Below are 57,671 nucleotides of genomic sequence, written 5' to 3'. Positions count from 1 at the left end.
TCTTCAAGGCTCTGGGTGCCGTCAACGATGGTGCCGCAATTGATGTCCATGTCTTCGCTCATATGATCGTACATGGGCGTGTTTGTCGCCAGTTTCAGGGATGGCACCGGCTTGTTACCGTAAACCGATCCCCTGCCGGTGGTGAAGGCGACAAGATTGCAGCCCGAGGCAACTTCGCCGGTGATCGACGCCGGGTCATAGCCGGGGCTGTCCATAAAGGCGAAACCTTTGGTGGTTATGGGTTCGGCGTATTTATAGACACCGACAAGATTGGTCGAACCACCCTTGGCGACGGCCCCTAAGGATTTCTCAAGAATCGTCGTCAGCCCCCCGGCCTTGTTGCCCGGTGTCGGGTTGTTATTCATGTTGCCGCCATTTTTGGCGGCATAGTCTTCCCACCAGTGGATGCGTTCGATCAGTTTTTCGCCGACGTCGCGGGAACTGGCGCGCCGGGTTAGCAGATGTTCTGCACCGTAAATTTCAGGCGTTTCGGCAAGTACTCCCGAGCCCCCATGGCGGACAAGATGATCGATGGCGATGCCCAGCGCCGGGTTCGCGGTGATACCCGAATATCCGTCCGATCCACCACATTGAAGGGCCACGGTCAGTTCCGAAGCGGGCACGCTCTCACGGCGCGCAGCGTTGGCGCGCGGCAGAATGCTTTGAAACCAGCTGACCGCTTCCTCGACAGTCTTTCGGGTTCCGCCTTCCTGCTGGATGGTGGTGTAGTGAAAGGTTTCCTCCGCTGGTTTGCCCATTACATCCAGCATCAGGGGAATTTGATTGGCTTCGCAACCCAGGCCGAGCATTAACACCGAAGAAAAGTTGGCATGTCTGGCGTGCCCCCAAATGGTCCGTTGCAACATGTTAAAGCCTTCATCATCGGTAGCGGTACAGCAACCAGCGCCATGGACAATGGGGACAATGCCATCAACATTGGGATAGTCATCCAGAATGCCGCATTTTTCGATCTCGCGAGCGATGTGTTTGGCAACGGTGGCGGAGCAATTGACCGAGGTGACGATGCCAATATAGTTTCGGGTGCCGACTTTACCGTCTTCGCGGCGGTAGCCTTCAAAGGTGGCGCGCTCGGCCCCGGGAACCATTTCGCTATCAACGGCGGCTTCGCCGTAAGCATAATCACGCTCGAAATCCCCCATGGAAACGTTATGCACATGGACATGTTCACCCGCTGCAATGGGAACCGAGGCAAAACCGATAATCTGACCGTATTTAAGGACCGCCTGTCCCTGCTCTATTGCCTCCAACGCCAACTTGTGACCACGCGGAATCAGTTGGCAGGCGATAATTCCCGCCGGTTCAATATACTCATCCTTGGCGACTTCGACGGGCACCACAGCGACGTTGTCTTTTTCGCTTAGCTGGATTGATGTTTTGGCGGTCATGGGTTCTTCCCTGTACGATCATTTGTCATGGTCTTTTTCGGGATACGATCATACGCCGGACAAGCGGAAGATTCCTTATAGTAAATTTTTTAAGGCTTCTTAGATGGCGACCTGTCTTGTCTCGATCACGGAGCGGATCGTGCTCAGGAGTTCATCGTTGGATGTTTGAGATTTAACCAGGGCTGCACTGATGCTTTGGGCTGTTTTGCGCGAAACATCCCCCGCTGAAAAAACAATCACCGGGACCGATGCCCGGCCAGGTTTGTTTAACAGGGGAAGAAGCTCGCCACCATCACCATCGGGCAGGGCGAGATCAAGGATGACAAGGTCAAAGATTTCTTTTTCCAGCCGATCCCTGGCCTCTTTGATGGTCATCGCAGCCACCACATCCCCTGTGTCATCGATAAGGGAAGAGATGATCTTAATGATGCTCTCGTCGTCTTCCACATGCAAAATTCGGGGCCTGATCCCTGAAGAATGCTGAAGTGCCTCGCCCACCCGCTTGACAAGAAGCGGCATATCAATGGGTTTTTGTATCCAGTCGATGAGCCCTACCGCGTCACCGTTTAATTCCCGTTTCCCTTCGCCCGCTGTTGCCGAGACGACGATGATAGGCAGGTTTTGTGTTTTCGGCTCGTTTCTTAATTCCTGAATCAAGGAAATGCCGTCCTGATCGGGGAGATTGAGATCAAGGGTCATTGCATTGAAATTTTCCTGTTCAAGCATCTGTCTTGCCTGGGCTGCTGTTCTGGCGGTATGGGTTCTGTATCCCGCCTTTTCCAGCATCATTTCAAGCAATGTCGCGATGTCGCTCTCGTCTTCACAGATCAGAATACGACATTGTCCAACGCCATTAGTTTCTGTTTGCACACCGGGCCCTTCAAGCTCGGGAAGATCGATGTAAAAAGTTGTTCCTTTGCCGGTTTCGGTGTCGAAATAAATCACTCCTTCATGACGTTCAACAATCGCCTTGGTGATACTGAGACCCAACCCGGTTCCACCTTTCTGTCGGGTGTCAGAGGAGTCTGCCTGGGAAAATTTATCGAAGATTGCATCCCTGAATTCTTCGGGAATACCCTGGCCGGTATCCTTCACGGCGATACGAATGGTCTTGTCCTGACGCTTTATTGATAGTTCTACTTGCTCGCCGCTTATCGAAAATTTGGCGGCATTTGACATAATGTTGGAAAGGGCCTGCATCAAGCGGTCCTTGTCACCTTGCACCAGCATGTTCTGATCACAATCCTGGCAGGTGAATGTGACGCCGTGTTCGTCACCGTATCCCTTGTTGGCATCCATCGCTTCTTCAACCAAGGAAACAATATCGGTTGGTTGCATGTGGAAGTCCATTTTGCCAGCCTTGATTTTTTCCATATCAAGGATGTCGTTGATGAGCAACACCAGCCGGTCAGAATTGTTGTAGGCGATGTGCAACATCGATTGCATCTTTTCAGGCAACTCGCCAATGGTGCCGGACTTGATCAAGCCAAGCGATCCTTTGATTGACGTCAATGGTGTGCGCAGTTCGTGACTGACCGTCGAGATAAACTCGTTCTTGGCCTTATCAAGCAAGGTCCGTTCGGTAATATCGTGAACAATACCAAGCATCCGCACGGGGGCACCTTCATCATCGCGGTAAACCCGGCCCTTTTCGTGAACAAAGCGGGTGCTTCCGTCGGGATGCACGACCCGGTGTTCGATATCATAAGGTGTATCTTTTTCAACGGCTTGAGCGACGGCGGATGCTACAAGACCGCGGTCATCGGGATGGATGCATTCAAGGAAATTCTCGTAAGTCGCCTCAAAGCCAGAGCGCATACGTCCGACAATATTGTAGATTTCGTCGGTCCAGGAAAGCTCACCACCTGTGATGTCCCAATCCCACGAACCGACATGCGCGATCTGTTGCGAGCTTAACAGGCGGTCGGTTGTTTCATAAAGGGTATCCTCCGCCTTTTTGCGTTCGGTAATGTCAGTGCGGATGGCCACATACTGGAAGGGTTTGCCCCGTTCGTCGAGGAAGGGAACGATGGTCGCCTTGATCCAGTAATATCCACCGCCTTTCTTAAGGTTCTTTAATTCGCCGTGCCAGATTTTCCCTTTGGTTATGGATTGCCATAGGTCGTTATAAAATTCCGGCGAATGTTCATCGGATTTGATGATGCGGTGGTTTTTCCCCAACAGCTCCGCACGTGTAAAGCCACTGATTTCGCAAAATGCATCATTGGCATAAGTAATGTTGCCCTTCACATCGGTGATGCTGACGATGGCGTGTTCATCGAGCGCCAGTTTTTGAAAATCCAGCTCGCGGGTGCTTTCCTTTACCAGATTTTCGGCGAACTCCCTGCGGCGCACAATCAGTTGAACGTAGAAGCTGATCAGGACCAGGATAAGAAAGATCACGGACGCAGCAAGCCAAGGTATCCAGGGTTGCTCGATAGCTATTTGGCCGGATTTCGGGGCTATGACCAGTCGCCACTGCCGGCCGCCAAAATCGTGGGTTTTCTCGAAATACTGTGCGGCGACCAGATCCGCCATTTCCGGCCAGGGCGCGTTACTTTCGACACCGACCAGATGAAGGGGCTGAAGATTTTTCGTATCCGAGACATCATAAAGGGCGATAATGAGTTCACTTTGCCGTGCGGTTTTTGAAATCGAAGCATCCAGAAGATCGCCAATACGAAATACGCCAAGGGCGAAACCACTAACGGTACTGCGTCTGTCCTTGATGCTCAGGGGTGGGTTACCAGTGCCATACATGGGCGCGAAGACAAGGACCCCGGCCTGCTTGGCGGTTTCCTGAACCAGTGCAATTCGGGCGCTGGAGACCGTCATGCCTGTGTCGCGGGCTTTTTCCAGCGCTGCTTTGCGAACGGGATTGGATGCAAGATCAAAACCCAACGCCTTCTGATTGCCGATAAATGGCTCAACGTAAAAGACCGGATAATATTCGGCTCGTCTTGTCGCCGTGACCATGCCGCCATCACCTATTTGGCGAAATGAGAAATTTTCCAATCCGTTTTGTCGAGCCGCCCGCTCGTAGGTATTCCGGGCCATGCTTGATACCCGCGGTATCCACTCAAGCGCCTGAATGCCAACGTAATCCGACATGGCCCTGGAGACGAAGGTACGAAACTGGGCGCGTTTTACATTGTTGGACCCGGCGAAGAAGGCAACGATTGATGTCAAGGCGTCTTCACTACGCCTGAATTGCCTTTCAAGAGATACTGCAACTTGTTGGCTCAGGTCTTCAAAATTTTTCTGGGCATGTTGCTGCTGCTCTTTAGCCGACCAGTTAAAGACAAGCAGGGCGCCGATCAATCCAGTCAGGACGAGAAGGATCGTTGAAAAATTGGTGGAAAAATATGTTTTTTTGGGATGTTGAGCTTCAGACAAATCGGTCGACTTTCCAGGTATTTTTTCCCGTCAGACTGTATGTCTTTCAGGCGGCGAACTTCACCCTCTCTCCCCTTTCTGTTCGTATTAAATTGGAGTTGATAGGCACCGGATCAAGTGTTTGTTTGCGCATATTGAAAGACAGTTCTTAGAACGGATAATCAACTGATATCATCGGGCCAACGGTTGTGAAGCCAAAGCCATTGGGCGGGGTTCTCGCGGATCCAGTTTTCCAGCGTCCGGTTGACCTGCGTCGTGATAGCCAGAACGTCGGCTGTCTTGTCACTTCCGGGCTTGATTTCGAGCGGTGGATAACAAGTGACGCGGAAACTCAAGCCCTGCAAACGCTCAACTTTAATGGGAATGACCGGGCAATCAAATTTGAGCGCCAATTGAGCCAGGGCGGGGGCGGTCATGGCGTCGTGGCCGAACAAGGGGACAGGGATACCATCATTCATTTTCTGGTCGATTAGCATGCCAAGGTGGCCACCCGCTAACAGGGCCTTCAGGGCCATTTTGGCGCCTTTCGATCCCTTCTGTATCAGGGTGCTGTCTTTGAGGTGGCGTCTTTGAAATAATTTCTCGACGTAAGGATTGTTCGGCGAGCGGTAAATAAGATGTGGAGTCAGGCCCAGCTTGGCCACACAAATGGCAGGAATTTCCCAATTCGCAAGATGGCCCGAAAAGAAAAGACCGGGTTTGTCGTCTTCCCTTAGCAAATCCAGGTATTGGGCTCCGATCAGTTCGACATGGGCCTGTTTTCCCTCGACACGAATACGATTCAGTAACGGGTATTCCATCACCGTACGGCCCAGGTTATCCCACATGTCGAGGACCAGATTTTCGGTTTCCTCGGGCGTGATATCGGGAAAGGCGATGGCGAAGTTTCGTCGCGCCCGCTTCGAGATGCTTAAGGCGGGACCGATGGTTCTTCCCAGAAAGCCACCACAAGCCGATGCCCATTTGATCGGCAGCAATTGAACCAGCGCGAAAAAAATCTGTGCGGCCAGGCCCTGTAAGGGATGGGACAGATAGCGCTTAAGCATTACAGATTCCATCCAGCAAGGCTTCCAGCGCCCCCTCATCCGTCCATTCAAGAGAGACGGTGACAACGCTCACTTCATCCATAAATGAAGCAGGTAGTCGCTGTTCATCTTTTTGGGTGGTTATCAACCCTGCTCCTGCCTTCGTCGCAATATTTCGCAAGGTTGCGATATCGGCGTTGTTATAAGGGTGATGGTCAGGAAACGGAATGACCGAAGCGATGTTATGGCCCATTTGGGAAACAGTTTCAAAAAATTTATCCGGCCGACCAATGCCGGCGAAGGCGACAACCGGTCCCGTCAGTTCGCTTTTGCTTTGCGTATCTGCGGCAAATCTGGCCCTGAGTGGAGATAATCCGCAGTCTGAAATTGAATGCAGTGCGCCCGATGTATCTTCTCCGATCACAACGCAAGCATTGGCGCGGGCCAAACCATCGGCAATGCTTTCGCGTAGGGGGCCTGCCGGAATCATTTTGGCGTTGCCGAAGCCATAACCACCATCAACAACAATGGTGGAAAAATCTTTATGGATATATGGATTTTGAAATCCGTCATCCATGATGATCAGATCAGCCCCTGCCTGTGCCGCAGCCATGCATCCGGATTTTCGGGACCCGGAAACCCAGGTTGGGGCAAGAGCCGCTAGTAACAGCGGTTCATCGCCGACCCTGAAATGGTCATGGATTTCCGGATCGACCAGTAGTGGGCCTTTTTCATTGCCCCCATAGCCGCGCGACAGGAAATGTACGGTCTTGCCTTTTGATATCAGGCGTTTGCCCAAATCAAGTGCGACCGGGGTTTTCCCGGCTCCACCCGCTGTTAGATTGCCAACACAAAGGACAGGGATGGGGGATTTCCAGGGCTTGGTCGTCGCCATTTTGGTTTTTGTCGCAAATCCATAAGCCCAGCCTAGCGGAGCAAGTAATTGCGCCAGAAAACCACCTTTCCCTGATTGCCAAAAGCCGGGGGCTTGCATGTCAATTGCCCCCCTTCAGATAGGGAATGAGCTCTCCCATTACCGCGTCAAGCACGTCAGCTTCGTTATCGGCGACCCGGGCTGCTGCTTGCCCCAGTTTCAGGCATTCATCAGGATGAGAAAGCAAATGATCGATGGTATCTCTCATTCCTGCTTCATCGGCGATTTCCAGCCCGGCCTGATTTTGCATAAAGGTATCGGTGATTTCAGCAAAGTTGGACATGTGCGGGCCAAAAATGATGGCGCAGCCAAGGCGGGCCGCTTCCAGGGGATTTTGTCCACCGGAGGCAATTAGCGATTTGCCGATGAAAACAATAGGCGATAGACGATAAAACAACCCCAATTCACCCATGGTGTCAGCAATATATATATCCGTGTCGGCAGTGATTTTTTCACCGGCAGAACGAAGTGCTGTGTTCAGTCCCATGGATTGCAAACCTGCTGAGACTTCAATCCCGCGTCCGGGATGGCGCGGCACAATGATGCTCAGCAAAGCGGGGTGTTTTTCTTTCAGGGAAAGCTGGACCCTGCCGACGATTTCCTCCTCCCCTTTGTGGGTGCTTGATGCCAACCAGCAGGGGCGTCCGTCGATTTGGGCGGTAAATATATCAATAGCTAGCGCGTCTGCTGGCAGGGGCGGGGCGGCAAATTTCAGGTTGCCAACAGATTTGGCGTTTGTTGCGCCAAGATCACTAAGCCGGGCGGCATCAATATTTGATTGTCCAAGACACAGTGAAAAAGCGCCAAGGAGTTTTCTTATCAAACCCGGAAAACGCCGCCAACCGGAGTAGGATTTATTGGATATCCTGCCGTTCAACAGAATCATCGGCAGGTCTTTTGCCGCAGCTCTACAGATCAGGTTGGGCCAGAATTCAGATTCCGCCCACAACGCGAGGTCTGGCCGCCAGTGGTTCAGGAACCGCTCGCCGTAGGCGGCTCGATCAACCGGTACATACTGGTGAATGGTCCCCTCTGGCAGCCGTTCCGCCATCAATGCCGCTGATGTCACGGTGCCAGTGGTCAGCAAAATATTCCAGTCAGCATAATCAGTCCGTAAGCGCTCTATCAAGGGTAACAGGGACAATGACTCGCCGACGCTGGCGGCGTGAATCCAGACCAGCTTTCCATCAGGTCGTGGTTTTCCCGCCACACCCAGACGTTCGCCAAACCGGGTTTTGTCTTCCTTGCCTTTGGCCAGTCGTCTTGAAAGATGAAAACGGATCAACGGTTGGCCCAGGGTGGTAACGATCCGGTAGATAGACAATATCATGGCGCCGTCTCCCCTGCCGGTGGGGCTGGCTCAATGACGCGAAGGCCGCACAGACGATCAGCCTCGGCGGAAATCGCATTAAGACTGTCTTCGATTTCCTGGCGGGATTTTTCCAGCTCTGTTTTGTCCGCGGTGTGGGGAACGTGGATGGGTTCACCCCAAACAAAGACTCCGCGGCCAAAGGGCAGGGCGGCAACAAAGTGATCCCAGGAACCTAAAATTTTGGAATTGCTTGAGGCGTAGCTGATCGGAATAACCGGAATGTTGGCCAGTCTGGCTATCGTGACAACACCTTCCTGGGCGCGCATACGCGGGCCGCGAGGACCATCCGGGGTCAGGCCGACGTATTCACCAGCTTTGACCGTTTTAACCATGGTACGCAGCGCCGCAGCGCCGCCCCTGGATGTGGAGCCAACAATGGTTTTGATTCCCAACTTGGCGACGGTATCTGAAAGGATACGCCCGTCCCGGTGCATGGAAATCATCATATGGATGGTTTTGGACATATCCCAGCAGTGCGGCATCATCATCAGGCGTCCATGCCAGAAGCAGAGCAGGAACATCTTGTCTTCATCCCAGAACCGCTTGGGAATATCGCCGCCGACAACGCTCCAACGGCTTGTCAGATAAACAAAACGAATATAGGCGGCGGCCAGAAAACACAGGCAGTTTTGCACCACCTGCGAGCGCAGGATTCTTTTATCCAGCCTCACGGGACTGCCGTACCTTGGCTTGCAAATTGCAAAGCGTATAGTTTGGCATAGGGGCCGCCCTCATCGAGCAAGGCGGCATGGCTGCCTGATTGGCTAATGCAACCGTTCTCGATGACGTAGATGACATCGGCGTCAACAACGGTCGACAGTCTGTGTGCAATAACCAGGGTGGTGCGCTCGCTCATCAGTTGGTCGAGGGCCTCCTGAACCTGCCGTTCGGACTCCGTATCAAGCGCCGATGTGGCTTCATCGAGCAGCAGGATCGGCGCATTTTTCAACATTGCCCGGGCGATCGCCAGCCTTTGGCGCTGGCCACCAGATAGTTTCACACCCTGTTCTCCAACCTGCGTGTCGTAGCCACCTGGAAGATCGGTAATAAAATCGTGGGCGGCGGCATTGCGGGCGGCATCTTCTATTTCCTGGTCATTGGCACCGGCCCGTCCGTACGCAATATTGGCCCGCACCGTGTCATCAAAAAGGGTGATCTCCTGACTGACCAGGGCGATATTTTCGTGCAGCGAGCACATGGTCACGTCGCGCACATCAATGCCGTCGATGCTGACGGAGCCTTCATTGATGTCATAAAAACGTGGTATCAGGTTGAGAATCGTCGATTTTCCAGCCCCCGATGGTCCAACAAGGGCGACCCGCTTTCCGGCGGGAACATTTAGATTTACGCCGGAAAGTGCAGGGGTGTCCGATGTATAGGAAAAATGGACGTTCGTGAGGGCAATTTCCCCCTGAATGTCGCTTAAAGGGCGGGCATCCGGTTTATCGAGAATCACAGGTTCCGTATCAAGGACATCAAACAAGCGCTGGGCGCCGGCCAGACCCTCCTGCATGTTGGCGTTCAGATTGGCCAGTCGTTTCATGGGCTCGTAAGCCATCAGCAGGGCGGTGATGAACGAGAAGAAGGCGCCGGGGGAATTAACCCCGTCGATGACCTGCTGGCCGCCATAAATGATGACGATGGCAACGGCGACACCGCCGAGGGATTCCATGATCGGGCTGGCCAGAGCGCGAATACGGGCGGATTTAAAACTTAAAGAGAACAGTTTTGTGATCACTTCATCCATGCGGCCTTTTTCGTAGGCTTCCATCCCGTAAGCCTTGACCACGCGAATGCCCTGAAAGGTTTGCTCAAGCAGGGTCATGAACAAACCGACTTCAACCTGGGTATTGGCGGTGACCTTGCGTATGCGTTTGCCCAGTCTGGAAATTGGCAGGATGGCGATAGGAAAAATGAAAATTGCGATGCAGGCGAGTTGCCAGTTTTGGTAAAACATCACAGCTACAAGGGCGATCAGACTCATCAGATCCTTGCCCAGACTGGTCAGAACGTTGGAGACGATGGCCCGCATTTGCCCGATATCGGTGGTAAAGCGTGAAATAAGGGTTCCCGTCGGGTTGGAATGGAAGAAGCCCAGATCCATGCGTTCAAGGTGCGCGAACAAGCGACTTTGCGCATCGGCGATAATTTTCAGTCCGACCCGGCTCATTAAAGCCGCCTGGGCATAATTGGCGGCCCCTTTGACGGCGAACGTGACGAAAACCGCCAGACCAACAAGCCATAAAGTGTCTTTGTTTTTGGCGATGAAAACATCATCGACGATGGGTTCCATTAGCCACGCGGATATGCCGGTGGCTGCCGAAACGATGATCATGAAAAACACCGCCGATGAAATCCAGCCTATATAAGGCCGGATATACTCGCCAGCCAGCCTGCGCATCAGGCTGGAGGTTGATTGGTGTTGGTGTTCCTTCGTTAAGGACCGGTCATCCACGGCTGTAATTTCCCCGTTAAATACTGCCGGACATTAACATGCCAAGGCGCTGGTAGCTAGCGCCCGGCCACCGTCATGCCATCAACACGAACGCTTGGCGCATCAATGCCGTAGCGGAATTCAAGATCGTTGGCGGCGCTTAAATTTGCAAACATTTCGTTCAGGTTTCCTGCGATGGTGACTTCGCTGACCGGGAAGGCGATTTTGCCGTCTTCAATCCAGAAACCACTGGCCCCGCGTGAATAATCGCCGGTTACGCCATTGATGCCAAAACCGATCAGTTCGTTGACATAAAGTCCCTGCCCAATATCCGCCATCAGTTCTTCCGGGGTCATGGTGCCGGGCTCCAGATAAAGATTGCTGGCCGAAGGTGATGGTGGTGAGGAGGTTCCCCTTGAAGCGTGGCCCGTCGTTTCAAGCCCCAGTTGGCGGGCCGAACGCAGATCCATGAACCATGTTGTCAGTTCGCCGTCATTGATCAGATGCGAGCGTCTGGTGGCCACGCCTTCGCCGTCGAAGGGACGGGATTTCAGTCCGCGTTTACGATGCGGATCGTCGATGATATTGACGCCTTTGGCAAAAATCCGCTGTCCCATCTTGTCTTTCAAAAATGATGAGCCACGGGCAATCGACGAGCCGTTGACGGCTGCCGACAGATGCCCGATCAGGCTTTTTGATACCCGTGGGTCGTAAATGATCGGTACAGCAGCGGTTTCAACTTTTTTCGGGTGCAGGCGCTTGATGGCTTTTTCACCGGCACTCTTGCCGATGGCTTCCGGGCTTTCCATATCGGCAGCGTATACGGCGGCGGTATAGTCGTAATCGCGTTCCATTCCGGTGCCTTCACCGGCAATCACCGAGGCGCTGAGCGAATGGCTGGAATTGGCGTAGGCGTGAGAAAATCCGTTTGAGCCCGCCATGGCTACCGTGTAGGCACCCCAGCCCGCCGAACCACCTTCCGAATTGGTAACACCGGAAACCGCCAATGCCGCTTCTTCAGCACGGCTAGCGAGATCGCTTAAATGTTCGGCGTCAGGCTCGAAAGGGTCGCAGGATTGGAGATCGGGAATGTCTTTGGCTAATTGTCCCGCTTCGGCAAGTCCGCAATAGGGGTCTTCGGGTACGGCACGGGCCATGGCAACGGCGCGCATCGAAAGTTCCGCCAGTGCTTCGGGTGCGGTATCAGAGGATGACACGATAGCCTGGCGCTGGCCGATAAAGACCCTAAGGCCAATATCACGGCCTTCGGAGCGTTCCAGATGTTCAGGTTTTCCCAGTCGTATTGATTTCGACAGGGATACGCCTTTGATAAAGACCGCGTCACAGTCATCGGCGCCGGCTTTTTTGGCCTGTCCGATTAAATCTTCCAACAGGCCGAGCGCTTCAGCCTGATCATTGCTTTGAGAATCCGTCATTGCTGGAAAATGGCCTTTTAACCCGCGTCTTGCAAGTCCGACATGCAATGCATGATCCATTGGCGGGTTAGTTTCTCCTGCACGGCGTTTTGAAGCAGCCGTTGTTTGAGGGCCGGGAAGACAACATGATCAAGATTCTGATCCTGATTAAAGCATGAGAAGATGATCGTTTCCTCACCGGTTTCAGGGTCCCTGTGCAATTGCAGACACTGGGCGCAGATCTCCTTCATCATGCATTGCATGGGCGAGTTGATGGAGCCGATGGCGGTATGGGCCGGATCAAGGTGTTCTTTCAAAATACCGTGTCGGGCATCGGCGACGGCCTTCATCATGACGTCCGAACCAATGACAAGCATCCGTTCGGCGTCTTTCATGGAAATCGGGTTGTCGCCCAGGCCACCATTGGCGTAAGCGGTCATGGCCTCGACAACATTGCCGACAAAGGCTTTGTCGCCATCGCGTCCGGGTTCAAAGCCGGGCGCTTCGTCGCAACACCAGACGATGGTGTCGGCGGCGGCTTCGATGTTGTCAATGTGGTAACGGTCGCCGGTGCCTTTGTAGGCGGCGAAGTAGAGAACCTTTGATCCTGCCTGGCGAAACGCCTGACCGATGGAAAACAGCACGGCGTTGCCCAGCCCGCCGCCGACCAGAACAACGGTCTCGCCGCCGGGGGTTTCCGTCGGCGCGCCTGTCGGTCCCATCAGGATGACGTGCTCTCCCGGTTGCAATAGTTCACACAAGCTGGATGAGCCACCCATTTCAAGGACGATGGTGGCGACCAGTCCTTTTTCAACGTCGACCCAGGCCCCGGTCAGTGCCTGACCTTCCATGCCCAGAACCGTGCCGTCACAGCGTTTGGCGTTGGCCTCGAAGTTTTGCAGGCGGAAAAACTGCCCCGGCTTGAAAGCCCTGGCCGCCAGCGGCGCGTGCAAGACGACCTCGACGATGTTGGGGGTCAGGCGAATGACGTCGACAACACGAGCCCGAAGTCCATGATCAAGCTGCTCCACCAGATTGGACGCGCTGACGGGGCTCGGCGGATTTTTTACCAGTTGCCGGTTGATTACCGGATAGCCCCGCCTGGCGCTGGCCATGGCTTTTACCACATTACCGGCAAAGGATGGGTGGAGATCGCCAAAGAAGGTAATGGAATGACCGTTTTCGGTGACCTTCATGGTCACTTGCGCTTCTTCGGGCTTGGCCGACCATTCAGGTGAAACAATATTGCCGTCTTCGTCTTCGGCCTGGAAGTATTTGCCGTCAAGATCGGCAAAACCGGGATATTCGCGGGCGATCACCGTATTGGGTTGGGTTCCGGCAGCGATCAGGATTGATCGTGCAGGCAGGGAAATAACATGGCCTGTCGCATTGGGGCGGTTGTGTTCGTCCAGTTCCTGTACTTCAAGTTTGATTGCCTGGGCATGGCCGTGGTCATCCACGTCGATGGCGACGGGAGAGACCATCTCGGCGAAATTGATGCCCTGCTCAAAGGCTTTGGTGATTTCTTCGTGGTTCAGGGTGTAACTGGGCGCATCAATCAGGCGACGCCGGTAGGCAATGGTCGCCCCACCCCAGCTGTCGAGCAATGGCGCAAAATTGGGTAGACGGTCTTCCTTAGCGGCTGCTTGCCGCTCATCACGTATAGCCTTGCCGTGTTGCAGAAACTCTTCGGCGAAACCTTGTTCTTCCTTGCTCCAGTCCGCATCGACGCCGCCGTTGGCAGCCAGTTTCTCATGCCGGACAAGGAATTTCTCGACCTGTTTAACGTAATAGGCCAGCGCCTCGGTCGCCGTATCGATGGCAGTCAATCCGCCGCCAATGACGACAACCGGCAGGCGGATGTTGAGGTTGGCTACGGAGTCGGACTTCGCCGCCCCGGTCAACTGCAACGCCATCAGGAAATCCGATGCCTGACGAACACCGCGGGCCAGCGCGTTGGGAATGCCAAGCACGGTTGGTTTGCCAGCGCCGATGCAAAGGGCGATGTGATCGAAGCCCATCTCGAAGGCGTTGTCAGCGGTGATCGCACCACCGAAGCGAACCCCGCCATACAGGGTGTAGTGGGCACGGCGTTCGAGCATGATACGGATGGCTTTTAGAAAATTCTTGTTCCAGCGCACGGTGATCCCGTATTCGGCAACGCCGCCAAAACCGGCCATGGTTCGCTCGTCCAGCGGTTCTTCAATATCGGTAAAGCTATGGATCGGTTCGAAGGCAGTCCGCTCGCCACTTTGGCTGATGCCGCTTAAAGAAGCATCCAGCGGTTCGATTTTGGCCCCGTCAATGGCAACGACCGTGTGGCCTTCATTCATCAGGTAATGGGCAAGGGTGAAACCGGCCGGTCCCTGGCCGACGACCAATACTTTGTAGCCGCTGTCACTGGCCGGATGGGGGCGTTTGAAGTTCAAGGGGTTCCAGCGGGTTAGCAGGGAATAGATTTCAAATCCCCAGGGTAATTCAAGAACGTCTTTGAGCGTCCGTGTTTCGGCTTCGGGAATATTGACCGGTTCCTGTTTTTGGTAGATGCAGGCTTTCATGCAGTCATTGCAGATACGGTGACCGGTGGCTGCTGTCATCGGGTTATCGATGGCGATGATCGCCAGCGCCGCCACGGCATGACCGTCAGCCTTGGCTTTGTGCATTTCGGATATCTTTTCTTCCAACGGACAACCGGCCTGTGGAATGTTCAGCTCATTGCTGGCGAAAGCACCGCTTTGTTTATCGCGAATGCCACGCGAGCAGGTGTCCTTGCCCCGGTCATGGCAGATGACGCAATAGTTCGCCTGGTCAAGCGCGCCGACAAGATCGCATCCCTGATCGGTCAGGGCGAAGCCGTCGCGGGGATGTTGAGATTCGGGCGGCAGGTGCAGAATATCGGTGCCGTGGTCGTGAAAGGTTTCGGCCTCCACCAAATTCATGAAGTCGACTTTTTCAGGCCCCTTGAACAAAACATCGGCGCGATGGCGCTGCTTTCCTGCTTGTGTATGGAAAGCCCAGGCAGCGTAGCGCCTGGCCATATCAAGGGCGTCGGCATTGGTCTCTTCATCATCGAGCCAGTTCATCACGGTTTTGGCGAATGTCAGTTGATCAAAGGCGTCACCCATTTGCGCCGTCAGTTGTTGCTCCAGGCCTGAGCCGTCGATTGTCCCGGCTTCATCCGGCTTTATTTTTTTGGCCGCCTGGCGTTGAACGAATAACCTTTTACAGGCGAACAGGGGCGCCAGATCATGATGGCGTTCGGCTAGTTCGCGGATCTGTCGCTCAATACCAAACAAATGTCCGATAAAATCATCAACATGTGGGCCTAAATCCAAAATAAGATCGGACGTTGCTTTCTCGTCCAGAGCGTCAGGATCTTTACGGGCATCGATGAGACGCCTGGAAAGATCGCCATCGGCTTCTTGCATGTGTTCAAGGAAAGCCTTGTCGAGGCGGATCAATCCATCATTGTCGTACAGATCTTTGAATGATAAATGATGGGCGAGGGTAAGGTCTGTCATGCTATTCTTTCAGTCGTCGGATTAAATACGCATAGCTATGCGTATTTATTACAGTGGTCATATCCATTTGTGCGGTGATTGGCAAGAGAAACAAGGGTTTCTCCCATTATTTGAGGGGTTTTACGGTGAACGAAGGTGCATATGCCGGCGATATCGGGCCAAAACAGTCCTGGCAGGTGATGGCTGATAACACCAGGGCTGGGTTGCTAGATGTGCGTACACCGGCGGAATGGGCTTATGTCGGATTGCCGGATTTAAGTGCGCTGGCGCGTCAACCGTTGCTGGTGCCCTGGCTGGTCTTTCCGTCCATGCAAATTAATGCTGACTTCCTCACACAGGTGTCGGAGACCGGCGTTGATCCGACCCAGGATCTGGTGATTCTCTGTCGCTCCGGCCAGCGCTCGAAAGCTGCCGCCATCGCTTTGACCACGGCTGGTTTTTCGACCTGTTACAACATCGCCTATGGTTTTGAAGGCGACAAGGACCCCGCTGGCCACCGTGGCACAATTAACGGCTGGAAAGTTGATAGCCTGCCCTGGGTGCAGGGGTGACGATGACGGAAGCCTCCTTGAACGCGGATAAAGATGCGCCGTTGCGTGATGATATCCATCTGTTGGGCCGCCTGCTGGGAAACACGGTGCGCGAACAGAACGGTGATGACGCCTTCGAGATCGTCGAGATGATCCGCCAAACCTCGGTGCGTTACCATCGCGATGACGCTGAACCGGCAAAAAAAGAACTGGAAAAAATATTAAAACGGCTTGATCCGAAAGAGGCCGTTGACGTGATACGGGCCTTTAGCCTGTTCTCTCATTTGGCCAATATCGCCGAAGACCTGCACCATGTGCGCAGAACCCGCAGTCATGACAGGGCCGGTGATCCACCCCGGCGCGGCTCTATGAAAAATGTATTGGCGCGAGCGGCAGAAGCAGGGATCAGCACAGCGGAACTGAACGCCTTCTTTGCAGACGCCCACGTTCATCCTGTGTTGACGGCTCACCCAACCGAAGTCCGGCGCAAAAGCACAATGGGTCATGAACTGGCCATTGCGGCCCTTTTGGCGCGGCGCGGTCAGGTGGATTTAACCCCCGATGAAAGCAAGGAAATCGAAGTTCATATTCGCCGGGCAATTCTGGCGCTATGGCAAACCGGCATGTTGCGCAACAGCCGCCTGAATGTTCTCGACGAAGTTTCAAACGGGCTGACCTACTACGATTACACCTTCCTGGATCAGCTACCGAAAATTTACAGGGCGATTGAAGACCGGCTAGAGGAAATGTCGGGTGACAGTCCGGGCCAGCCGCTTGCGTCCTTTTTGCAGATCGGCAGCTGGATCGGTGGTGACCGGGACGGAAACCCGTTTGTTACCGCCGATGTTTTGAGCAAGACCGTACAGCGTCAGGGTGCCAAGGCGTTTTCCTTTTATTTTAAGGAGTTGCACCGTTTGGGGGCCGAGATGTCCATGTCTGCGGCGCTGGTCAATGTATCGGTTGGTTTGCAAAACCTCGATGAACAGTCGCCCGATACATCCCTCCACCGTGCCAACGAACCTTACCGGCGGGCCATATCCGGCGTTTATGCCCGCCTGGCGGCTACGGCAGAAAAACTCGATCTCGGAGAGCCCCCCCGTAAGCCGGTTGGTGCCGCCCCACCTTACCTGGGACCGGCCGATTTTGCCGATGATCTGGATATCATTCATCAGTCGCTGGAATCAAATGGCCTTGCCGACCTTGCCGACGGGCGTTTGCGGGACTTGCGACGGGCCGTCGATTGTTTCGGGTTCCACCTGACCAGCCTTGATATGCGGCAAAATTCATCGGTTCATGAACAGGTTATTACAGAACTGTTTAATGCGATTGATGCTGATATTGACTATTCCCGGTTATCCGAGGATCAACGGGTTGATTTGCTTGTCGCGGAACTGCGCTCGGGCCGGTCATTGCTTCGCAGCGGATGGGACTACACAGAAGATACCAAATCCGAACTGGATATCCTGCAAGCGGCAGCGGCTACTCGCCAGGCCTTGGGTGAAAAGGCGATCACCACGTCGATCATATCCAATACCAGGTCCGTATCGGACATACTGGAACTTGCGGTATTGCTCAAGCAGGTCAATCTGGTGACTGCGGAAGGCGGTTGCGCGTTGCATATCGTTCCGCTGTTTGAAACCATTGCCGATCTTCGCAATTGTCTGGATATCATGGACCGGGTGTTGTCGATCCCTGTGTACAGGCAATTGGTGGACAACCTTGATGGTGTCCAGGAAGTGATGCTCGGCTATTCCGACAGTAACAAAGACGGTGGCTTTGTCACCTCGGGCTGGGAACTTTACAAGGCGCAAACGGGGCTGATCGACCTTTTTGCCCGTCACGATATCAAACTGCGCCTGTTCCATGGACGTGGCGGCACGGTCGGGCGAGGCGGCGGCCCCAGCTACGATGCAATCCTGGCCCAACCCGCCGGGGCGGTGCAGGGCCAGTTGCGTATGACCGAGCAGGGTGAAATCATTTCGAGTAAATATTCCAACGCCGACCTGGGCCGCCGCAATCTTGAAATTCTTGCCGCTGCAACTTTGGATGCCACCCTTCTGCATGAAAACCAGACCCCGCCGCCCCTTGCGTACATGGCCGTGATGGACGAACTTTCAAGGGAAGCATTTAGCGCATACCGTGATCTGGTCTACGGAACGGAAGGTTTTGAGGATTATTTCTGGTCTTCAACGGTGATCAATGAAATCGCCACCATGAATATTGGTTCAAGGCCGCCATCGCGAAGCAAGACCCATAAGATTGAGGACTTGCGCGCCATTCCGTGGGTGTTTAGCTGGGCCCAATGCCGCTTGATGTTGCCGGGCTGGTACGGCTTTGGCTCGGCGGTGGAAAAGTGGCTGGAGGATAATCCGGATAAGGGCACTGCCTTCCTGCAGGAACTTTATCTCAAGTGGCCTTTTTTCCGTACCCAGCTTTCCAACATCGACATGGTGTTGTCAAAAAGCAGTATCGCCATCGCCCGACGTTATTCGGAACTGGTCGCCGATGAAGAACTGCGTAAAAGAATTTTTGATCGTATCCGTGCAGAGTGGCAACTCTCGATTGATGCGGTCTTGAAGATATCCGGCAATGAGAGACTTTTGCAGGCCAACCCGTTGCTGGAACGCTCCATGCACAACAGGTTCCCCTATCTTGATCCGCTCAATCATCTTCAGCTGGAGCTGATGAAAAAGTATCGCCGGGAATCAGAAAACCCAAAGGTTTTGCGTGGCATTCAGCTCACCATCAACGGCATATCAGCAGGCTTGCGCAACAGCGGCTGATTTTAGTTTTTGCGACACCAGAAAACATACATGCCTTTGAACGTATCGGGGTGGCTGTCCTCAAAATCATGCCAGCTTTCAAGATCAAGAATTGCATCGCTGCCCGGATAGCCATCGACGATATCGAGGGGAATCTCGAAGCCATGGAAAGTCAGCTCGCTTGTCGTCATGAAGGTGGCGATTTCAGGGATCGTCACATGTTGTTCACTGACGTGAAACATCAGATCGCGAAAATTGCTGAGACTGAAAAAATCTGCTGATTGCAACAGGAACGCGCCTTCCCCATCCGCACCCTGATTGATAATGCTCTGGCGGTAATCGCGAATTGTTTGCTCGTCATCGCCCGTTTCGCGGGCTTCAATTTCCTTCCTGAGGGAGGCAATGGTACGCCGGGCGGCGCTGCTGTAGAGGCCGATTTTCATCAATCCACCGGGGCGAAGTTTTTCAACAAGCGTCTTCCAGCCCAGCCACGGATCATCCATATGGTGGAGGACGCCGATGCTCTCGATGACGTCAAATTCTCCCTCAAGCAAACCGGTATTCAAAATGTCGCATTGCATAAAGCGCAGATTGTCGACCTGGAACAGTTCAGCCATTCGCTTGGCGTAGCCAAGGCTGGCGAGGCTAAGATCAATTGCCGTGAGGGCGGCATTGGGACCATACCCCAAGGCGGCATCGACGGCCTGCTGACCGGTTCCCGCACCCGCGATCAATACCGTGCAGGGGGCCTCCATGAAGGCCAATTCCTTATCTGTAAAATAACCCGCCAATAAATTGCGGCGACTTTTGACACTCGGGGTATGCAAGCTCAACCACCGTGGATAAGGATTTTCCTCATAAAGGCGGGCAACGTTTTGTGAAATTTCATCACCGATGTCACCAAGGCATTCGATTCCTTGCGCGGCTTCGGCGACTTTATTTCTTTCGCCAATATGTGCGCTGATCATGTCACCCCACTTTTTGGGTGTGACTTTCCATTCATCACAATTCTTGCCGTCCTCACCCAGAAGCCGCCAAAGGGGTGCATAAAGCGCCTTTAGCAATAGACTTTCCGCCGCCGCCCGTGATCCTTTGGCAACGCCCTGCGGATTAATGAAGATGTTCTCAAGCTGTTGTTGCTCTTCATTGGATACGGCAAAGACATACTCATTGATTTCCAACAGCCTGATCAGCACGTAGATAAATTCCAGAATATGAGCTTTGCGAAAAGTTTTATCCGGCGCGCTCATCAACAGAACTTTGCGTAATGCCGTCAGTAACAGTTCGATATCCAGATCCGTGTTGGCGGCGGCGCCTAATGTCGTAAGCAATAGGGGATCACGTAAAACCGTGCGGCCTTTCGATGACAACAGCCATTGAGCGCCTGCTGACCAGCCTTGCGCCTGGCACACCATCAGGGCATCACATAAAGGCGTGCATTGCTTAAGGTAAGCCAGGGCCGGGGTGGCGAGAACCTGATGGTCGACGTTGATGAAATTGAATGCCGCAGCGAGCCCCGCCGGGTTGATACCACCGGGATTGCGAAGCTTGAGGAAGCTGAGCAGGTAAGTTAACAGACGGGCCGCTTCATTGTGGGCAGGGTCACGAGCCAGAGCCTCGGTCGCTTCAATGATCGCGTCGCCTTCGCGCCCATCATGGCGAAGTGCCTGGGCCAGATGATAGCGAATAGCTCCATTGTCGGGATCGATTTTGACTGCGGCCTCAAAATACGAAATGGCTGACTTGTAATCGCCAGCTTTTAACGCCTCAATGCCAAGCTCCTCTGTCAACGCATGACCTTTAATGCGCGTTCCAGATCTTCCTTCAGGTCTTCCACGTCTTCCAGTCCGACCGACAGGCGAATCAACCCGTCCTCAATTCCCATCATGGCGCGTTCCTCGGGGCTCAGGCGCTGGTGGGTTGTCGTTGCCGGATGGGTAATCAGACTTTTTGAATCACCCAGGTTGTTGGAGATGTCGATGATATCGACACCGTTTAACAATTTGAACGCGCCCTCTCGCCCGCCGGGGACCTCAAAGGCGACAATTGTTGAACCACTACCCATTTGGGTTTTTGCAAGTTGGAACTGGGGATGGCTTTCGAGACCCGGATAGAAAACCTTTTGAATGCCGTCCCGGGCTTCAAGGAAGCGGGCAACCTCCAGGGCGTTGGCGGCCATTTTTTCGACTCTCAGGTCAAGGGTCTCAAGTCCCTTTAACTGTAGCCAGGCATTAAACGGACTGGCCGACGGGCCGGTGTTGCGCAAGAAAGGTTTAAGTTTCTCTTCGGCGAAATCCTGGTCATTGGAAAGGATCGCACCACCCATGGAACGGCCCTGGCCGTCGATATGTTTTGTCGATGAATAGACGACAACGTCGGCCCCCAGTTGCAGTGGTTTTTGCAATACCGGGGTGGCGAAAACATTGTCGATCACGACGCAGGCGCCAGCCTTGTGGGCACGTTCGGATACAGCCTTGATGTCGATGATTTCCAGTGTCGGGTTTGATGGCGTTTCCAGGAACACCGCGTTGGTCGGTTGGGATAGGGCGGCGTCCCATTGATCAAGATCGGTGCCGTCAACCAGCACCCCTTCAATACCGAAACCGGGCAGTAATTCGGTGATGATGTAATGACATGATCCGAACAGGGCGCGCGAGGCGACGACCCGGTCACCGGTTTTAAGCTGACAGGCGAGGGCCGCGAAAACAGCGGACATGCCACTGGCCGTGGCGTTGCAGTAGGTGGCGCCTTCCAGTAATGCCAGCCGTTTTTCCAGCATGGCGACGGTCGGGTTGGCGTAACGGGAATAGACAAAACGGTCTTTCTCGCCCTTGAAGGCCTGTTCGGCTTCTTCTGGTGATTCGTAGACGTAGCCCGATGTCATGTACAAGGCTTCGCTGGTCTCATCGAACCCGGAACGTTCGGTGCCACCGCGAATCAGTTGGGTTGCCGGACGCCAGTTTTGTGGATCGGTTTTCTTGGTCGTCATGGAATTTATCTCCAACGTCTCACTTGTCCTTCAAAAATGGGGCGAAGGAACAAAAAAAGCCCCGACAGTCATGGTCAGGGCCCTATCAAGAGCGCCGACCTTTTAGCGAGTTTTTTTTCCGTGGTCGCAAGCTGGTCGTGCAAATCACCACGTATGGAAGTTTTTTACTGACCGAAGTCGTTCAGGTCAAGAAAAATGGGATTTCAGTCGTTCTTACCAATTTGTTTCTGATAGGGCGCAAAATCAAAAAGGAATCCCTATATGAAGCTAATCCATTCGTTATAGTCTATCGACAGAAATGAAATGATTTAGGAGTTTCCATGAGCGACCTTTCGCGCACTGATGAGCTTTTCTTTAATCGGGCCGGTATGGACCTGTCCCGGGTCGAAAGCCTGACTGAAGACGCCTTAAGCGGGGCCGATGACGGTGAACTGTACCTTGAATACAGCCAGTCCGAGGCCGTGGTCTTTGACGACGGGCAGTTGAAGAATGCCAGTTTCGATACCTCACAGGGGTTCGGATTGCGCGCTGTTTCAGGTGAAGTCACGGGCTATTCCCACGCTTCCGAACTGAGCGAAGAAGCCATCAAACGGGCCGGGGATACTGTCAAGACCGTGCACGCAGGATACGGCGGAACGCTGGCCGCGCCGCCACCCGGCACCAACACCCAGCTTTACGTTGATGACAATCCTCTAAGCATGGTCGATTTTGAAACCAAGGTGAAATTGCTGGCCGATATGGATGCTTACGCCAGATCAAAGGACGAGCGTGTAGCCCAGGTTACGGCTTCGCTGACAGGCAGTTGGCAAGCGGTGCAGGTGCTCAGGCCTGACGGCGTCAGGGCTGGCGATATTCGCCCGTTGGTCCGTCTCAACGTTAACATCATGACGGCTCAGGGTGATCGAATGGAAACCGGTAGTTATGGCACCGGTGGACGGGTTCCTTACGATGAATATCTTAAACCCGAAACCTGGAAAAAGGCGGTCGATGAAGCGCTGCGTCTGGCTCTGGTCAATCTGGAATCAGTCCCGGCCCCGGCTGGTGAAATGGATGTCGTGCTTGGCCCCGGTTGGCCGGGCATTTTGCTGCACGAGGCCATCGGCCACGGCCTTGAAGGCGACTTCAATCGCAAGAAAACATCTGCATTTTCAGGTCTTTTGGGAGAGCGCGTTGCCTCACCCGGCGTCACTGTCATTGATGATGGTACGATTTCCGACCGTCGCGGGTCGCTGACCATTGATGATGAAGGAACACCGGCTCAGAAAACCGTGTTGATTGAAGATGGTATTTTAAAAGGCTACATGCACGATCGTATGAACGCCCGTCTGATGGGGGCTGCCTCGACCGGGAATGGCCGCCGTGAAAGTTATGCCCACGCACCAATCCCGCGCATGACCAATACTTTCATGCCGGCCGGTGAGCATGATCCTGAAGAAATTCTGCGTTCGGTTAATAATGGTCTCTATGCCACCAACTTTGGCGGCGGTCAGGTTGATATCACGTCGGGCAAGTTTGTCTTCAGTTGTACGGAGGCCTATATGGTCGAGGACGGCAAGATTGGTGCCCCGGTCAAGGGGGCGACGTTGATCGGTAACGGCCCGGATGTGTTAACCCGTGTTTCGATGATCGGACATGATATGGCTTTGGATCCGGGTGTTGGCACCTGCGGAAAAGACGGCCAGGGTGTTCCTTGCGGCGTCGGTCAGCCAACCATCAGGATCGATGGCCTGACTGTTGGCGGCACCGCGACTTAATCTATTCGATATCGTATTCGCTGATCAGGTTGGCGACAGAGGGTATCTCCTTGCCCCTTTCGACATCCAGTTCGGCGAAGGTCTTTTCCAGGTCCCGCTCGACGATGCGCGATACTTCGGCGTCGACGACATCGGAATATTCAAGGAAAATGCGGGTGGCCCGGGTAATGTCCCGCGCCGTCGATTGGGTGCGGATGGCCTTGATCAGTGACGCCCCTGCAGCGTGCATAAGCCTGTGGGGTTCTTCGAGCTGCTTGTACTGGCGGCGACCTTCTTCACTTTCGCTGACTTCCCCCATGTACCATTGACCCAGGCGACAGCGGGCGGGGCTGTGGGCCAGATCCATTTTCGGTAAATTCGTCCATTCGTCCTGTTCGGTCATGGACAGGGTCAGGGCGGCATCAAGAACCTTGCGGCGATAGGAAATGTGATTAACCCAGGCATTGTAAAGCAATCCGAACGACGATCCCGGCCACTGGGGATTGCTTTCGCAAAGGGAAATATATTCGTCAAGCGGCAAGGGCGGGCTGATCCAGAAACCCTGCACTTCGTTGCAACCGGCGGCCATCAGGTATGTATAGGTGCCCCTGCTTTCGACGCCTTCGGCAACGGTTTTAATGGATAGTTCACGGGCCATATAAAGGCTGGAACGAACGATGTGCGTGTTCTTGACATCCTCGGCCATTCTGCGGACAACGCCCTGATCCAGTTTCAAGGCGGAAATAGGCAAGCGGCTTAACAGGTCCAGGGACGAATAGCCGGTGCCAAAATCATCCATGGCGATCTCGATACCCAGGGCGACCAGGTCGAGCAGCGCGATATTGATACGCTCGGAGTTATCAACAAGAGCGGTTTCGGTAACTTCGATTTGGATATTGCCCGGATTGATGCGTTTGGAGCCGATGAAGCTACGCAACATCTTGACGATATAGGGTGAGTAAAGATCGAGCGCCGAAATGTTGAAGGCGATCTGGGCGTCAGATTTGACGATCCGGATTTTTTCGATGTCATCTACAAGTTCGGGCAGCATGACAGCGGTGATATTGGTGATGAAACCTGATTGTTCGGCTTGTGGCAGGAATTCCCCAGGCGGAACAACCGTGCCATCGGGCTTGATCCAGCGCAACAAAGCTTCTCCGCCAACAATCTGACCAGTGGCGAAGGATATTTTTGGCTGATAATAGAAGCAAAACTCTCCGTGGTGGAGCGCGTGTTCTATCTCGTCTAATTCAATTCGAGCGTCAGGCATCGGTCAGTTTGTTGAAATTCCCAGAAATATTATGCCCCTTTATATACACGCAGACGCAAAAGGGGGAAAGCCAAACACTTTATTTCTAGTAGGAATACTCTTTGAATATCAAATCGATGTTTTTATGCCAACGCCGCTCATAAGCACAAAGTAGGTCTTCGGCCGGGGTAAAGCCAGATTCTGCAATACGGAATAACGGATTCAGGAAATGGGTTTCATCCAAACCGATACCATCTTGGACGCCGCGTCGGGACAGACCTTCGTGGGCAATATCAAGCGCGTCCAGGGCCAAATCGCAGACGGTTCCATTCCTGAACGGAGTGCCGAGAGCTTGTTTGGGCACTTCGTTGCGTAACATCAGGTGTTCTTCGGCGGTCCAGTTCTTGACCATATCCCAGGCGGCTTCGCGTGCCTGATCATCGTAAAGCAGCCCGACCCAGAAAGCGGGGAGGGCGCAAAGCCTGTTCCAAGGGCCGCCATCGGCGCCGCGCATTTCAAGAAATTTCTTCAGGCGGACTTCCGGGAAGGCGACGGTTAAATGATCTTCCCAATCCTTTTCAGTTGGATATTCACCGGGCAGGGCAGGCAGGGTGCCGTTCATAAAGTCACGGAATGATTGCCCGGAAGCATCAATATAAGTGCCATCCCTGTAGGCGAAATACATAGGCACATCGAGCATGTAATCGACATAACGCTCAAAACCGAAACCGTCTTCAAAAACGAACGGAATGGTCCCGCAACGATCCGGATCGGTATCAGTCCAGATATGACTGCGGTAACTTAAGAAACCCGATGGTTTGCCATCCTTGAACGGTGAGTTGGCCCAAAGGCCGGTGGCGATGGGTTGCAGGGCAAGGGATATACGGAACATCTTGACCATGGTCGCCTCACTATCGAAATCAAGATTAACCTGGACCGTGCAAGTCGATTGCATCATTTCAAGGCCCATGGAGCCAACCTTCGGCATGTATTCGCGCATGATGCCGTAGCGGGATTTTGGCATCCAGGGCGCCTTGTCGCGCGGCCATTTTGGTTGATAGCCAAGGCCAATAAAACCGATGCCCAGCTCCTTGGCGACTTCCTTAACCTGCCTTAAATGTTCTGAAACTTCCGAACAGGTTTGGTGAATATCTTCCAGCGGCGCGCCGGATAGTTCGACCTGACCGGCAGGTTCAAGGGTGATCGATGAATTATCAGGCTTGATCAGGGCAATCGGATTGCCACCTTCCATCACCGGTTCCCAGCCGAACTTAGTCATTCCTTCGAGCAGGGCGCGGATGCCCGCTTCGCCTTCGTATTCAAGGGATGTCAGGTCTTTTAAGTGGTAGGCGAATTTTTCATGCTCGGTGCCAATCCGCCATTTTTCCGGGGGCTTGCAGCCTGAGGCCATGTAATCGAGCAAGTGTTGTTTGGTGGTGAAAAATTCATTTGCGGGCATTGAAAAAGTATCCGTTGTTAAAGCGCGGGGCTTGTTGCCAGTCTCCGGCCACAGCCTGGAAGCAGGCAATGGCCGCAAGGGCAGCCGTTTCCGCGCGCAAGATGCGCGGCCCTAAGCCGACGCGGTTAACAAACGGCAGTTTGTCCAAGGCGTCAAGTTCCGATGCGGCAAACCCGCCTTCCGGTCCGATCAAAAAGCCGTGAGGGGTTATGCCTGCATCGTCAATTGACGTCTCCAGTACGGATTTTAGCGAGCGCCCGCCGCCGGTTTCGTCAGGAACCAGAAGGCTGCGCCCTTTCGGCCAGTCTGTGATCAGCTCGGTCAGGCTTAACGGTTCGGCGACCTCAGGAACGCTCAGGCGGTCGCATTGCTCTGCCGCTTCCATGGAGATTGCCGCCAGGCGTTCCGATTTTACCCGGGTGGTATTGGTGTTTTCAGTAAACACCGGGATCAACCGCGACACACCCAGCTCGGTGGCTTTCTCGACGAGGAAATCCGTGTTTGATTTCTTTAAGGGTGCGAAAGCCAGCCACAGATCCGGCTCCGGGATTTGCGGGCGCAGTTGTTCTTTAATCTCAAGCGCGCAGGCTTTTTTTGAAATTGTCTGAACGACACTTAACCATTCGCCATCGCGACCATTGAAGACAATGACGTGATCACCGTTCTGGGCCCGCATCACCTTCAACAGATAGTGGGCCTGATCGGTGCTTGGCGTGATCGTTACGCCTGTCCCCATGTCGGCGCTGCTAAACAGCCGGGCTTTGATTTTAATAGACATCATGGTGCTTATCATAAGCGGCGGTGGAATTCGGGCAAGTGACAGGTTACCTTAGTGCATAATGACCACCGCCTTTAAAAGCATCGACAGCGACATGCCCGCGTTGACCTGGATTGACAGGTGGGCTCCGCCTTGGCTGCGACCATACCTGCATCTGGCCCGTCTGGACCGGCCAATTGGCACCTGGTTGCTGTTGCTGCCATGCTGGTGGAGCATTGCCCTTGCCACCCCGGGCTGGCCCGATCCCTTGCTTGTTGCCTTGTTCGCGGTTGGCGCTTTGATTATGCGTGGCGCCGGTTGCACCTTGAATGATATCGCTGACAGGGATTTTGACGGCCGGGTGGCGCGCACGGCGACACGGCCCATTCCATCGGGTGCTGTCAGTATTCGCCAGGCTTTTGGATTTTTGGGCCTTCAGTTGCTTTTGGGCCTATCTGTCTTGCTGCAATTCAATACCTTCGCCGTCATGGTCGGCGCAGGATCGCTGGTTGTCGTCGCCGTCTATCCATTCATGAAGCGCATCACATACTGGCCACAGGTGGTGCTGGGGCTGGCCTTTAACTGGGGGGCATTACTGGGTTGGGCGGCGGTGCAGGGAGGGCTTTCCGCTGCGGCGGGTGTCCTGTACATGGCCGGCATCTTGTGGACGCTGGGATACGACACCATCTACGCCCATCAGGATAAGGAGGACGATATTCTGATCGGGATCAAATCGACGGCTTTAAAGCTGGGTGAAAATACGGCCAGGTGGCTGATCGGTTTTTATTCAGGCACCATCACCCTGATCGCCTTAAGTGGATATCTGGCCGCACTCGGTTGGGCCTTTTATACGGGACTGGCTTTTGCAGCTGCGCATTTGATCTGGCAGACGATGACACTCGATATTGATGACGCCAAGGGTTGTCTGGCCCGTTTCAAATCAAACCGCACATTCGGCCTGATTGTTTTCGCCGCCATTATTGCGGGGCAGGTTCTTTAACTTCGCCCTCTTTACAGGCCGGAGGTTGCTCGCCGTTGATCATATATACCCATTGTTCGACAAACCTGTTGGCGTAGCGGCCCGGGCAGTTGGTGTCATCGAAGCCGTGTTTTGTTGTCAGGATCGATATGTAGACAATGACCATCAACAGACCGGCGATCATCAGAAACAGTTTGCCGACTTTCGGCACTTTGCTTTGATGGCGAAAATCACCGACCCCGAATTGGGCCGGGTCGAGCATATTCATGCCTTCACGGTTGATGACTTCGCGGGCGCAATGGCGGACCCAGGGCGGCACGGTTTCGTGAAACATATAGGCGGTGAAAATCTTCTCCATCTGGTCCTTGCTGGCGTCATTTGAATGCCAGCGGCGATGAGCGAGGCGGAAAAAATCGATCTCGCGCAGGCCCAGCAAATTTGCTGCCTGATTGACGTTTCGGGCATCTTCGTTGATGGCGTTTTTATCGGTGCTCATTGTATTCGTGTGGCAGGATACCCGAAAGGCAGGGCGTCTTGCGCCAGCTGTTTTATTCTCGCCCGTCGGGTCTCTATTTTATCGACATTTTCGGTGATGAAGACTTCAAGGGCTGTCCCGGGCGACAAGCGGTCACGGGCCAGGGCCTGTACACCATTTTGCGATATTTCGGGCCAGGCACGTCCTGTTGTTGATACCGCTGCCAATCCTAATGGCTTGCCGTCATGGCAAAGCGCCCCGCGGCTTGAAATATAGGCATACACCGACGTCAGCCGTGCGCCAAAGGCAATGTCGAGGGTGATGCCATCAATTCGTACATAGTGATAATTTTCGGCGCTGACTTCGGTTTCGTGCATCCGTGCGAGTTGTTCATCGTTTAACCAATTGGTAAAAAGCGTTGCTTCAACCCCGGCATGATAATGAAGCGTCGCAGGGATCGAACCATAGGCGCTGAAATGGGGTGAATGGACGGCGTCGAAATCTTTGACCCGGGCTTTCAGGACCGGGATCGGGTGCGCGCCCAGATTGTCAAATTTACGGGCCAGTTGTTCCGGTGACTGGTTTGAGCCGCAGGCCAGCACCGGCGTTAACCCGGAAAGATCAGGCAGGGGCTCGCCTTTGGCAATTTCCCGGTAGCCCCCGTCCTCGACAACGTAAGAGTTTTCAGGGATCGGAAAGGGATAGGCTTTCGCGTGGACGACAGTTGGCGACATGGCTTAGTCCAGATACTGGGAGATATCGACCTCGTCTATCTGGCTCTCCATCAGGAATTTATCGGCGTAGGTTTTGTAAACGCCGGATTTCAGGAACAACTCGAACAAGTCCGGGTCAATGTGTTGATCCTTTTTCATAAACCACAGGATTTTCAGACTTTCGCTTAACGTTTTCGCCTTCTTGTAAGGCCTGTCACAGGCGGTCAGGGCTTCAAAGATATCGGCAATAGCCATCATTCGGGCGGGCAGGGTCATGTCTTCCTTGCTCAAGCGCTTAGGGTAGCCTGTGCCTATCATGGTTTCGTGGTGGCCACCGGCGATTTCGGGAACCTTGAGCAAGTGTTTGGGAAATGGCAACTGGCCCAGCATGGCGATGGTTTGAACCATGTGATGGTTAATCTTGTAGCGTTCTTCGGTCGTCAGGGTGCCTTTCTGGATACACATATTATAAAGCTCGCCCCGGTTATACATGTCCTCGGGCTCATTCATCTTGAAGCCAAACGGGTTATCCTCTGCAATCTTGTTGGCCGGGTCGCGTTCAATAACGTGTTCGGCCCTGTCAGACAGCAACGGCTCTTCGGCAGGCAAGGGTTTGGCCGGGGCACGTTCCATACGCTTGAGTTCTTCGTGCGAGACGCCAATGCGATCATCCAGGGTTCGTGTCCAGGTCGTCGCGGCGATGGCTTTGACCCGCTCGATGGCTTCGTCGGTCATGAATTCGCCGCCGATGTTGGAATCGGCGATAAATTTGAAGTCATCATCCAGGGCGCTTAAGGTTTCTTCCAGCCCGGCCCGAAGCGCCGCCTCGTCACCGCCATCGATAATGGCCTTAAGGCAGTCGATTTCGGCGTCCCGTTTAAGAATTTCAAAGCGCGTGCGAACCTCGTGGATACGGTCATAAATGGTTTCAAGCTTGGTTGCCTTGTCGACCACGTATTCCGGTGTTGTCACCTTGCCGCAGTCATGCAGCAGGGCGGCGATTTCCATCTCGTAACGTTGATCGTCGCTCATATCGAAGTCGCTGAAAATGCCTTCATCCGATGCGCAGGCCTGATCGGCCAGCATCATCGCCAAAACCGGCACCCGCTGACAATGGCCACCGGTGTAAGGAGACTTGGCATCAATGGCGCCGGCGATCATGGCGATAAAGCTGTCGAGAAGTTGTTTTTGCGCCAAAAGCAGGTTCTGGTTATCCAGGGCGACAGCCGCCTGCGAGGTCAGCGATTCAATCAGCGGCTGGATGCCCTCGTTGAAGGCGATAACCTCGCCGCTTTCCCGGTCCCGGGAATTGAGCAACTGAATGACGCCGATGACGTCTCCGTCGTGATTTTTCATCGGAACCGTCAGGAATGATTTTGAACGATAACCGGTGCCCTCGTCGAATTTTTTGGTTCCTGAAAAGTCGAACTGGTCGGTTTCATAGGCATCGGGAATGCTGACGGTTTCACCGCTTAAAGCCACATGGGTGGCAATGTTGTGGGTGTTTGGCTGGCCTGTTTCAGGATTATAAATTTGCAGGGGCGGGAAGGTGATCTCTTCGCCGGTGGTTCCACCTTTGGCGAAGTTCAGGGAATCAGTGCGCATGATTTCAAATTTCAGGCGATCATCTTCCGTGCGCAGATACAAAGTACCGCCATCGGCGTTGCATAAGTCCTTGGTCTCAAGAAGGATCAATTCCATTAATCGATTGTGGTCGCGCTCCGAGGACAGCGCGATGCCGATATCGATCATCCGCTTGAAGGTATTGTCTTCTTTACGGCGTTCTTCAACCACGTGCGGGTTCCCATCAAAGCTGCAAGATTTGAAACCGTATCCCGCTTTTCACACCAATACAACATTCTGGAACGCTTCCAGTACCTTAACCACTGTTCATGGGCCCCCGAACGCGCTAAAAATGGAACCATGTCATATAAAAGTTTACGAGATTTCATCGAACGGCTGGAACGTGATGGTCGCCTTGTCCGGGTTTCCGAAGCGGTTTCCACGAACCTTGAGATGACCGAAATCCAGACCCGCCTGCTGGCCGAAGGGGGCCCTGCGGTGCTGTTTGAAAATGTCGTTGATGAGCGCGGTGAAAAGTCACCGATGTCTGTGCTGGTCAACCTGTTTGGCACGATCGAGCGGGTCGCCTGGGGCATGGGCCGGGAACCCGACCAACTACGCGAGATCGGCGAGACCCTTGCTTTCCTGCGTCAGCCCGAACCACCGGGCGGCTGGCGCGAGGCGCTGGACATGTTGCCATTGCTTAAAAAAGTGATGTCCATGAAGCCGAAAACGACGGGTAAGGCTGCTTGCCAGGAAGTGGTGTTGACCGGGGAAGACATCGACCTTGCCAAATTGCCGGTGCAAACCTGCTGGCCCGGTGAACCCGCGCCGCTAATCACCTGGCCGCTGGTGGTCACCGAAGGCCCCGAAGCGGGTCAGGAAGGCGGCGACAAGCGCGACAGCCCGAACCTGGGTATTTACCGTATGCAGGTGACGGGGCCGAACACGACGATCATGCGCTGGCTCAAGCATCGGGGCGGGGCGCAGCAATTTGCCCGCTGGAAAGAACACAGTAATGAGCCGATGCCGCTGGCCGCCGTTATTGGCGCTGATCCCGGCACGATTTTAGCCGCCGTCACACCGGTTCCCGACACCTTGTCCGAATACCAGTTCGCCGGTCTTCTGCGCGGCGAGAAAGTGGTGCTGGTTGATTGCAAGACGGTCCCCCTTAAGGTTCCCGCCGAGGCTGAAATCGTCCTTGAAGGACATGTCTCGTTATCGGAGGAGGCCGACGAAGGCCCCTACGGCGATCACACCGGCTATTACAATTCCGTTGAGCGGTTTCCGGTGTTTACGATCAGCGCCATAACCATGCGCAAATACCCGATTTATCTCTCCACCTTTACCGGCAGGCCGCCCGATGAACCATCGGTTCTGGGCGAAGCGCTCAACGACGTGTTTATCCCGCTGATGACCCAGCAGTTCCCGGAAATTGTTGATTTCTGGCTGCCGCCCGAAGCCTGTTCATACCGGGTCGCGGTGGTTTCCATCAAGAAAGCCTACGCCGGTCACGCCAAGCGGATCATGATGGCGGTGTGGTCCTACCTTAGGCAATTCATGTACACCAAGTTCGTCATCGTCGTTGATGATGACATTAACGCCCGTGACTGGAACGATGTCATCTGGGCTATTTCGACCAATGTCGATCCGGTCCGCGATGTCACTATGGTCGAGCGCACGCCCATAGATTATCTGGATTTCGCCTCCCCGGAATCGGGCCTGGGTTCAAAAATGGGTATCGACGCAACGGCCAAAATCGGTGCTGAAACCCATCGGGAATGGGGTCGCAAAATCCGCATGAGCGACGACATTATCGAAGAAGTGACAAATAAATGGCAACGCTACGGGCTGCCCGGTTCCGGCATGCCCATTTGGAAGAAATAGGCGATTTTTCTTCATCAAGGTAAATAGTCCTTGACTTTTAATGCCCGTTTGGGTATACCTATCATTAACGAGTTGTACAACTGTGTCCACACCCCGCTCAAGGCAAAAGCCTGGCGGGTTTTTCATTTTGCAAGGCCCTTCGATATCAGTTCTATAGCAGCGGAGCGTTGTTTTGGCGTGAGAACGGGATTCAGATTTACGGGGCCATGACCATTTAAATAATCGATGACCCCCAGGCCTTTGTCGTCCTTTGCCGCGATGTTGGCACCAGCAGCAATCAGGGCCTTCAGCACAGGCAAACCAGCGCTTGCTGCAGCGTAGTGTAAAGCTGTCCGTTGGTTGTGTTTAAGCTTATAGGGCCATACTAACTTTTTGTTTATTCCCGTTACGGCATTCACGTCCGCACCGTTTGATAATAACCAACTAACAGATTCAAGACTGTTTATCTGGGCCGCTGTCATTAATGGTGTTTTATTAAATGGATTACGAGCATTGACATCAAAAGAAGGGCGCAAGCTGGCTAGTACTGGCAATGTTTCGGGTCGTGCCACAGCCACATGGGGTAACGGATCAAACCCGATAGTTGGGGAGCATGACGCAAAAATATTTTTTGATTGTCGGCTATCCTTCTTCGACGCCATTTGTGATATTTTTGCCAGTGGGGCACCGTCTAGCAACAATGTTCGTAAAGAGTGTGGCGGAGCATATCCACAATCACTCCCTATGGATATGGAGAATAAAGCCCGGCGCGCCAGCTCATTGGCATTTTTATCCGAGCGCCCAAAAGTGACATAATATTTTTCCAATTTCCTTAATGCGGAATTGTAGCCAGGCGTAATTTGCGAGAATGCCCGACGATTATAAAGAGACAAATAGGACCATGTCTCGTAGGGGCGATTCTTGTATTGGGGTGCTGGCCACAGGCTTTCTGGCGCCAGTTTGGCTCTCTCCAAATTTTCCATCTGATTAGCCATAATGGAAAATCTGTTGGTGCCTTCGTGGGTGGCCAGGAAATTGCCGTCGGCCCGTTCGCTAAGTTTCATAAAATAAAGAATAGATTTTTCCGGGAAACCTTTGATCTCTCCGCCTCTGTTCCAATGGCAACCGGAACGGGGTGCAAAATTGGCGCGATTGCCACTAAATGTCGTTGCCGTGGCATCAAGCAATCCTGATCGTCGAAGCAAAATGGCGCAGGGAATAGCATAAAATCTCGGGTGAGTGATGACCTGAGCACTGCCCGACAGAATTTGAATTGTTGCGATAAGGCTATTGTCGCTTCGATCATAGGGTTCGGGAGCTCCTAAACTCTTTATCAGATAATCATCTTTGCCTTCGCCGTTAACGGCGGCATCGTCCAAAGCTGCTTTCAATAATTTTATTTCTTCAACAATTTTGGACTCGTCATGCCGATACGTATGGAGGAATAAAAGCAAATCCAGTTTACCGAGCAAGTCGTTGCGCTGGCGCATGGCCATTTCAGCATCTTTTGGCTCCGTTTGCATGTGATCGATTGCCGATTTGTACTCTGCATCAGTCAGACCATCGGCCAATACGGGAAAAGACAGCATGGATAAGACGCCCAAAAGAAAAAGATACACAGGCATAACAACCTTCCGATTAAGAGCACTCAAGATTTTGAAATGTCTCAAAGAGCCGTTTCCATTACAATTTATGCATTCAACTACCACAGCGCTCATGAGGGCGTTTTTAACCGTCTGACGAGTTTCGACTTGTCGGGCAACATCAATAGTTGTCCCACGGGCCAACCCGTATATGCGGGGAACTTCCCCAGCCTATGGACACCGTTCCATCAATCTCGACGATTGACAGGCAAAGCGATTTTTTGAACGTGTCCAGCAGTTTTTCGACCGGCCAGTCAAAGGCCTCAAAAGTTCCCCAGGTTCCGGAACCGCATAAATGCGTGCGGATGTTTCTTTTTATTGTGACAGGCATGCCAGAACTCTGGATTGCAAAAATCATGAATTTAGTCGGGTGTTCGTATTCGGGCGGTTCAACTCGAGCTACCAACAGGATGTAGTTGGATGCCTCGTAAATGACGCGATAGCGATAGCCGAAATTGCTCGTTTCGGGAAATTCCAACGTCTTTTCGGTGACGATCATCGGGCCACCTTGCGGTCGGGAGCCTCCCTGTCTCCATTTCCCGAGAAAGAAATCCATGCCCTGACCATCGGGAATATCGCCATATTTCTCGGTTGGAAGAACCAACGGCCACTTGCCGAGGGGCCAGTCGCCAGCCCGCGCCGAACCGCTAACCATGACAAGAATGATCCCCACGCTAATGAAGGCGTGTTTTAACCGTCTGACTAGTTTTGACTTGTCGGGCAACATCAACCTCCATGTATACCAATAGGAGAATTACCATGGATAACACAACACTGAAAACGATCCGTCAACACATCATCGAAAGTGAGGGGCAACCCCCATACCCTTATCTGGACATCAAGGGAAACCTGACCATCGGCACCGGTTTTCATATTGAAACAGAAAAAGAGTTTCTGTCCTTGCCATTGATCAACGAGCAGACTGAAAAACCAGCGACGGAAGCCGACAAACGCGCAGAATTTGCCAAAATGCAAAAATTAAGTGAAGACTTGGCCAAAGAGCCGGAAAAATTAAATCGCAGGGCAGATACATACGAAAATAATACCACCCTTAGAATGCCCAAGGCGGAACAAGACAAGCTCCTGGATCAGGAAATCGCCACGCGCGTTTCACAAATCAAGAAAGACGTGGGCAGGGACGCCTGGGACAAACTCAGCGATGGAAAGAAAGCCGCCGTCGTCGATGTTCACTACGCCAATGGAAGCCTGAAAGACTTTACCGACTTCAAGCAGGCCATTGAAGATGGCGATGCCGAGGCCATGGCCCGGGAAGGAACATTTTACACCGACAAGGAAAATGGCAAGCGTGATATGAGACGTCTGGCCCGCAACCGGGCGGCGGTTATGGATGAAGACACGGAAACGGCCCGAAGCAAGCTTGACGAACAGTTTGAAAGCAAAAAGACGGCGTCGCAGCCTGATCAAGGCGAGGACAACGTTAAGGGTTCATCAGGCGCGGACTCTCTGGTCGCGGGTGAAAGCGCCAAGCCAGACCGCCGCCCCGAGGTGGAGAGCTTCCTTGAAGACCTGAAGACATCCGATAACCCGCTCACCGATATCCTGCTTAAGGCGACCGGCGACTGGACCGAGGACGAGGTGGCGCAGGTACATCGATCCGACGCTTACGCAGACCCGTTGCAAAGCGACGTTGCCGGTAAGGTTCGCCAATGGTACGAGGATCACTACGGCACCGATCCGGTGAAGACCGACGAAACCGGTAGAGCGCTGGATCCGGTGTTCACCACCGTCCCCCGAAAAGAACCGGTTGCAGCAAAGGACAGCGATGGCCAGCCGGTTCTGGATGGTGTGCTTGGGGCCGGGGCCAAAATCGCCGATTTTGCCGACAAGCGCGGGCTATCGACAGCCATTCGCGGTGTCCAGAGCGGCCTTAACCTGCTGGATAAAAGCGGGACGCTTAAAACAGACGGCCTGTTCGGGCCCAAGACTAAACAGGCATTGCGCGGGTCCGTCGCAACTTCCGGCCGCCCGAAGGTCGAAAACGCCCTCGCCCTTGGCTCATTTCAGAACCTGCTTGAAAAAAAGCGCGGCGATCTGGCCGAGACTGTCCATGACAGTTTTGCCGGATTGTTTCAAAACCCATCCCCCTTCAAGCCTTCTGACAAAAGAACAACGCCCTGGGGTCTGGTTGTTCAGGATACCATCAACGACGTCGGCGCAAGCAGCTTCGGCAAGGGCGCTTTCAAGCCCCTGAAAAGCGATGGCTGGATTGGTCCTAAAACATCCGATGCCTTCAGGCGGGTCATCAAACCAACGGCGATGACGGGTTTTATGGAAAAGCTGGGCAACAACTTCGGCTTCTTTTAAGGGCGACGGTTGACGCCAGCCTAGCATACGCCTAGTTTCCGGCCTTCTTCTCATTAGCGATAAGCGGACACCAGACCATGAGCCAAGACATCCGAACCTTTGCCAACAACTCAAACGCCTGGCCGTTTGTTGAAGCCCGTGCGCTGATCAAACACTTAGGCGGCAAAACGCCGGAAAAAGGTTATGTGCTGTTTGAAACGGGCTACGGGCCGTCTGGCCTGCCGCATATTGGCACGTTCGGCGAGGTTGCCCGTACCTCCATGGTTCAACATGCCTTCCAGCAGTTGTCCGATTTGCCAACCAAGCTGTTCGCCTTTTCTGACGACATGGACGGCCTGCGCAAGGTACCTGACAACATCCCCAACAAGGACATGGTCAGCGAACACCTGGGCAAGCCGTTGACGAAAATCCCTGACCCCTTTGGCACCCACGAAAGTTTCGGCCATCACAACAATGCCCGCTTGCAGGCGTTTCTGGATGATTTTGGCTTCGAGTATGAATTCAAGAGCTCGACCGATTACTACAGCGGCGGCCTGTTTGACGAGATGCTGCTGAAAGTGCTGGTCGAGTATGACAAGATCATCAATGTGGTGCTGCCGACCCTGGGTGATGAGCGCCGCGCCACCTACAGTCCGTTCCTGCCCATTTGCCCAAAAACAGGTGTGGTTTTGCAGGTGCCGATTATTGAGCGCAATGTCGATGCCGGAACAATTGTTTATGAGGGCGCGGGTGGCGAAAAAATCGAAACCCCGGTTACCGGCGGCCATTGTAAATTACAGTGGAAGGCTGACTGGGGTATGCGCTGGGCCGGTCTTGATGTGAATTACGAAATGTCCGGCAAGGACCTGATCGATTCGGTCAAACTGTCGAGCAAGATTTGCCGCATTTTGGGACATACCCCGCCGCATAACCTGACCTACGAGCTTTTCAACGATGAAAACGGCGAGAAGATTTCTAAATCCCGTGGTAACGGCCTGGCTGTTGAGGAATGGCTGCGCTACGCACCGCCTGAAAGCCTGAGCCTGTTTATGTACCAAAAGCCGAAGACTGCGAAGCGGCTGTTTTTTGATATCATCCCGCGCAACGTCGATGATTATCTGGCCCATCTGGGCAATTACGAGAAGCTCGAAGACGACAAGAAAATCGACAATCCGGTGTGGCATATCCATCAGGGTAATCCACCCCATGAAGAAGCCCACCTGAGCTATAATATCCTGCTCAATCTGGCCAGCGTCTGCCATACGGAAGACAAGGCGGTGCTGTGGCATTTCATTGGCCGATACCGGCCCGGGGCGACACCGGAAAACGCCCCGATCCTCGACAAACTTGTTGAATACGCCATCAACTACTACCGGGATTTCGTCCGCCCTGCCAAACAGTACCGTAAGCCCGGTGAGGTTGAAAAAGCGGCCCTTGAAGACCTTGCTAAAACCCTGCAAATCCTGCCCGCCGGCAGTGAGGGGGCCGACATCCAGACGGAAGTCTACGAAGTTGGCAAGCGTCACAATTTTGAGAACCTGAAAGACTGGTTCAAGGCGCTTTACGAAATCCTGCTGGGGCAATCCCAGGGGCCGCGCATGGGCTCGTTCATTGCCCTTTACGGCATTGATGAAACGGTGGCGTTGATCGGTCGCGCCATTGCCGGGGAAGATTTAAGTAGCTAGTTTTTCCATTTTTTTTTCAACTGATCGGCCTCAAGGCGTTGCAGCGGCGTCAGTAGCTTGTCGATATTTTTCCAGAATGTACCCGGTTCCAGCCCTTTGGTATCGGCGGCCAGATCGAGCCACATGTAGGCGGTGCTCAGATCCTGTTTGACGCCTTCGCCGGTGGCGTGCATGACGCCGTAATCGTACTGGGCGTCGGGGTATCCTGCATCGGCGGCGCGGCTGATCCAGTGGGCGGCTTTTTCAAGGTCGCGCCTGACCCCCAAACCCTCGCGATAAAGCGAGCCCAGCGTGTATTGGGCCGGGGCAAACCCCTGGTCAGCGGCGCGTTGCCACCAGAGAATGGTTTGTTTCGGGTCAAGGGGAACAGCGCGACCGTTAGCGTACAGGAAACCCAACATGTGTTGGGCGTAAGGGTCGCCTTTTTCAGCCCCGGGCCGCCATTGCTCGTAGGCGGTTTTGTAATCGCCATTTTCATAAGCCAAAAGCCCTGCATTAAAATCCGCCCGGACTTGCCCTGGTGGAGCTGTTAGCAAAAGTGCGAAGCCCAGTGTGGCAAGGAATTTTGGCAAAGCCTTTGCGCCTTATTTCCGGCCAGCCTCGGCGAAGGCGAAATATAATTCGCGGGCCTTGCTGTACAGGGGACCGGGTTGCAGGTTGCGGCCCTCAATCCGGGTGCAGGGGGCGACCTTGTAATAGTTGCCGGTGCCGAAAATTTCATCGGCTTCTTCAAGTTCGGCAAATGTTATGGTCCGCTCATGTACGGTTATCCCGGTGCTTTTCAGGCGCTCGATAACGCGCTGCCGTGTAATGCCGTTCAAGAATGTTCCATTGATCGCCGGGGTGTGAACCTCCCCGTCCTTGGCCATGAACAGATTGGCGTAGGCGAATTCGGCGACATTGCCTTCCGGGTCGGTCATGACGGCGGTATCGAAATCCTTTTTTTTCGCCTCAACAACGGCCCGGGCAATATTGGGGTACAGGCATGACGCCTTGGCGTCCGTTGGTGCCATATTGACGGCTGGCCTTTGGAATGATGACAGGCAGGCGGAAAAACCGTCCGGCGGGGGAATGGGAGACGGGCTGACGGTCAGGATGAAGCGGGTGCTTTCGGGGATGGGCACGATGAACCCTTCATTGCCGAAGAACATGGGGCACACGTAAAGTTCGGTGTCCTCGGGAAACTTGCGGATGCCCTGCCAGGCGAGCTCTTCGATTTCCGGCCCTGTTATTTTGGGTGCCAACCCCAAGGCTTCGGCTGACCTGATGGCGCGGGCGCAATGAAGATCAAGATCAGGGGCGACGCCTTTAAAGGCACGGGCGCCGTCGAAGACGGTTGAACTTAACCACATGCCATTGCTTTTCGGGCTGATAATCTGCGGATCCCCTTCAACCCAGTGATCATCAACGTAGGTGTAGCCTTCCTCGATGTGGGATTGGCTTGTTCCCTTGCCGAAATGCGTTTTCGCCATGGCCTATATCCTTATGCTTTAAAGTTCGTGTGCCGGGTTGTTACTGGCTGGACCAGACGATGCGGGCCATCCAGTCGACATCTTCGCTGGCCAGTTCCCGGTCGTCATGTTTCGGGTTGATCGAGGTAAGCTCGACCTTGTGGGCTGTTTGTCTGCGCAACACCTTGGCCATCACTTCGCCGCCCATTGTCTTGACGACGACCCTGTCGCCGCGGCGGATACTGGCTTGCGGGGAGACAATGACGGTATCGCCGTCGCGGTAGGCAGGCTCCATACTGTCGCCGGAAATTTCCAGGGCGTAGGCATGATCATCAGCCAGGCCGGGGAAGGGGATTTCGTCCCATGAACCGCCAATGGGGTAGCCCGCGTCATCAAAATACCCTTGCGTTCCGGCTTGCGCAAAGCCGATCAACGGCACGTTGCGAAAAATGCCGATGCCTTCCCCGTCGCCGATGTGGGAAAGGAATTCCCCCAGCGAAGCGCCGGTGGCGCGAAGGATTTTGGAAATGCTTTCGGTGCTTGGCCAGCGTTGTTTGCCGTCGCCTGAGACGCGCTTGGATTTATTGAATGTTGTCGGGTCAAGACCGGCCTGTTTTGCCAGTCCCGAAGGTGAAAACCCGTGTTCACGGGCAATGGCGTCTACGGCGCGCCAGACATCTGAATGCTTCAACATAGGAACATTATCGTACAATTATAAAAAAGATGCACGTAAAAACCTGTGGAAAACTCGCGGTGTGCGGCCTTGACATAGGAGAAAAAGTCTAATAGTTGATAATGTTCTGCTTTTGTTCCATTTTTAGGAGAGGATATCATTTTGGTACGCTGTCGCTATACACACAAAAAAATCTCACAGGCGCCAACCTTCCCGTTTTTGGATGCGCAGGAAGCCTGGTTCTGGTTTATGCGCAGCCAGCGGGCCCGTCTGGAAGGCGCAAAAATGCGCAGCGATGAAGCCGATGTCGTGCGCCCTTGTGATCCTGATGATGTCTACTGTTCGGTGATGGAATTGGTTCGGGCCCGGATTCTGGGACGCCATCATTTAAAAGTTCTGGCCAGCTTTGGTTTCAGCGAGTGCGCCCCCGACCCCAGGCTCAGGGAACAGGAAAGGGCGGCCCGTTTTTGGAACGAAGCACTGGACAGGATGACGACAATCCTCAGGAAAAAAGGCATTGTCGAATGAAGCGGGCGCTGGTCATCTTTACGGACAGAACGGACTTAAGAAAGCTGTGGCTGCTGAAACGCGGATACCGGCACTGCTTCGCGATCATCGAGGGGCGGTCCGGATGGGCCGTCTTTAATCCGCTCAGTCATTATACGGAAATCGAAACCTACCCGTCGCTGGATGAAGAGGAGATCGCGCAGTTCTATCAGGGATTGGGTTTTACGGTGCTCAGGACACAGATTGGGGAGGTTCCCAAAAAACTGGCCCCCCTGTTTCCCTATACCTGTGTCGAGGCTGTAAAACGGACCCTGGGCATCCAGGTCCGGGCCGTCGTCACGCCTTGGCAATTATACCAATTTATAGAAAATAATCATAAAATAGAAAAAAAGTCCTTGACTTATCCGTTCGATTAGCCTAGTCTCATCATTAACGAGTTGCACAACTGTGTTCCCACCCCGCCCAAGGCTTGAAGCCCGGGCGGTTTTTTTGTGAAAGTTACCCCGCATTAAATCTTTACACTGCAAACGCACTAATGAAGAAAAGGGCATAAAGCAGAAACACCGTCAAACCCGCGGCAAGTTGCAGGCGAACGTGCCATGCCCCAAAGCGATCACCTATGAAGGGTGTGAATAACCTGGATCGTAATAATTGGTAACTTCCCCACAACAGGATGTATGCAATCAACATCCAGGTAATGGGGATATAGATAGGGTTGGAATCGCCGCCCAAGTTTAGCACAATAAGCATTGTTCCCGAAAACGCGATTGACCCAGGAAGAATGATCGTCAGATAGAGCGCCAGAACCGCTTTCCAGGATTTGTAAGCGGGCTGTCCAGATGCATAAGAAAGTAGCCAAAAATTCAAGATAACAGAGTCTACCAGTACAATTATTGCGATTATCCAAAAGCCTGGATCATGTCCTCTAAGTTCCAATGCCGTGAGCACATATTCCAATACGGGATATCCGCCAAACAAGACCGCCACGAAGGCGAAGGGCAGGAAGGAAGTGTTCGGAAGCCCTTTTCTCATTTACGGTATCTCACATATTTATTTGTTGGGGGAATGTGGGTTTGAATTTACGGCAGTTCGCGAAGGACGCGGAATCCATGATTGTTGCCACTAGTGCCGCCACCGTGAATTCGATAGCGATAGGCCGGTCGGATACCTTTGGCATAGGACATTCGTGAGCCGCCCTTGATAACACGCAATCTGCATTCCCCTTCCAGCCAGGATGAGCCATCCGTTGGCGCGCCCTTGAATGAAGGGTTCCAGCAGTCCTCTATCCATTCGTAGAGGTTACCGGACACATCATATAGCCCGTAAGGGTTTGGCGGAAACGTGCCCGCAGGGCGTAACCCGACGACATCTTTGTTGGTGCCACAATATTCACAATTGGCATAATTTTCTTTGAAGTTTGCTCCCCACCAGAAACGGGTCTGGGTGCCGCCACGGGCCGCGTATTCCCATTCGGCTTCAGAAGGCAGACGATATGTCCCACCGGTTTTCTCCGATAGCCAGGCGGCATAATCCTTTGCCATCGGCCAGCTTATCCCGGTTTGCGGATAGTCATCAGGCGATTGAGTAAAAAAAGTGTCGACTATGTCACAATTTCCATCGGCAACGCAGGCCTTCCATTCCCACACCTTAACCTCGGCGCGTCCAATGGCGAAGGGGTAGGCGATGGTGACTCTGTGGACGGGCATTTCCGTTGAATCGCCAAAAACCGATCCCATAAAAAAACTACCCGGCGGGATGACGATCATTTCCGGGCAGACCTCGCAGTCTTTAAACACTGACAGGGGTTTTCGTGCCGGTTCATCAGCACTTGCCGGGAAACCGGGCAAGGCAATCCATGCAAACAACCAGACTGAGAACTTTAAAACCGACGGCACTGCGATTTCCTATCGTTGAGTCGTTTCAGATTATCACAACTATGGAAAAAGGAAATAAATTATGAGTGACTATAAAATGACAGTTTATGCAGACCCAAAAGGCCCGACAGGGCATTTTTCCGTTAGCGTCTCCGGCCCCGGTTTGGAGAAAAAGGTATCGGGAAAATATCCAGGACAGGGAGATGCAAAATTACTCCTTGGAAATAATCCCGGAGAAATCCGTGATGATGGTGAACGGGTGAAGGGTGAAGGGGTTGTCGAAAAGAAAATCTCCCTAACCGCTGAGCAAGCAGCCAATGTCCGTGATTTCATGAACAACGCAAAAACCAGTCCGGGAAATTATCAATTGCTAGATGATAACTGCGTCGATTTTGTGCAAGGCGCGTTGGATAACGCCGGGAATATGGGCAAGTTAGCGGATAAATTTGATAAAGCTGAACTCCTGAACATGGGCTCAATTACCAGTGCGGGTAGCAACGCTATCGCCAAAACAGATCGGAATGAATTGATCGATTATCAAAACCCCATCGATGGAGAACTCGGCGGTACACCCGCAGGTGATGTTCCTGATCAACCGCAAAAGCCCGTCCAGGGCGATGACGAGGTTAAAGGTTCATCAGGCGCGGACTCACTTGTTGCCGATGAAAGCGCCAAACCGGATCGCCGTCCCGAGGTCGAGAGTTTCCTTGAGGACCTGAAGACATCCGACAACCCGCTTGCAGACATCCTGCTTAAATCAACCCGTGACTGGACCGAGGACGAGGTGGGGCAGGTGCATCGGTCAGACGCTTACGCAGACCCGCTGCAAAGCGACGTTGCCGGTAAGGTTCGCCAGTGGTTCGAGGATCACTACGGTACAGACCCTGTGAACACCGACGAGACCGGCAGAATGCTGGATCCGGTGTTCACCACCGTCCCAAGAAAAGAACCGGTTGCAGCAAAGGGCAAGGATGGCCAACCGGTATTGGACGGCGTGCTTGGGGCCGGGGCTAAAATCGCCGGCCTGGCCGACAAGCGCGGCCTGTCGACAGCTATCCGCGGTGTCCAGAGCGGCCTTAACCTGCTCGGTCAATATCAGGCGGACGGTCGCAAAAAGACCGGGTCACTTAAAACAGATGGTCTGTTCGGGCCGAAGACCAAACAATCATTCAGAAATAACGTCGCCGAACTGGGTGCCCCAAGGGTTGAAAACGCGCTCGCCCTTGGCAGCTTCCAGAACCTGCTTGATAATAAACGCGGGCCTGCCCGCGGTACGCTCGGCGAGGTCGCCCATGACAGTTTCTCCGGCCTGTTCCAGAATGACAGTCCCTACAAGCCTGCCGATAAAAGCCCGACCGCCTGGGGTCTGGTCGTTCAGGACACCATCAACGATGTCGGCGCCAAAACCTTTGGCAAAGGCGCCTTCAAGCCCCTGAAGAACGACGGCTGGATTGGCCCAAAAACCGCAGGCGCGTTCGACAAGGTGTTCAAACCGACAGGAATGGGCGGCTTTATGAAGAGCCTCAGCAATAACTTCGGCTTTTTCTAAGAAAAAAAACATATAAAGGGAATAAAGACTTGACTTATCCCGTCTATTAGCCTAGTCTCCCCCTTAACGAGTTGCACAACTGTGTTCGCACCCCGCCCAAGGCTTGAAGCCCGGGCGGGTTTTTTTGTTTTTCGATTTAACCCCACTAACAAAGGAGTTTGATGTCATGGGTGGATTATTTTCAGCGCCTTCACCGCCAGCGCCACTGTCAATGCCGACGCCCCCCGATCCCGAGATTGAGGCCCGCAAGAAACGGCTTGAAGAAATTGAACGTCGCCGTCGCGGTCGTTCAGGAACCATTGCCACATCACCACGCGGCTTGCTTGGCCTTAGCGATAACACGCCCAAGCGTAAATCCCTGCTGGGTGAATAACAGGAAAAGATGATGAAAAACCAAGCGAAGAAAAAACTGATTCCCGCTGCGATCTTAAGCGAGGTTGACGTAGCATCCCGCGATAATGACACGGGCCTGACCCCCGAACGGATTGTCGAGCGTTACAAAAAATCCCTTGAGCAACGTCAGGTTTGGGAAAGTCACTGGCGCATCCCATTTTCGGTTTTTCTTCGCGCAAGTCTTCTTGATCTTCAAGCGGCCTTACGGGTCTTTTCGATGATGCCAAGAATTTCAGCGGCTGCCGTTGGAATATGGGTTCCGGGGCCATAAATTCCCGACACCCCGGCATCGTGGAGAAAATCATAGTCACGGGCCGGAATGACACCGCCGCAGATGATGATGATGTCCTCCGCATCCTGCTTGCGTAGCTCCGCGATCAATTCGGGGACAAGGGTCTTGTGGCCGCCGGCCTGGGTTGAGACGCCAATGACGTGCACGTCATTTTCAATGGCTTCACGGGCGGTTTCCGCCGGGGTCTGGAACATCGCCCCGATATCAACATCAAAACCAATATCGGCAAAAGCAGTGGCGATAACCTTGGCGCCCCGGTCGTGACCGTCCTGGCCCATCTTGGTGACCAGCAGACGCGGACGCCTGCCGCGGCCTTCCATAAACGCTTCAACTTTTGTAAGGATTTCGGCGAACGACGGGTCGTCTTCAAAGGCCGCCCCGTAAACACCCGATATGGATTGGGTGTTGGCCTGATGGCGACTATAAATCTTTTCAAGGGCGTCGGAAATTTCACCAACGGTTGCACGCGCCCGGGTCGCGACGACGGCCAGATCGAGAAGATTGCCTTCGCCGCTTTCAGCCGCTTGCGTCAGGGCGTCGAGGGCCGCCTGACAGGCCGCGTCATCGCGGTTGTCGCGGATGTTCTTCAGGCGCGCCACCTGCGCTTCGCGGACGGCATCGTTATCAATTTCCAGGGTGTCAATGCTGTCTTCGTCATCCTTGGCGTATTTGTTGACGCCGACCACCACTTCCTCGCCCCGGTCAACACGGGCTTGCTTGCGGGCCGCTGATTCCTCGATGCGCAGTTTCGGCAAACCGGCCTCGACAGCGCGGGTCATGCCGCCCATGGCGTCGACTTCATCGATCAGCTTGCGGGCCTCATTGACCAGTGAAGCGGTCAGGCTTTCAACATAGTAACTGCCACCCAGCGGGTCGATGACACGGGTGATGCTGGCTTCTTCGGCCAGCACCAGCTGGGTGTTGCGCGCAATGCGGGCCGAAAACGGCGTCGGCAGGGCGATCGCTTCATCAAGGGAATTGGTGTGCAAACTCTGGGTGCCACCAAGCACCGCAGCCATCGCTTCGATAGTGGTGCGGACGACATTGTTGTAGGGGTCTTTTTCGGTCAATGACACACCCGATGTCTGGCAGTGGGTACGCAGCATTGATGAGCGCGGATCGGTTGGATTGAACGGGCTCATCAGTTCGGACCACAGCAGGCGGGCGGCGCGCAGTTTGGCGATTTCCATAAAAAAGTTCATGCCAATGGCGAAGAAGAAACTCAGGCGTGGCGCGAAGCTGTCAACATCAAGGCCGCTTTCCACCGCCGTTTTCACGTACTGGACACCGTCGGCCAAGGTGTAGGCCAGTTCCTGCACGGCGGTCGCCCCGGCTTCCTGCATATGGTAGCCGGATATGGAGATGGAGTTGAACTTGGGCATGTGCCGGGCGGTGTAGCCGATGATGTCCGATACGATGCGCATGGAGGGTTCAGGCGGATAAATGTAGGTGTTGCGGACCATGAACTCTTTGAGAATATCGTTCTGAATGGTCCCGGCCAATTTCTCGCGCGGTACGCCCTGTTCTTCGGCGGCGACGATGTATCCGGCCAATACCGGCAGGACGGCGCCGTTCATGGTCATGGAAACGGTCATTTCATCCAAGGGGATGCCGTCAAACAGGATCTTCATATCCTCGACACTGTCGATGGCGACGCCTGCCTTGCCAACATCGCCGACGACCCGCGGGTGGTCGGAATCATAACCCCGGTGGGTCGCCAGATCGAAGGCGATGGACAGGCCCTTCTGCCCGCCCTTCAAATTGTCGCGGTAGAACTTGTTGGATTCTTCGGCCGTTGAAAATCCGGCGTATTGACGGATCGTCCAGGGCCTGCCGGCGTACATGGTGGCGCGCGGTCCGCGCATGTAAGGGGGCAGGCCGGGCAGGGTGTCGATGGCTTCCAGTCCTTCCAGATCGGCTGCCGTATAAAGCGGTTTGACCTCGATGCCTTCAGGCGTTTTCCAGACCAGGTCGTCGGGCGTGCCGCCCTTTAGTTCCTTGGTCGCAGCCTGCTGCCAATCGTTCAGTCCCTTGTTCTTGGACGATGTCACCGCAGTGCTCCTTAAAAAAGATCATTGAGCGGAAAGTATAAACACGGGACCCCATTGTGGAAAAGGAATTGTTGTGCAGGTGCGAAGAAGCGCGGCCCTCAGGTGGAAAAGTCTGTGGAAACGGGGGATAAAACCACCTTATACGGTGGAGGTTGTGGATAATCCCCACAATATGTAGCGATTTCAACTACATATAGTATGGGGGTAGGCAAGCAGTGGTAAATGTAGTAAAAATTTTTAGCATTTGACTGCTTAACGCCAACCAACAACAAGGAGGCAGGACCCGCGCAGAATCGGATTATGGGGGGGAAGTCATCACCTTTATCCCGTACGCGTCCCTGAATAATAACATGGCTATCGACTGGACACCTGATCGCGTCAAAACACTTATGGCGTTGTGGGCCGAAGGCATTCCGACACTTGAAATAGGCCGCCGTCTGGGCGTCACCAAGAATTCCGTTGTCGGCAAGGTGCACCGTCTGGGTCTGCCCAAACGTCAGTCACCGATTAATGCGACGCCAAGGGCGCCCAGGGTGGCGAAATTGCCGCAAGCGGTACGGGCCCCGTCCATGGTGGTTCCGCCGCGCGCCGATATGGTCAAGATGGAAGACCTGACATCAGGTATGTGCAACTGGCCTGAAGGGGAGCCGGGTTCTGAAGATTTGCGCTTCTGCGGCCAGCCCAGCGTCGAGGGTAAACCTTATTGCGCCGGTCATTGCGCCCGCGCCTACGTCAAAAGCACCCGCGATCGCAAGGTGGCCTGATCGCCGCTTTCTTTTGACAACCAGCAAAGTGTTCAGGGGCGGGGTCATTCCCGCCCTTTTTTTGTCAGTGTTTAGCGGCTCATCACGTTTTCGTAGGTCAGCGAGCCTTCAACCTCCAGGTCTTTGGTGGTTTCGATCAGCCGGCTGATGGCTTGCTTGGCGCGCTGGGCGGGGATGCCGTCTTTAAACTGGTAGATCAGGTCTTCTTCAAACATCTTGCGGTTTTTGTCGCTCATGTTGTTGAAAAATTTATCCTGCAACATCTCGTCCAGTTCACCGTTCTTGAGCAACACCAGTAAATCTTCATGATCGGCGACCAGTAGTAGTTTCTGAATACCGACATCGTTGGCATTCTTGATACGGCGCATGAAATCCTTGGAACGGGTGTCTTCCTTTTTTGTTGCCCCTCCCGGCGCAAGGGTTTGCATGACCTCAAGAAGTAACATCTTGATTTCCTTGCCTTCGAGCACAACTTCAGTGTCGTCGAAGTTGAGCGCGTAGACATCAGGGGCAACTTTGCGGGCTGAAATTTTCATAAACACAAAGCTCGCACAAGGACGCTTAATTGACAAGGTTCTCTGGATCGGGTCAGGATCGGGTTATGAGTTTTCTTGATCGCATAAACCAATGCAAAGCACCGGATTTATCCGCTTATCTGCCATTTATCGTGGGTGGCGAAGTGGTTGGTTATGTGAAGCCTGATTTCGCCGCTGCCTTGAAGGATTACCCCGATACCTTTGTTTGTGGCGACGAATCCGTGGCCCTCAATGAGCATCTTTCAGGCCCTGACAATCGTACCGCGGCTGTCGGCGAGGTTCTTGAAGCACTGATGCAGCGCGGTGATCTTCCCGGCTGGCGCGGCGAGAAGTATAAAGTCGCCACCTCATTTTCAGCCCCGACACTGTTTGACATTGAACGCGCCGCCGTAGCCCCCTTTGGTATTATCGGGTACGGGGTCCACTTAAACGGTGTCGTCTTGACTGATGATGGCCTGTCCATGTGGATCGCCCGGCGCAGTTTGTCGAAGCCTACCGGGCCCGGGAAACTTGATCAGATCGTCGCCGGTGGCCAGCCCGGCGGCATCTCGCTTAAAGATAATCTGCTAAAGGAATGCGCCGAAGAAGCCGCGATCCCGGCCATTATTGCCGCCGCCAGTGTGCCGGTGGGGGCTATCAGTTATGTTACCGAACGCCCCGAAGGATTGCGCCGGGATGTTCTGTTTAACTATGACCTGGCCCTGCCCGCTGACTTCAGGCCCGACAACACGGATGGCGAGGTCGAGGATTTTCAACTGATGGAACTGGACGCTGTCGCCGCCCGGGTTGGCGAGGGCGAGGACTTCAAATTCAATTGTTCGCTGGTGGTCATTGATTTTCTCATCCGCCATGGATATATCGAAGCTGACCATCCCGATTACATCGATCTGATAAACGGCCTTCACGGTCTTTAAAGTATAGGAACTTAAATAACATGAACGAAGAAGGATTAAGCGTTTACCTGTCTGGTGAAATTCACACCGACTGGCGCGAGCAAATTAAAGCGGGCATCGAGGCGGCCGGGCTGGACATTGAACTGCTTTCGCCGATCACCGATCACGCCAGCAGCGATGATTGCGGTGTCGAGATTCTGGGGGCCGAGACGGACGACTTCTGGAAAGATAAAAAGGGATCAGGCATCAACGCCATCCGCACCCGCACCATGATCGAGCGCGCCGATGTGGTCGTCGTGCGCTTTGGTGATAAATACAAGCAGTGGAACGCCGCCTTCGACGCCGGTTACGCGGTCGCCATGGGAACGCCACTTGTCACCCTGCACGATCCGGCCATCAACCACCCTTTGAAAGAAGTCGACGGGGCAGCGTTGGCCGTAGCGGAGACGCCCGAACAGGTGGTGCGGATCTTAAAATACGTGATGACCGGCGTTCTATAAACCGGCCATCGCCCCGGCCCCGCGCGGGTCGGCAACCCGGCGGGTGGCCATGCCCTTAAAAGGTGTTTGTCCATCAAGCCAACTTTCGCGATAATATAGCGATGTTGCGCTTATTCTTTCTTTTGCTGACGGTTGTTATCCTATCTTCGAGCGATGTCCTCGCCGATGATCCCGGCCTGACGCCCGTTGCAGTTCTCGTAAAAAAAGCCAAAAGAGCCATAGCCCAAAACGATCTTGGACGATCAGGACAACTCATCAACGAAATTTATGAAATGACGACGGGTCTGGACGCCGGGGAAGAAATTTCAATCAAAGACCGGGCCACACTGGATTATCATAAAAAGCTATGTCCTTACCGAAAGGCAATGGCCTCGCTGCTGACAAAACAAGACCTTGAACACCTGCATCATCAAATGCGCATTCCGGCTTTTGTATTAGTTGAGGAAAATGACTTCCCCCCCTATGTCCGGGGCATCATCAACTGCGTTCAAGACAATGGTGAACCCGTGCCGGAAGCCAAGGCGCTACGAGATGGACTTTCCTGGGCAAAGAAACTCCATGCGGCCACCGTAGAGGAAATACGCGTCATGGGGCGCGAGTATGAAACGCTGCTCGAACGACATCCTGACAATGTGAATTATGACATCCTTAACAGTTTCATAAACAGCAAAATCAAGGAAATACACTGGGAGAAGGAACACCAGGAATGGAAAAAACGTTATCCCGAAGGCCTGGGATTTCAGACGAACCTCGTAAACAAAGCCCACAAGGGCGATCTCGCCGCCCAGTTGAAGTTGGCCCGCCGCCTCGAAATTGGGCACAATTTCCGGCAGAGCAACGCAATGGCCTATTTCTGGTACAAACGCGCCCTGCAAAACGGTGGAGGTGACGTTGCCCAAACCGGAACGGACAGGCTGTTTCCCCATTTATCGGTGGCTGACTTCCTGAACATCGAGATATGGACCGAAGGGAACTTTCGGCCTTATTAAGGCACTTCAGTTCATTTATTGTTTTTTGACACATTCTTCGTATCGACGGGACAATTCCTCAGCAGTTTGTCGATGGCTTTCGCATTTGCGCTCAAGTTGTTCAAGCTTCATTTTTTGATCAGCGAGCGTATGCTTTTCAATGCCGATATTGTGTTCAATTTCTTCCAATTTTTCTTGAAGCCTTTGAATTTCATCGGTCAGGTATGCAGTACTGATAACAATTCCTATTAGAGTCTTAGTCCCCAGCCTGATTGAAGCCTGTGCTGCCGTTAATTCAAGCCTTGTGGCATTCCTTTCAGATTTCAAGTCTTCAAGCATATCTTCGGTTTTAGATACGTTATTCTCAGCGTTATCAATAGGCTTTTGGAGATCATTAATCCTTTGATTTGCAGCTCTAACTTCCCACTTAATTTTCTCACAGTCTTCCTTGTCCTCTTTTTTCTCTTCCACATCTTCCGCCCAGCATCGGCAATTGTATTCTTCACCGGGGTGGCCTTCTTCAGGCGGGTCGTCCCAAGAAAAAACTTTTCCATCAAGCTCGGCATGGGAAGAGCGCACCTTGCTGTCGCCGACTGTTCGCCAGATGTATTTCCCTTGCCTTTCGTCAGCGTCATAAAACTCAAGCAATCCGGTCGCAGGGTTCGTCGTCCCGGCGCCGCCTTTGGCTTTCAGTATCATCGCCTCGGCGGGGTTAATGTGGGCGAGCAGGGTATCGCCATGACGGCCCATGCCCTGCAACTGGCGCGCCCGGGACTGGATTTTCCGGATCGTTTCTTCTGTTGAGCCACCCGGTTTCATGACGCCATCGACGCGTAATGCGCTGGCGCGCTGGAAATCTCGGATGGCGTCGATCAGGGCGTGGTCGGGGAATTCAGTCAGTCCCCATTTTGGTGGTTCGTAGAATCCCCTGTCATACAAAAAGCGCTTCGCCGACAGAACGTCTTTCGGCCTGGCGTTTACGTTTTCGGCAATGGGGTGGCTCAATTTGAAAATTCTTGTCATGGTTTTATCTCCTGATGAAAGGCTGAGGTGTCTGTCGGCGTGTTGGCTTCCGTCGCCGTTAAAAAGATTGGCGGGCACAAAAAAACCGCTCAGGCTTTAGCCTGGGCGGCGGTTTGTTCTTCGGTCTGTGCGGCGCTGGTTTTTTAAATCACCGACAGGCCGGACAAAAAAAGTGGCCCCGAAATGCAAACGCATTTGTGCCACTCGTTAAGGGGGAGTATAGGATAAAAATATCGGAAAAACAAGGAAAATATATATAAAATAAGTTAATTTTCCTTATTTAGCGATCATATTTTAGTCGATTCCGGCCATGGCCCTGACCACCTCTGGACTGTTACCCGCTTCACGCAGGGCCCTGATGGTCTCTGACTTGTGGCGCTTTGCCAGCCTGCGACCGTCCTTGTCATTCAACAGGGGATGATGGTGGTAGGTGGGGACGTTCAGGTTCAGCAATTCCTGCAGCAGGCGGTGAACATCTGTTGAGGGCAACAAATCCTCGCCGCGACTGACCAGAGTGACACCCTGCAGATCATCGTCAATGGTGACGGCCAGATGATAGCTGGTCGGGATGTCTTTGCGAGCCAAAACCACATCACCGAATTGCTCTGGACGGGCCGTGAATTCCAGGTTGTCTGTGTCTCGCCAGATGAGCGGGCCCTTTATCCCCGATAAAGCCCTATGGGTATCAAGCCTGAGGGCGAAGGGCTCCCCGGCTTCTCTGCGCTGGGTGGCTTCTGCCCGCGTAAGGCCGCGACAAATACCCGGATAGTGTGGCCCCTCCGGCCCTTGATGGGGGGCACCACCCGCCGCTGCGATCTCGTCGCGGATATCCTTGCGCGAGCAGAAACAGGGATACAGCAACTCCATGTCTTCGAGCCGCGCAAGCGCTTCCTCGTAAGTATCCATATGATCGGATTGCCGCCGCACCGGAAGCTCCCACTCAAGTCCCAGCCAGTCGAGATCTTCAAAAATGGCGGTCTCGAATTCGGCGTGGCAGCGCAGGGGATCGATGTCTTCGATTCTTAGCAGCAACTGGCCTGCTGCCTGTTTGGCCAGGTTTTCGGCAAGTAAGGCCGAATAGGCATGACCCAGATGCAACAACCCCGTTGGCGACGGGGCGAACCGGGTGACAATGGCGCGGTCGGGTGAGGGCATATTCATTTTAGAACTATACATGTTTTCGAATCAGCAGTTATAACGGCCCTACTATGAATATGCTGTCGTTTTTTCATCGCCATCAACCTGAACTGCATTGCGCTTGCTGGATAAAGTCCGGCCTTGGCGCCATGCTTGGTATGGGGTTTGTCGGCTGGCTTGGCGTTGTCAGCGGCCATCCGTTCCTGATCGCCCCCTTCGGCGCGTCGTGCGTTTTGCTGTTTGCGGTTCCCAAAAGTCCTTTGGCGCAACCGGCCAATGTGATCGGTGGTCATATGCTGGCGGCGGCGGTCACTCTGGTCTTGCGCGTTTGGCTGCCGCCGGACTGGTGGGCGGTGGGCATTGCCGTTGGTCTGGTGATCGGTCTGATGGTCGCCTTTCGGGTCACCCATCCACCGGCCGGGGCGACCCCGGTTGTTGTCATGCTGACGGACCCCGGACCGATGTTTCTGCTGTTTCCCATTTTCAGCGGTTGTCTGGTGCTCATCGCCATTGCCTGGGTGGTTCATAAGCTGCCGCCACACACGGTTTATCCGATGGTTTATGAACCAGACTTATAATTGGCATAAAACACAACATGTAGTATTCTTTCAACACAGTATTGGGAGAATATGAGGTGTCTGCCGTTTTAGAACGCTATCCGGCTCTCGTTCTCAACGCCGATTTCCGGCCGTTGAGCTACTTCCCGCTGTCGCTTTGGTGCTGGCAGGATACCATCAAGGCGGTGTTCATGGGCCGCGTTAATGTCGTCGATGAATACGATCAGGCGGTCCATTCCCCCAGCTTCGAGATGCCCCTGCCCAGCGTTATTTCGCTAAAAGACTACGTCCCCATGGCCAAGAAACCGGCCTTTACCCGCTTTAACGTTTTCCTGCGTGACCGCTTCTCGTGCCAATACTGTGGCCATGACTTCCCCAGTGAAAACCTGACCTTCGATCACGTCATTCCCCGTGCCCATGGCGGTACGACGTTATGGGGCAATGTGGTGACTGCCTGCGCGCCGTGTAACCTGACAAAGGGCCACCAGCTTTCCAAACAAGCGCGGATGTATCCCTTGACCAAACCACGCCAGCCGACGGCCTGGGAATTACAGGAAAATGGCCGCGGTTTTCCACCGGGTCACCTGCACAAAAGCTGGCACGATTTTCTCTATTGGGACGCCGAACTGCTGCAGGACTAGATTTACCTTAAAAACCCTTGCCTTTCCGGGCCGGGTGGCTATATTCGCGCACTATTCCCAAGAATGAGGGTCAAAAGACCCCGCCCCAGCATACCCATAAGCACTTTAGTGGGTGTCGTTGACGGCTATTGGGACAAAAACAACCGGCTAACGAGTGATTGGAAAAGAGAAAAGTTATGAGCAGACGTATCAAATCGAAATACAAGATTAACAGGCGCCTTGGCGTCAACCTGTGGGGACGTCCCAAAAGCCCCATTAACAACCGCGACAGCCGCCCCGGCCAGCATGGTCAGCGACGCCGTAAAGAAACCGATTACGGCACCCAGCTGATGGCCAAACAGAAGCTTAAAGGCTATTACGGCAACATCACCGAGAAAAAATTCCGCCGCTATTATGCCGAGGCCGTGCGTCGTCGTGGCGACACATCGGAAAACCTGATTGGCATTCTTGAGCGCCGTCTGGACGCCGTCGTCTATCGCATGAAATTTGTTCCCACCGTGTTCGCCGCTCGCCAGTTCGTCAACCATGGCCATGTCGCGGTCAATGGTAAGAAGGTCAATATTGGTTCCTACCTGGTTCAGGACGGCGATGAAATCGAAGTTCGCAAGAAGGCACACGACATTCCGATGGTTCTGGAAGCTGTTGTCTCCTCCGAGCGCGAGATTCCCGACTACATGTCCGTTGACCACAAAAAGATGAAGGGCACCTTCGTACGCCAGCCGCTGTTGGCCGACGTACCGTATCCGGTGCAGATGGAACCCAACCTGGTGATCGAATTTTATTCGCGTTAATCGAAGTCGGCATATACTGTTTAAAGGCGGTCCTTTAGGGGCCGCCTTTTTCGTTTCAGGAGGGTCTTCAAGTGGCCTCTTTGCCAAGTGTCTTTATTTCCCATGGTGCGCCGACCATCATGTTGCAGGATTGTCCGGCCCGCGTTTTTTGGCGGGAACTCATCGAAAACATAGGCAAGCCGACGTCAGTCCTATGCGTATCGGCACACTGGGAAACTACCGTTCCGACGCTGAGTACGGCCCAGGAACCTGAAACCATCCATGATTTTTATGGTTTTCCCGATGAATTGTATCAAATGTCATACCCGGCCCCGGGGGCGCCGCAATTGGCAGAACGTGCACAGGCATTATTGAATTCGGCCGGGATGGATTGTCACCTTGACGTCAGCCGCGGCCTTGATCACGGGGCCTGGATTCCATTGAAGGAGATGCTGCCCAAGGCCGATGTGCCGGTGACCCAGCTTTCCGTTCAGGCAGGGTTGGGCATGGCCTATCATATGGCGCTTGGCCGGGCGCTGGCGCCACTGCGTCATGAAGGCGTGCTGGTGCTGGCCAGCGGTGGTGCGGTTCATAACTTTTCAGCATTCCGTCCCGGCGGCGACAAAGTGCCGGACTGGGCCTTACGTTTTGATGACTGGCTGACAGAAATCCTGATCGCCGGGGATGGTGCGGCATTGGCAAACTATCGCAACGAAGACGGGGCGCTGGCCCATCCACGCGATGAGCATTTCCTGCCGCTTGGCGTGGCCTTCGGCGCTGGCGGCGCAAACGCAAGGGGCCGCGCCCTGCACCGGGGCTTCATGGACGGCGGCGTCGGAATGTCCGCTTACGCTTTTGAATAGTCACCCGATCGCGTGGCGCTCACTTAAGCCTGATAGTCGATGCCCTTGTCGTCGAACATCTTTTGCAACTCACCGGCTTCATACATTTCCTTGATGATGTCGCAACCACCGACGAACTCGCCCTTGACGTAAAGCTGGGGGATCGTCGGCCAGTCTGAAAAAGCCTTGATGGCTTCGCGAATTTCCATGTCTTCAAGGACGTTGACGCCCTTGAACTTGACCTGCATCTGGGACAGTGCGCCAACGACGGCGGCGGAAAAACCGCACTGCGGGAACATCGGTGTGCCCTTCATAAACAAAACCACGTCGGTGTCGCTGATTTCGCCGTTGATGCGGTCGAAGGTTGGGTTGTCGCTCATCTGATAATTCCTTTGTAGAAGTTGTCTGTTTTAAGCCGGGACTTCGGTAGTTAAGGCCAGGGCATGAAGTTGGCCGCCCATTTTGCCTTGCAGGGCGGCATAGACCATTTGGTGTTGCTGAACGCGGGATTTGCCCGCGAAGGCGCTGGAAATAATGCGGGCGGAATAATGATCGCCGTCGCCGCGCAAATCCTCGATATCGATTTGTGCGTCGGGAAGCGCTTCCTTGATCATCTTTTCGATCTCGGCAGATTCCATTGCCATGTGCGTTAGTCCTTTGTAATAGCTAATAATTTAAGGTTTCGACATAAAATCAGGCAGCCAGTTGTTATGGCTGGCAGCCAACTCTTCAACGGATATGGTTGCTTGCCCCCCGACAGTCAACTGTTTGCCGCCTGTGCGGCCAATTTTTTTGGCGTGGACGCCAGCGGCTTCGGCTTTTGCAAGGACCGTTTCCGCGTCACTTGTGGCGATGAGGTAGCGGGCCTGATCCTCACCAAACAGCCAGCCGTGTAATGTTGGTGCGCTTTCAGAGGGCTCGATGGTCGCACCAATGTTTGAGGCCATGGCCATTTCAGCAAGCGCCACACCCAGGCCGCCACCTGAAACATCGTGGGCCGTGGTGATGGTTCCCGTTTCAATCAGCGAGCGGACAAAATCACCGTTCAGGCGTTCAAGCCCCAAATCGACCGGCGGCGGCGCGCCTTCTTCACGGCCCTCGATTTCACGCAAATAAAGTGACTGGCCAAGCTGGCCGAGGGTCTCGCCAATCAGGATAATGTCCTGATCTTCAGCGCCGAAAGCAATAGAGGCGCGCTTGTGGACATCGGCCATCAGACCAACACCGCCAATGGTCGGGGTTGGCAGGATACCCTCGCCGTTGGTTTCGTTGTAAAGGGAGACATTGCCTGAAACGACAGGGAAGTCGAGGGCCACGCAAGCCGCGCCGATGCCTTTCACGCAGCCGACGAACTGGCCCATGATTTCAGGGCGCTCCGGGTTGCCGAAATTCATGTTGTCGGTGATCGCCATCGGCTTCGCGCCAACGGCGTTGATGTTGCGCCAGGCTTCGGCGACGACCTGCTTGCCGCCCTCATAAGGGTCGGCGAAGCAATAACGCGGCGAACAGTCCGACGCCGTGGCGATAGCCTTGTCGGTGCCGTGGATGCGGACGATGGCGGCGTCGCCACCGGGGCGCTCGACCGTGTCGGCCATGACCATGTGATCGTACTGTTCCCAAATCCATCGTTTGGAAGCCAGATCGGGACAGCTGACCAATTTTTTAAGACAAGCCATCAGATCATCTGGCGGGTTGCTGTCAGTGATCGCTTGCTGCTTGGGTGTTTCCACCCATGGGCGGTCATATTCAGGCGAGGATTCGGCCAGCGGATCGATGGGCAGGTCGGCGACGATTTCCCCCTTGTGGCGCAGGACCATGTGCCTGGTGTCGGTTAAGGTTCCGATGATTGAGAAATCCAGTTCCCATTTCTCGAAGATGGCCCGGGCCTCGTCCTCGCGGCCGGGCTTTAAGACCATCAACATGCGTTCCTGGCTTTCCGACAGCATCATCTCGTAAGCGGTCATGTTTTCTTCGCGCTGGGGGACCGCGTCCAGGTCCATGTCGATACCGACACCACCCTTGGAGGCCATCTCGAAGCTG

Annotated in this window: 51 protein-coding genes and 1 riboswitch (2 of these 52 cut by a window edge); of the genes, 20 read left to right on the top strand and 31 right to left on the bottom strand. The window is 53.9% G+C overall.

The window, feature by feature from the left end:
• From HOL66_07520 to HOL66_07480, 9 genes are all read right to left on the bottom strand, one after another.
• Positions 1-1,406, bottom strand: partial view of an altronate dehydratase gene (locus HOL66_07520; GenBank protein ID MBT5244078.1) — the 5' portion only. Its footprint begins 121 nt before the window's first position; only the first 1,406 of its 1,527 coding nucleotides appear in the window; its start codon is at positions 1,404-1,406; its stop codon lies beyond the left edge, outside the window.
• Positions 1,407-1,505: 99 nt separating this feature from the next.
• Positions 1,506-4,802: a PAS domain-containing protein gene (locus HOL66_07515; GenBank protein ID MBT5244077.1), complete on the bottom strand. Its 3,297-nt coding sequence runs from the start codon at positions 4,800-4,802 to the stop codon at positions 1,506-1,508.
• A 161-nt stretch (positions 4,803-4,963) separates the two neighbouring features.
• Positions 4,964-5,848, bottom strand: coding sequence for a lauroyl acyltransferase (locus tag HOL66_07510; protein MBT5244076.1), 885 nt, complete (start codon positions 5,846-5,848; stop codon positions 4,964-4,966).
• Positions 5,841-6,821, bottom strand: coding sequence for a tetraacyldisaccharide 4'-kinase (locus HOL66_07505; GenBank protein MBT5244075.1), 981 nt, complete (start codon positions 6,819-6,821; stop codon positions 5,841-5,843). The genes HOL66_07510 and HOL66_07505 overlap by 8 nt, the downstream gene beginning before the upstream one ends.
• Position 6,822: 1 nt before the next feature.
• The gene (locus tag HOL66_07500) at positions 6,823-8,091 is read right to left on the bottom strand and encodes a 3-deoxy-D-manno-octulosonic acid transferase (GenBank protein ID MBT5244074.1); all 1,269 of its coding nucleotides are present in this window, start codon (positions 8,089-8,091) and stop codon (positions 6,823-6,825) included.
• Positions 8,088-8,804 carry a lysophospholipid acyltransferase family protein gene (locus HOL66_07495; protein MBT5244073.1) on the bottom strand — a complete coding sequence of 239 codons (717 nt, stop codon included), beginning with the start codon at positions 8,802-8,804 and terminating at the stop codon, positions 8,088-8,090. Before HOL66_07495 ends, HOL66_07500 begins: the two co-directional genes overlap by 4 nt.
• Positions 8,801-10,534 (bottom strand): ATP-binding cassette domain-containing protein, encoded by a 1,734-nt coding sequence (locus HOL66_07490; GenBank protein MBT5244072.1) that lies wholly within the window; start codon positions 10,532-10,534, stop codon positions 8,801-8,803. Before HOL66_07490 ends, HOL66_07495 begins: the two co-directional genes overlap by 4 nt.
• Before the next feature lie 110 nt (positions 10,535-10,644).
• Complete coding sequence (locus HOL66_07485) at positions 10,645-12,003, bottom strand: TldD/PmbA family protein (GenBank protein ID MBT5244071.1); 1,359 nt, start codon at positions 12,001-12,003, stop codon at positions 10,645-10,647.
• A gap of 17 nt (positions 12,004-12,020) precedes the next feature.
• Positions 12,021-15,503, bottom strand: coding sequence for an FAD-dependent oxidoreductase (locus HOL66_07480; protein ID MBT5244070.1), 3,483 nt, complete (start codon positions 15,501-15,503; stop codon positions 12,021-12,023).
• Positions 15,504-15,682: 179 nt separating this feature from the next.
• Between HOL66_07480 and HOL66_07475 the strand changes: the two genes are divergently transcribed.
• Both HOL66_07475 and ppc read left to right on the top strand, forming a co-directional pair.
• The gene (locus tag HOL66_07475) at positions 15,683-16,054 is read left to right on the top strand and encodes a rhodanese-like domain-containing protein (GenBank protein ID MBT5244069.1); all 372 of its coding nucleotides are present in this window, start codon (positions 15,683-15,685) and stop codon (positions 16,052-16,054) included.
• Positions 16,055-16,056: 2 nt separating this feature from the next.
• Positions 16,057-18,816 carry a phosphoenolpyruvate carboxylase gene (gene ppc / locus HOL66_07470; protein MBT5244068.1) on the top strand — a complete coding sequence of 920 codons (2,760 nt, stop codon included), beginning with the start codon at positions 16,057-16,059 and terminating at the stop codon, positions 18,814-18,816.
• A 2-nt stretch (positions 18,817-18,818) separates the two neighbouring features.
• Here ppc and HOL66_07465 read toward each other — a convergent pair whose 3' ends face one another.
• A complete protein-coding gene (locus HOL66_07465) occupies positions 18,819-20,585 on the bottom strand; it encodes a methyltransferase domain-containing protein (protein ID MBT5244067.1) in 1,767 nt (588 codons plus the stop codon).
• Entirely contained in the window at positions 20,582-21,784 is a 1,203-nt protein-coding gene (gene metZ, locus HOL66_07460) for an O-succinylhomoserine sulfhydrylase (protein MBT5244066.1), read from the bottom strand. The genes HOL66_07465 and metZ overlap by 4 nt, the downstream gene beginning before the upstream one ends.
• An 82-nt stretch (positions 21,785-21,866) precedes the next feature.
• A riboswitch (SAM riboswitch) is annotated at positions 21,867-21,945 on the bottom strand.
• 159 nt (positions 21,946-22,104) lie between these two features.
• Here metZ and tldD point away from each other — a divergent pair.
• Positions 22,105-23,538, top strand: coding sequence for a metalloprotease TldD (gene tldD, locus HOL66_07455; GenBank protein ID MBT5244065.1), 1,434 nt, complete (start codon positions 22,105-22,107; stop codon positions 23,536-23,538).
• A 1-nt stretch (position 23,539) separates the two neighbouring features.
• On the opposite strand, the gene HOL66_07450 is transcribed toward tldD, so the two are convergent.
• The 3 genes from HOL66_07450 to HOL66_07440 all read right to left on the bottom strand — a co-directional run bounded on the left by HOL66_07450 (position 23,540) and on the right by HOL66_07440 (position 27,003).
• A complete protein-coding gene (locus HOL66_07450) occupies positions 23,540-24,787 on the bottom strand; it encodes an EAL domain-containing protein (GenBank protein ID MBT5244064.1) in 1,248 nt (415 codons plus the stop codon).
• A gap of 85 nt (positions 24,788-24,872) precedes the next feature.
• On the bottom strand, positions 24,873-26,225 hold the full coding sequence (locus HOL66_07445) for a glutamate--cysteine ligase (protein ID MBT5244063.1): 1,353 nt from the start codon (positions 26,223-26,225) through the stop codon (positions 24,873-24,875).
• Positions 26,212-27,003: a 16S rRNA (uracil(1498)-N(3))-methyltransferase gene (locus tag HOL66_07440; protein MBT5244062.1), complete on the bottom strand. Its 792-nt coding sequence runs from the start codon at positions 27,001-27,003 to the stop codon at positions 26,212-26,214. The genes HOL66_07445 and HOL66_07440 overlap by 14 nt, the downstream gene beginning before the upstream one ends.
• A gap of 61 nt (positions 27,004-27,064) precedes the next feature.
• Here HOL66_07440 and HOL66_07435 point away from each other — a divergent pair, with 61 nt between their 5' ends.
• Entirely contained in the window at positions 27,065-27,982 is a 918-nt protein-coding gene (locus tag HOL66_07435) for a 4-hydroxybenzoate octaprenyltransferase (GenBank protein MBT5244061.1), read from the top strand.
• Here HOL66_07435 and HOL66_07430 read toward each other — a convergent pair.
• The 3 genes from HOL66_07430 to HOL66_07420 are packed head-to-tail and all read right to left on the bottom strand — an operon-like array spanning position 27,960 to position 30,901.
• Complete coding sequence (locus tag HOL66_07430; GenBank protein MBT5244060.1) at positions 27,960-28,457, bottom strand: hypothetical protein; 498 nt, start codon at positions 28,455-28,457, stop codon at positions 27,960-27,962. The genes HOL66_07435 and HOL66_07430 overlap by 23 nt on opposite strands.
• Positions 28,454-29,170 (bottom strand): hypothetical protein, encoded by a 717-nt coding sequence (locus HOL66_07425; GenBank protein MBT5244059.1) that lies wholly within the window; start codon positions 29,168-29,170, stop codon positions 28,454-28,456. The genes HOL66_07430 and HOL66_07425 overlap by 4 nt, the downstream gene beginning before the upstream one ends.
• A 3-nt stretch (positions 29,171-29,173) precedes the next feature.
• Complete coding sequence (locus tag HOL66_07420; GenBank protein ID MBT5244058.1) at positions 29,174-30,901, bottom strand: GAF domain-containing protein; 1,728 nt, start codon at positions 30,899-30,901, stop codon at positions 29,174-29,176.
• 171 nt (positions 30,902-31,072) lie between these two features.
• Between HOL66_07420 and HOL66_07415 the strand changes: the two genes are divergently transcribed.
• Complete coding sequence (locus tag HOL66_07415; GenBank protein ID MBT5244057.1) at positions 31,073-32,599, top strand: UbiD family decarboxylase; 1,527 nt, start codon at positions 31,073-31,075, stop codon at positions 32,597-32,599.
• A gap of 122 nt (positions 32,600-32,721) precedes the next feature.
• Here HOL66_07415 and HOL66_07410 read toward each other — a convergent pair whose 3' ends face one another.
• Positions 32,722-34,203, bottom strand: a complete 1,482-nt coding sequence (locus HOL66_07410; GenBank protein MBT5244056.1) for an ankyrin repeat domain-containing protein — start codon at positions 34,201-34,203, stop codon at positions 32,722-32,724.
• A gap of 139 nt (positions 34,204-34,342) precedes the next feature.
• A complete protein-coding gene (locus HOL66_07405; protein MBT5244055.1) occupies positions 34,343-34,948 on the bottom strand; it encodes a hypothetical protein in 606 nt (201 codons plus the stop codon).
• 32 nt (positions 34,949-34,980) lie between these two features.
• Here HOL66_07405 and HOL66_07400 point away from each other — a divergent pair, with 32 nt between their 5' ends.
• Both HOL66_07400 and HOL66_07395 read left to right on the top strand, forming a co-directional pair.
• A complete protein-coding gene (locus HOL66_07400; GenBank protein MBT5244054.1) occupies positions 34,981-36,546 on the top strand; it encodes a hypothetical protein in 1,566 nt (521 codons plus the stop codon).
• Positions 36,547-36,623: 77 nt separating this feature from the next.
• A complete protein-coding gene (locus tag HOL66_07395; GenBank protein ID MBT5244053.1) occupies positions 36,624-38,210 on the top strand; it encodes a lysine--tRNA ligase in 1,587 nt (528 codons plus the stop codon).
• Here HOL66_07395 and HOL66_07390 read toward each other — a convergent pair.
• Genes HOL66_07390 through HOL66_07380 form a run of 3 tightly spaced genes read right to left on the bottom strand, consistent with a single transcriptional unit; the run spans position 38,207 to position 40,355 of the window.
• Positions 38,207-38,782 carry a sel1 repeat family protein gene (locus HOL66_07390; protein MBT5244052.1) on the bottom strand — a complete coding sequence of 192 codons (576 nt, stop codon included), beginning with the start codon at positions 38,780-38,782 and terminating at the stop codon, positions 38,207-38,209. The genes HOL66_07395 and HOL66_07390 overlap by 4 nt on opposite strands.
• A 12-nt stretch (positions 38,783-38,794) precedes the next feature.
• Positions 38,795-39,682: a branched-chain amino acid aminotransferase gene (locus HOL66_07385; GenBank protein ID MBT5244051.1), complete on the bottom strand. Its 888-nt coding sequence runs from the start codon at positions 39,680-39,682 to the stop codon at positions 38,795-38,797.
• 40 nt (positions 39,683-39,722) lie between these two features.
• Positions 39,723-40,355, bottom strand: coding sequence for a helix-turn-helix transcriptional regulator (locus HOL66_07380; protein MBT5244050.1), 633 nt, complete (start codon positions 40,353-40,355; stop codon positions 39,723-39,725).
• Positions 40,356-40,493: 138 nt separating this feature from the next.
• Here HOL66_07380 and HOL66_07375 point away from each other — a divergent pair, with 138 nt between their 5' ends.
• Both HOL66_07375 and HOL66_07370 read left to right on the top strand, forming a co-directional pair.
• Positions 40,494-40,862, top strand: a complete 369-nt coding sequence (locus tag HOL66_07375; protein MBT5244049.1) for a hypothetical protein — start codon at positions 40,494-40,496, stop codon at positions 40,860-40,862.
• A complete protein-coding gene (locus HOL66_07370; GenBank protein MBT5244048.1) occupies positions 40,859-41,257 on the top strand; it encodes a hypothetical protein in 399 nt (132 codons plus the stop codon). Before HOL66_07375 ends, HOL66_07370 begins: the two co-directional genes overlap by 4 nt.
• 100 nt (positions 41,258-41,357) lie before the next feature.
• Here HOL66_07370 and HOL66_07365 read toward each other — a convergent pair whose 3' ends face one another.
• Positions 41,358-41,873, bottom strand: a complete 516-nt coding sequence (locus HOL66_07365) for a hypothetical protein (protein ID MBT5244047.1) — start codon at positions 41,871-41,873, stop codon at positions 41,358-41,360.
• A gap of 47 nt (positions 41,874-41,920) precedes the next feature.
• Positions 41,921-42,736: a formylglycine-generating enzyme family protein gene (locus HOL66_07360; protein MBT5244046.1), complete on the bottom strand. Its 816-nt coding sequence runs from the start codon at positions 42,734-42,736 to the stop codon at positions 41,921-41,923.
• A gap of 61 nt (positions 42,737-42,797) precedes the next feature.
• Between HOL66_07360 and HOL66_07355 the strand changes: the two genes are divergently transcribed.
• The 3 genes from HOL66_07355 to HOL66_07345 all read left to right on the top strand — a co-directional run bounded on the left by HOL66_07355 (position 42,798) and on the right by HOL66_07345 (position 44,928).
• Positions 42,798-44,264: a hypothetical protein gene (locus HOL66_07355; protein ID MBT5244045.1), complete on the top strand. Its 1,467-nt coding sequence runs from the start codon at positions 42,798-42,800 to the stop codon at positions 44,262-44,264.
• Between the two features lie 166 nt (positions 44,265-44,430).
• Positions 44,431-44,637, top strand: a complete 207-nt coding sequence (locus HOL66_07350; GenBank protein MBT5244044.1) for a hypothetical protein — start codon at positions 44,431-44,433, stop codon at positions 44,635-44,637.
• Positions 44,638-44,646: 9 nt separating this feature from the next.
• Positions 44,647-44,928, top strand: a complete 282-nt coding sequence (locus HOL66_07345; GenBank protein MBT5244043.1) for a hypothetical protein — start codon at positions 44,647-44,649, stop codon at positions 44,926-44,928.
• Here HOL66_07345 and scpA read toward each other — a convergent pair.
• The gene (gene scpA, locus HOL66_07340) at positions 44,850-47,000 is read right to left on the bottom strand and encodes a methylmalonyl-CoA mutase (GenBank protein MBT5244042.1); all 2,151 of its coding nucleotides are present in this window, start codon (positions 46,998-47,000) and stop codon (positions 44,850-44,852) included. The two genes, HOL66_07345 and scpA, sit on opposite strands and share 79 nt — an antisense overlap.
• 356 nt (positions 47,001-47,356) lie before the next feature.
• Here scpA and HOL66_07335 point away from each other — a divergent pair, with 356 nt between their 5' ends.
• Entirely contained in the window at positions 47,357-47,764 is a 408-nt protein-coding gene (locus tag HOL66_07335; GenBank protein ID MBT5244041.1) for a global cell cycle regulator GcrA-like protein, read from the top strand.
• A 71-nt stretch (positions 47,765-47,835) separates the two neighbouring features.
• On the opposite strand, the gene HOL66_07330 is transcribed toward HOL66_07335, so the two are convergent.
• Positions 47,836-48,300 (bottom strand): hypothetical protein, encoded by a 465-nt coding sequence (locus HOL66_07330; GenBank protein ID MBT5244040.1) that lies wholly within the window; start codon positions 48,298-48,300, stop codon positions 47,836-47,838.
• A gap of 65 nt (positions 48,301-48,365) precedes the next feature.
• Here HOL66_07330 and HOL66_07325 point away from each other — a divergent pair, with 65 nt between their 5' ends.
• The 3 genes from HOL66_07325 to HOL66_07315 all read left to right on the top strand — a co-directional run bounded on the left by HOL66_07325 (position 48,366) and on the right by HOL66_07315 (position 50,682).
• The gene (locus HOL66_07325; protein ID MBT5244039.1) at positions 48,366-49,214 is read left to right on the top strand and encodes a DUF4743 domain-containing protein; all 849 of its coding nucleotides are present in this window, start codon (positions 48,366-48,368) and stop codon (positions 49,212-49,214) included.
• Positions 49,215-49,234: 20 nt separating this feature from the next.
• Positions 49,235-49,693, top strand: coding sequence for a YtoQ family protein (locus tag HOL66_07320; protein ID MBT5244038.1), 459 nt, complete (start codon positions 49,235-49,237; stop codon positions 49,691-49,693).
• 101 nt (positions 49,694-49,794) lie between these two features.
• Positions 49,795-50,682, top strand: coding sequence for a hypothetical protein (locus HOL66_07315; GenBank protein ID MBT5244037.1), 888 nt, complete (start codon positions 49,795-49,797; stop codon positions 50,680-50,682).
• 15 nt (positions 50,683-50,697) lie between these two features.
• Here HOL66_07315 and HOL66_07310 read toward each other — a convergent pair whose 3' ends face one another.
• Complete coding sequence (locus HOL66_07310; protein MBT5244036.1) at positions 50,698-51,684, bottom strand: minor capsid protein; 987 nt, start codon at positions 51,682-51,684, stop codon at positions 50,698-50,700.
• 294 nt (positions 51,685-51,978) lie between these two features.
• On the bottom strand, positions 51,979-52,845 hold the full coding sequence (gluQRS, locus tag HOL66_07305; GenBank protein MBT5244035.1) for a tRNA glutamyl-Q(34) synthetase GluQRS: 867 nt from the start codon (positions 52,843-52,845) through the stop codon (positions 51,979-51,981).
• 53 nt (positions 52,846-52,898) lie between these two features.
• Here gluQRS and HOL66_07300 point away from each other — a divergent pair, with 53 nt between their 5' ends.
• From HOL66_07300 to HOL66_07285, 4 genes are all read left to right on the top strand, one after another.
• Entirely contained in the window at positions 52,899-53,399 is a 501-nt protein-coding gene (locus tag HOL66_07300; GenBank protein MBT5244034.1) for an HPP family protein, read from the top strand.
• Between the two features lie 56 nt (positions 53,400-53,455).
• Positions 53,456-54,019 carry an HNH endonuclease gene (locus HOL66_07295; GenBank protein ID MBT5244033.1) on the top strand — a complete coding sequence of 188 codons (564 nt, stop codon included), beginning with the start codon at positions 53,456-53,458 and terminating at the stop codon, positions 54,017-54,019.
• 176 nt (positions 54,020-54,195) lie between these two features.
• Positions 54,196-54,810 (top strand): 30S ribosomal protein S4, encoded by a 615-nt coding sequence (gene rpsD, locus HOL66_07290; GenBank protein ID MBT5244032.1) that lies wholly within the window; start codon positions 54,196-54,198, stop codon positions 54,808-54,810.
• Between the two features lie 71 nt (positions 54,811-54,881).
• Positions 54,882-55,652 (top strand): dioxygenase, encoded by a 771-nt coding sequence (locus tag HOL66_07285; GenBank protein ID MBT5244031.1) that lies wholly within the window; start codon positions 54,882-54,884, stop codon positions 55,650-55,652.
• A 23-nt stretch (positions 55,653-55,675) separates the two neighbouring features.
• On the opposite strand, the gene grxD is transcribed toward HOL66_07285, so the two are convergent.
• The 3 genes in view from grxD to purL are tightly spaced (at most 30 nt apart) and all read right to left on the bottom strand, a layout consistent with a single transcriptional unit that may run on beyond the window.
• Positions 55,676-56,011, bottom strand: coding sequence for a Grx4 family monothiol glutaredoxin (gene grxD / locus HOL66_07280; GenBank protein MBT5244030.1), 336 nt, complete (start codon positions 56,009-56,011; stop codon positions 55,676-55,678).
• 30 nt (positions 56,012-56,041) lie between these two features.
• Entirely contained in the window at positions 56,042-56,275 is a 234-nt protein-coding gene (locus HOL66_07275) for a BolA family transcriptional regulator (protein ID MBT5244029.1), read from the bottom strand.
• 30 nt (positions 56,276-56,305) lie between these two features.
• On the bottom strand, positions 56,306-57,671 hold the 3' portion of the coding sequence (gene purL / locus HOL66_07270; GenBank protein ID MBT5244028.1) for a phosphoribosylformylglycinamidine synthase subunit PurL. Its footprint extends 818 nt past the window's final position; 1,366 of the gene's 2,184 nt are visible here — the last part of the coding sequence; its start codon lies off the right edge, out of view; the stop codon is at positions 56,306-56,308.

The organism is Rhodospirillaceae bacterium (assembly GCA_018662005.1).
Taxonomy (GTDB): domain Bacteria; phylum Pseudomonadota; class Alphaproteobacteria; order Rhodospirillales; family JABHCV01; genus JACNJU01.
This window is presented reverse-complemented; position numbering and strand designations above follow the sequence as displayed.

Bases quoted from the DNA above. Each gene is read 5' to 3' on its own strand.
- HOL66_07510 (MBT5244076.1), bottom strand. From the start codon at position 5,848: ATGCTTAAGCGCTATCTGTCCCATCCCTTACAGGGCCTGGCCGCACAG.
- HOL66_07505 (MBT5244075.1), bottom strand. From the start codon at position 6,821: ATGCAAGCCCCCGGCTTTTGGCAATCAGGGAAAGGTGGTTTTCTGGCG.
- HOL66_07500 (MBT5244074.1), bottom strand. From the start codon at position 8,091: ATGATATTGTCTATCTACCGGATCGTTACCACCCTGGGCCAACCGTTG.
- HOL66_07490 (MBT5244072.1), bottom strand. From the start codon at position 10,534: ATGCGCAGGCTGGCTGGCGAGTATATCCGGCCTTATATAGGCTGGATT.
- HOL66_07485 (MBT5244071.1), bottom strand. From the start codon at position 12,003: ATGACGGATTCTCAAAGCAATGATCAGGCTGAAGCGCTCGGCCTGTTG.
- HOL66_07480 (MBT5244070.1), bottom strand. From the start codon at position 15,503: ATGACAGACCTTACCCTCGCCCATCATTTATCATTCAAAGATCTGTAC.
- HOL66_07475 (MBT5244069.1), top strand. From the start codon at position 15,683: ATGGCTGATAACACCAGGGCTGGGTTGCTAGATGTGCGTACACCGGCG.
- ppc (MBT5244068.1), top strand. From the start codon at position 16,057: ATGACGGAAGCCTCCTTGAACGCGGATAAAGATGCGCCGTTGCGTGAT.
- metZ (MBT5244066.1), bottom strand. From the start codon at position 21,784: ATGACGACCAAGAAAACCGATCCACAAAACTGGCGTCCGGCAACCCAA.
- tldD (MBT5244065.1), top strand. From the start codon at position 22,105: ATGAGCGACCTTTCGCGCACTGATGAGCTTTTCTTTAATCGGGCCGGT.
- HOL66_07450 (MBT5244064.1), bottom strand. From the start codon at position 24,787: ATGCCTGACGCTCGAATTGAATTAGACGAGATAGAACACGCGCTCCAC.
- HOL66_07445 (MBT5244063.1), bottom strand. From the start codon at position 26,225: ATGCCCGCAAATGAATTTTTCACCACCAAACAACACTTGCTCGATTAC.
- HOL66_07440 (MBT5244062.1), bottom strand. From the start codon at position 27,003: ATGTCTATTAAAATCAAAGCCCGGCTGTTTAGCAGCGCCGACATGGGG.
- HOL66_07435 (MBT5244061.1), top strand. From the start codon at position 27,065: ATGACCACCGCCTTTAAAAGCATCGACAGCGACATGCCCGCGTTGACC.
- HOL66_07430 (MBT5244060.1), bottom strand. From the start codon at position 28,457: ATGAGCACCGATAAAAACGCCATCAACGAAGATGCCCGAAACGTCAAT.
- HOL66_07425 (MBT5244059.1), bottom strand. From the start codon at position 29,170: ATGTCGCCAACTGTCGTCCACGCGAAAGCCTATCCCTTTCCGATCCCT.
- HOL66_07420 (MBT5244058.1), bottom strand. From the start codon at position 30,901: ATGATCGATATCGGCATCGCGCTGTCCTCGGAGCGCGACCACAATCGA.
- HOL66_07415 (MBT5244057.1), top strand. From the start codon at position 31,073: ATGTCATATAAAAGTTTACGAGATTTCATCGAACGGCTGGAACGTGAT.
- HOL66_07410 (MBT5244056.1), bottom strand. From the start codon at position 34,203: ATGCCTGTGTATCTTTTTCTTTTGGGCGTCTTATCCATGCTGTCTTTT.
- HOL66_07405 (MBT5244055.1), bottom strand. From the start codon at position 34,948: ATGTTGCCCGACAAGTCAAAACTAGTCAGACGGTTAAAACACGCCTTC.
- HOL66_07400 (MBT5244054.1), top strand. From the start codon at position 34,981: ATGGATAACACAACACTGAAAACGATCCGTCAACACATCATCGAAAGT.
- HOL66_07395 (MBT5244053.1), top strand. From the start codon at position 36,624: ATGAGCCAAGACATCCGAACCTTTGCCAACAACTCAAACGCCTGGCCG.
- HOL66_07385 (MBT5244051.1), bottom strand. From the start codon at position 39,682: ATGGCGAAAACGCATTTCGGCAAGGGAACAAGCCAATCCCACATCGAG.
- HOL66_07380 (MBT5244050.1), bottom strand. From the start codon at position 40,355: ATGTTGAAGCATTCAGATGTCTGGCGCGCCGTAGACGCCATTGCCCGT.
- HOL66_07370 (MBT5244048.1), top strand. From the start codon at position 40,859: ATGAAGCGGGCGCTGGTCATCTTTACGGACAGAACGGACTTAAGAAAG.
- HOL66_07365 (MBT5244047.1), bottom strand. From the start codon at position 41,873: ATGAGAAAAGGGCTTCCGAACACTTCCTTCCTGCCCTTCGCCTTCGTG.
- HOL66_07355 (MBT5244045.1), top strand. From the start codon at position 42,798: ATGAGTGACTATAAAATGACAGTTTATGCAGACCCAAAAGGCCCGACA.
- HOL66_07350 (MBT5244044.1), top strand. From the start codon at position 44,431: ATGGGTGGATTATTTTCAGCGCCTTCACCGCCAGCGCCACTGTCAATG.
- HOL66_07345 (MBT5244043.1), top strand. From the start codon at position 44,647: ATGATGAAAAACCAAGCGAAGAAAAAACTGATTCCCGCTGCGATCTTA.
- HOL66_07330 (MBT5244040.1), bottom strand. From the start codon at position 48,300: ATGAAAATTTCAGCCCGCAAAGTTGCCCCTGATGTCTACGCGCTCAAC.
- HOL66_07325 (MBT5244039.1), top strand. From the start codon at position 48,366: ATGAGTTTTCTTGATCGCATAAACCAATGCAAAGCACCGGATTTATCC.
- HOL66_07320 (MBT5244038.1), top strand. From the start codon at position 49,235: ATGAACGAAGAAGGATTAAGCGTTTACCTGTCTGGTGAAATTCACACC.
- HOL66_07315 (MBT5244037.1), top strand. From the start codon at position 49,795: ATGTTGCGCTTATTCTTTCTTTTGCTGACGGTTGTTATCCTATCTTCG.
- HOL66_07310 (MBT5244036.1), bottom strand. From the start codon at position 51,684: ATGACAAGAATTTTCAAATTGAGCCACCCCATTGCCGAAAACGTAAAC.
- gluQRS (MBT5244035.1), bottom strand. From the start codon at position 52,845: ATGAATATGCCCTCACCCGACCGCGCCATTGTCACCCGGTTCGCCCCG.
- HOL66_07300 (MBT5244034.1), top strand. From the start codon at position 52,899: ATGCTGTCGTTTTTTCATCGCCATCAACCTGAACTGCATTGCGCTTGC.
- rpsD (MBT5244032.1), top strand. From the start codon at position 54,196: ATGAGCAGACGTATCAAATCGAAATACAAGATTAACAGGCGCCTTGGC.
- grxD (MBT5244030.1), bottom strand. From the start codon at position 56,011: ATGAGCGACAACCCAACCTTCGACCGCATCAACGGCGAAATCAGCGAC.
- HOL66_07275 (MBT5244029.1), bottom strand. From the start codon at position 56,275: ATGGCAATGGAATCTGCCGAGATCGAAAAGATGATCAAGGAAGCGCTT.